The 57,172-nt window shown below is 70.1% G+C and carries 50 protein-coding genes and 1 tRNA gene (1 of these 51 running past the window's edge); 28 read left to right on the forward strand and 23 right to left on the reverse strand.

Annotated elements, in window-relative coordinates; translation table 11 throughout:
* Together IEY63_RS11925 and IEY63_RS11930 are read right to left on the reverse strand one after the other, a co-directional pair.
* A protein-coding gene (locus tag IEY63_RS11925; RefSeq protein WP_189069240.1) for a glycoside hydrolase family 13 protein crosses the window boundary here: on the reverse strand, window positions 1-1,020 show its 5' portion. The gene continues 447 nt to the left of window position 1, outside the view; the window shows 1,020 of its 1,467 coding nt (coding positions 1-1,020); its start codon is at window positions 1,018-1,020; the stop codon falls past the left edge of the window.
* A 182-nt stretch (window positions 1,021-1,202) separates the two neighbouring features.
* Window positions 1,203-2,501 carry an HD domain-containing protein gene (locus tag IEY63_RS11930; protein ID WP_189069241.1) on the reverse strand — a complete coding sequence of 433 codons (1,299 nt, stop codon included), beginning with the start codon at window positions 2,499-2,501 and terminating at the stop codon, window positions 1,203-1,205.
* Window positions 2,502-2,614: 113 nt separating this feature from the next.
* On the opposite strand from IEY63_RS11930, the gene IEY63_RS11935 reads away from it, so the two are divergent.
* The 15 genes from IEY63_RS11935 (at window position 2,615) to IEY63_RS12005 (ending at window position 17,096) form a co-directional block, all read left to right on the forward strand.
* A tRNA-Ala gene (locus IEY63_RS11935) sits at window positions 2,615-2,689 on the forward strand.
* 197 nt (window positions 2,690-2,886) lie between these two features.
* On the forward strand, window positions 2,887-4,422 hold the full coding sequence (locus IEY63_RS11940; RefSeq protein ID WP_189069242.1) for a GGDEF domain-containing protein: 1,536 nt from the start codon (window positions 2,887-2,889) through the stop codon (window positions 4,420-4,422).
* 63 nt (window positions 4,423-4,485) lie between these two features.
* Window positions 4,486-5,253 (forward strand): sulfite exporter TauE/SafE family protein, encoded by a 768-nt coding sequence (locus IEY63_RS11945; protein ID WP_189069243.1) that lies wholly within the window; start codon window positions 4,486-4,488, stop codon window positions 5,251-5,253.
* On the forward strand, window positions 5,250-5,528 hold the full coding sequence (locus IEY63_RS11950) for a hypothetical protein (protein ID WP_189069244.1): 279 nt from the start codon (window positions 5,250-5,252) through the stop codon (window positions 5,526-5,528). Before IEY63_RS11945 ends, IEY63_RS11950 begins: the two co-directional genes overlap by 4 nt.
* A 33-nt stretch (window positions 5,529-5,561) precedes the next feature.
* A complete protein-coding gene (locus tag IEY63_RS11955; protein WP_189069245.1) occupies window positions 5,562-6,455 on the forward strand; it encodes a phosphotransferase in 894 nt (297 codons plus the stop codon).
* Between the two features lie 44 nt (window positions 6,456-6,499).
* A complete protein-coding gene (locus tag IEY63_RS11960) occupies window positions 6,500-8,845 on the forward strand; it encodes a 3-hydroxyacyl-CoA dehydrogenase/enoyl-CoA hydratase family protein (protein WP_189069246.1) in 2,346 nt (781 codons plus the stop codon).
* A 25-nt stretch (window positions 8,846-8,870) separates the two neighbouring features.
* Window positions 8,871-10,052 (forward strand): alpha/beta hydrolase family protein, encoded by a 1,182-nt coding sequence (locus IEY63_RS11965; RefSeq protein WP_189069247.1) that lies wholly within the window; start codon window positions 8,871-8,873, stop codon window positions 10,050-10,052.
* Window positions 10,049-10,501, forward strand: a complete 453-nt coding sequence (locus tag IEY63_RS11970) for a hypothetical protein (protein WP_189069248.1) — start codon at window positions 10,049-10,051, stop codon at window positions 10,499-10,501. Before IEY63_RS11965 ends, IEY63_RS11970 begins: the two co-directional genes overlap by 4 nt.
* Before the next feature lie 12 nt (window positions 10,502-10,513).
* Window positions 10,514-11,707, forward strand: coding sequence for a thiolase family protein (locus tag IEY63_RS11975; protein WP_189069249.1), 1,194 nt, complete (start codon window positions 10,514-10,516; stop codon window positions 11,705-11,707).
* A gap of 230 nt (window positions 11,708-11,937) precedes the next feature.
* Window positions 11,938-13,188, forward strand: a complete 1,251-nt coding sequence (locus tag IEY63_RS11980) for a cation:proton antiporter (RefSeq protein WP_189069250.1) — start codon at window positions 11,938-11,940, stop codon at window positions 13,186-13,188.
* A gap of 81 nt (window positions 13,189-13,269) precedes the next feature.
* Complete coding sequence (locus IEY63_RS11985; protein ID WP_189069251.1) at window positions 13,270-14,478, forward strand: 23S rRNA (cytosine(2499)-C(5))-methyltransferase; 1,209 nt, start codon at window positions 13,270-13,272, stop codon at window positions 14,476-14,478.
* Between the two features lie 26 nt (window positions 14,479-14,504).
* Window positions 14,505-14,954 (forward strand): hypothetical protein, encoded by a 450-nt coding sequence (locus IEY63_RS11990; RefSeq protein ID WP_189069252.1) that lies wholly within the window; start codon window positions 14,505-14,507, stop codon window positions 14,952-14,954.
* Between the two features lie 70 nt (window positions 14,955-15,024).
* Window positions 15,025-15,258, forward strand: a complete 234-nt coding sequence (locus tag IEY63_RS11995; protein ID WP_189069253.1) for a bacteriocin immunity protein — start codon at window positions 15,025-15,027, stop codon at window positions 15,256-15,258.
* 36 nt (window positions 15,259-15,294) lie between these two features.
* Window positions 15,295-16,362: a DNA polymerase IV gene (dinB, locus tag IEY63_RS12000; protein WP_229784677.1), complete on the forward strand. Its 1,068-nt coding sequence runs from the start codon at window positions 15,295-15,297 to the stop codon at window positions 16,360-16,362.
* A 23-nt stretch (window positions 16,363-16,385) separates the two neighbouring features.
* The gene (locus tag IEY63_RS12005) at window positions 16,386-17,096 is read left to right on the forward strand and encodes an HAD family hydrolase (protein WP_189069254.1); all 711 of its coding nucleotides are present in this window, start codon (window positions 16,386-16,388) and stop codon (window positions 17,094-17,096) included.
* On the opposite strand, the gene IEY63_RS12010 is transcribed toward IEY63_RS12005, so the two are convergent.
* The 5 genes from IEY63_RS12010 to kdpF form a co-directional block, all read right to left on the reverse strand.
* Window positions 17,083-18,153 (reverse strand): sensor histidine kinase KdpD, encoded by a 1,071-nt coding sequence (locus tag IEY63_RS12010; protein ID WP_189069255.1) that lies wholly within the window; start codon window positions 18,151-18,153, stop codon window positions 17,083-17,085. The genes IEY63_RS12005 and IEY63_RS12010 overlap by 14 nt on opposite strands.
* Window positions 18,154-18,186: 33 nt before the next feature.
* Window positions 18,187-18,813, reverse strand: coding sequence for a potassium-transporting ATPase subunit KdpC (kdpC, locus tag IEY63_RS12015; RefSeq protein ID WP_229784678.1), 627 nt, complete (start codon window positions 18,811-18,813; stop codon window positions 18,187-18,189).
* A gap of 143 nt (window positions 18,814-18,956) precedes the next feature.
* Window positions 18,957-20,990 carry a potassium-transporting ATPase subunit KdpB gene (kdpB, locus tag IEY63_RS12020; RefSeq protein ID WP_189069256.1) on the reverse strand — a complete coding sequence of 678 codons (2,034 nt, stop codon included), beginning with the start codon at window positions 20,988-20,990 and terminating at the stop codon, window positions 18,957-18,959.
* A complete protein-coding gene (kdpA, locus tag IEY63_RS12025; protein WP_229784679.1) occupies window positions 20,987-22,786 on the reverse strand; it encodes a potassium-transporting ATPase subunit KdpA in 1,800 nt (599 codons plus the stop codon). The genes kdpB and kdpA overlap by 4 nt, the downstream gene beginning before the upstream one ends.
* Entirely contained in the window at window positions 22,786-22,866 is an 81-nt protein-coding gene (gene kdpF / locus IEY63_RS22610; RefSeq protein WP_373290914.1) for a K(+)-transporting ATPase subunit F, read from the reverse strand. The genes kdpA and kdpF overlap by 1 nt, the downstream gene beginning before the upstream one ends.
* Window positions 22,867-22,986: 120 nt before the next feature.
* On the opposite strand from kdpF, the gene IEY63_RS12035 reads away from it, so the two are divergent.
* Together IEY63_RS12035 and IEY63_RS12040 are read left to right on the forward strand one after the other, a co-directional pair.
* Window positions 22,987-24,513 (forward strand): sensor histidine kinase, encoded by a 1,527-nt coding sequence (locus tag IEY63_RS12035; protein WP_189069258.1) that lies wholly within the window; start codon window positions 22,987-22,989, stop codon window positions 24,511-24,513.
* 25 nt (window positions 24,514-24,538) lie between these two features.
* Window positions 24,539-25,177 carry a response regulator gene (locus IEY63_RS12040; RefSeq protein WP_229784680.1) on the forward strand — a complete coding sequence of 213 codons (639 nt, stop codon included), beginning with the start codon at window positions 24,539-24,541 and terminating at the stop codon, window positions 25,175-25,177.
* A gap of 4 nt (window positions 25,178-25,181) precedes the next feature.
* On the opposite strand, the gene IEY63_RS12045 is transcribed toward IEY63_RS12040, so the two are convergent.
* Window positions 25,182-25,604 (reverse strand): EamA family transporter, encoded by a 423-nt coding sequence (locus IEY63_RS12045; protein ID WP_189069259.1) that lies wholly within the window; start codon window positions 25,602-25,604, stop codon window positions 25,182-25,184.
* A gap of 115 nt (window positions 25,605-25,719) precedes the next feature.
* Entirely contained in the window at window positions 25,720-28,083 is a 2,364-nt protein-coding gene (ppsA, locus tag IEY63_RS12050) for a phosphoenolpyruvate synthase (protein ID WP_189069260.1), read from the reverse strand.
* A gap of 183 nt (window positions 28,084-28,266) precedes the next feature.
* On the opposite strand from ppsA, the gene IEY63_RS12055 reads away from it, so the two are divergent.
* Window positions 28,267-29,079, forward strand: coding sequence for a pyruvate, water dikinase regulatory protein (locus IEY63_RS12055; protein ID WP_189069261.1), 813 nt, complete (start codon window positions 28,267-28,269; stop codon window positions 29,077-29,079).
* Between the two features lie 438 nt (window positions 29,080-29,517).
* Here the strand turns inward: IEY63_RS12055 and IEY63_RS12060 are convergent, their stop codons facing one another.
* On the reverse strand, window positions 29,518-31,842 hold the full coding sequence (locus IEY63_RS12060; RefSeq protein ID WP_189069262.1) for an AfsR/SARP family transcriptional regulator: 2,325 nt from the start codon (window positions 31,840-31,842) through the stop codon (window positions 29,518-29,520).
* Between the two features lie 246 nt (window positions 31,843-32,088).
* Complete coding sequence (pgi, locus tag IEY63_RS12065) at window positions 32,089-33,720, reverse strand: glucose-6-phosphate isomerase (protein WP_189069263.1); 1,632 nt, start codon at window positions 33,718-33,720, stop codon at window positions 32,089-32,091.
* Between the two features lie 264 nt (window positions 33,721-33,984).
* Between pgi and IEY63_RS12070 the strand changes: the two genes are divergently transcribed.
* The 3 genes from IEY63_RS12070 to IEY63_RS12080 all read left to right on the forward strand — a co-directional run bounded on the left by IEY63_RS12070 (window position 33,985) and on the right by IEY63_RS12080 (window position 37,069).
* Entirely contained in the window at window positions 33,985-34,200 is a 216-nt protein-coding gene (locus IEY63_RS12070) for a hypothetical protein (RefSeq protein ID WP_189069264.1), read from the forward strand.
* Between the two features lie 215 nt (window positions 34,201-34,415).
* Window positions 34,416-35,702 carry a thiolase family protein gene (locus IEY63_RS12075; protein ID WP_308425227.1) on the forward strand — a complete coding sequence of 429 codons (1,287 nt, stop codon included), beginning with the start codon at window positions 34,416-34,418 and terminating at the stop codon, window positions 35,700-35,702.
* On the forward strand, window positions 35,699-37,069 hold the full coding sequence (locus tag IEY63_RS12080) for a 3-oxoacid CoA-transferase (protein WP_373290912.1): 1,371 nt from the start codon (window positions 35,699-35,701) through the stop codon (window positions 37,067-37,069). Before IEY63_RS12075 ends, IEY63_RS12080 begins: the two co-directional genes overlap by 4 nt.
* Before the next feature lie 54 nt (window positions 37,070-37,123).
* Here the strand turns inward: IEY63_RS12080 and IEY63_RS12085 are convergent, their stop codons facing one another.
* Window positions 37,124-37,777 (reverse strand): TetR/AcrR family transcriptional regulator, encoded by a 654-nt coding sequence (locus IEY63_RS12085; protein WP_189069265.1) that lies wholly within the window; start codon window positions 37,775-37,777, stop codon window positions 37,124-37,126.
* A 199-nt stretch (window positions 37,778-37,976) separates the two neighbouring features.
* Between IEY63_RS12085 and hpf the strand changes: the two genes are divergently transcribed.
* The 3 genes from hpf (at window position 37,977) to IEY63_RS12100 (ending at window position 40,122) form a co-directional block, all read left to right on the forward strand.
* A complete protein-coding gene (hpf, locus tag IEY63_RS12090; RefSeq protein WP_189069361.1) occupies window positions 37,977-38,540 on the forward strand; it encodes a ribosome hibernation-promoting factor, HPF/YfiA family in 564 nt (187 codons plus the stop codon).
* A gap of 128 nt (window positions 38,541-38,668) precedes the next feature.
* Complete coding sequence (locus IEY63_RS12095; protein ID WP_189069266.1) at window positions 38,669-39,748, forward strand: butyrate kinase; 1,080 nt, start codon at window positions 38,669-38,671, stop codon at window positions 39,746-39,748.
* 2 nt (window positions 39,749-39,750) lie between these two features.
* Complete coding sequence (locus tag IEY63_RS12100; protein ID WP_373290915.1) at window positions 39,751-40,122, forward strand: hypothetical protein; 372 nt, start codon at window positions 39,751-39,753, stop codon at window positions 40,120-40,122.
* A gap of 30 nt (window positions 40,123-40,152) precedes the next feature.
* Here IEY63_RS12100 and IEY63_RS12105 read toward each other — a convergent pair whose 3' ends face one another.
* From IEY63_RS12105 to IEY63_RS12115, 3 genes are all read right to left on the reverse strand, one after another.
* Entirely contained in the window at window positions 40,153-41,757 is a 1,605-nt protein-coding gene (locus IEY63_RS12105; protein ID WP_189069267.1) for an HD domain-containing phosphohydrolase, read from the reverse strand.
* Window positions 41,758-41,917: 160 nt separating this feature from the next.
* On the reverse strand, window positions 41,918-43,435 hold the full coding sequence (gene guaA / locus IEY63_RS12110) for a glutamine-hydrolyzing GMP synthase (protein ID WP_189069268.1): 1,518 nt from the start codon (window positions 43,433-43,435) through the stop codon (window positions 41,918-41,920).
* Window positions 43,436-43,506: 71 nt separating this feature from the next.
* Entirely contained in the window at window positions 43,507-45,465 is a 1,959-nt protein-coding gene (locus IEY63_RS12115) for a PEGA domain-containing protein (RefSeq protein ID WP_189069269.1), read from the reverse strand.
* Window positions 45,466-45,572: 107 nt separating this feature from the next.
* Here IEY63_RS12115 and IEY63_RS12120 point away from each other — a divergent pair, with 107 nt between their 5' ends.
* Genes IEY63_RS12120 through IEY63_RS12130 form a run of 3 tightly spaced genes read left to right on the forward strand, consistent with a single transcriptional unit; the run spans window position 45,573 to window position 47,902 of the window.
* Entirely contained in the window at window positions 45,573-46,622 is a 1,050-nt protein-coding gene (locus tag IEY63_RS12120; protein ID WP_189069270.1) for an Mrp/NBP35 family ATP-binding protein, read from the forward strand.
* A gap of 40 nt (window positions 46,623-46,662) precedes the next feature.
* A complete protein-coding gene (locus IEY63_RS12125; RefSeq protein WP_189069271.1) occupies window positions 46,663-47,307 on the forward strand; it encodes a helix-turn-helix transcriptional regulator in 645 nt (214 codons plus the stop codon).
* Between the two features lie 4 nt (window positions 47,308-47,311).
* Window positions 47,312-47,902 (forward strand): 2'-5' RNA ligase family protein, encoded by a 591-nt coding sequence (locus IEY63_RS12130; RefSeq protein WP_189069272.1) that lies wholly within the window; start codon window positions 47,312-47,314, stop codon window positions 47,900-47,902.
* Between the two features lie 96 nt (window positions 47,903-47,998).
* Here the strand turns inward: IEY63_RS12130 and IEY63_RS12135 are convergent, their stop codons facing one another.
* The 8 genes from IEY63_RS12135 to IEY63_RS12170 all read right to left on the reverse strand — a co-directional run bounded on the left by IEY63_RS12135 (window position 47,999) and on the right by IEY63_RS12170 (window position 56,437).
* Window positions 47,999-49,090, reverse strand: coding sequence for a bifunctional 3-deoxy-7-phosphoheptulonate synthase/chorismate mutase (locus IEY63_RS12135; protein ID WP_189069273.1), 1,092 nt, complete (start codon window positions 49,088-49,090; stop codon window positions 47,999-48,001).
* Window positions 49,091-49,211: 121 nt separating this feature from the next.
* On the reverse strand, window positions 49,212-49,625 hold the full coding sequence (locus tag IEY63_RS12140) for a globin domain-containing protein (RefSeq protein ID WP_189069274.1): 414 nt from the start codon (window positions 49,623-49,625) through the stop codon (window positions 49,212-49,214).
* Window positions 49,626-49,801: 176 nt separating this feature from the next.
* The gene (locus tag IEY63_RS12145) at window positions 49,802-50,575 is read right to left on the reverse strand and encodes a DUF2705 family protein (RefSeq protein ID WP_189069275.1); all 774 of its coding nucleotides are present in this window, start codon (window positions 50,573-50,575) and stop codon (window positions 49,802-49,804) included.
* A gap of 31 nt (window positions 50,576-50,606) precedes the next feature.
* A complete protein-coding gene (locus tag IEY63_RS12150; RefSeq protein ID WP_189069276.1) occupies window positions 50,607-51,545 on the reverse strand; it encodes an ABC transporter ATP-binding protein in 939 nt (312 codons plus the stop codon).
* 109 nt (window positions 51,546-51,654) lie between these two features.
* Window positions 51,655-53,097 (reverse strand): superoxide dismutase family protein, encoded by a 1,443-nt coding sequence (locus IEY63_RS12155; RefSeq protein ID WP_189069277.1) that lies wholly within the window; start codon window positions 53,095-53,097, stop codon window positions 51,655-51,657.
* 1 nt (window position 53,098) lies between these two features.
* Window positions 53,099-54,337, reverse strand: coding sequence for a PQQ-dependent sugar dehydrogenase (locus IEY63_RS12160; RefSeq protein ID WP_189069278.1), 1,239 nt, complete (start codon window positions 54,335-54,337; stop codon window positions 53,099-53,101).
* 72 nt (window positions 54,338-54,409) lie between these two features.
* Window positions 54,410-55,288 (reverse strand): alpha/beta fold hydrolase, encoded by an 879-nt coding sequence (locus IEY63_RS12165; RefSeq protein ID WP_189069279.1) that lies wholly within the window; start codon window positions 55,286-55,288, stop codon window positions 54,410-54,412.
* Window positions 55,289-55,558: 270 nt separating this feature from the next.
* Window positions 55,559-56,437, reverse strand: a complete 879-nt coding sequence (locus IEY63_RS12170) for a 1,4-dihydroxy-6-naphtoate synthase (RefSeq protein ID WP_189069280.1) — start codon at window positions 56,435-56,437, stop codon at window positions 55,559-55,561.
* A 94-nt stretch (window positions 56,438-56,531) separates the two neighbouring features.
* On the opposite strand from IEY63_RS12170, the gene IEY63_RS12175 reads away from it, so the two are divergent.
* Window positions 56,532-57,089: a DUF6174 domain-containing protein gene (locus tag IEY63_RS12175; RefSeq protein WP_189069281.1), complete on the forward strand. Its 558-nt coding sequence runs from the start codon at window positions 56,532-56,534 to the stop codon at window positions 57,087-57,089.
* Window positions 57,090-57,172 lie beyond the last annotated feature (83 nt).

Raw genomic sequence — 57,172 nt, forward strand, 5'->3', positions numbered from 1 at the left:
ATCCCCGCCCACGGCAGTCAGGAACCGCGCCGTGTCGTGCGAGTCGAGCAGGTTCAGCTGCACGCGCACCACGTCCGGGTGGTACATGCGCGTCACCTCGGTCATGCGCTGCGCGAACGCCGCGGCGTCCACCGCGTCCACGCGCCCCGTGCCGCTGCGCTCGTTCATGGGGTGATCGAGGGTGTGCGCCCCGAAGAACGCCAGGCAGGGCCGCGTGAAGTGGTAGTTCATGACTGCGTCGAACTGATCGCCCTGCAACCAGCGGTGCGCGTCGCCCCAGATCTCCCCGACGATGTACGCGTCCGGGTTGATGGCCTTCACGCGCCGCCGGAACTCCTGCCAGAAGGAATCGTCGTCGATCTCGTTCGGGACGTCCAGCCGCCAGCCGTCCACGCCGAAACGGATCCAGTGCTCGGCGACGTCCCACAGGAACGCCCGCACCGCGCGGTTGTCCGTGTTGAATTTGGGCAGCGCGCGGTTGCCCCACCACGCCGCGTAGTTCGCGGGCTGCGCGTCGTCGTACGGGTGCAGCGGCCACGCGTCCACGTGGAACCAGTCGCGGTACGCGCTCGCCTCGCCCTGCTCCAGCAGGTCGTTGAATTGGAAGAACCCCCGGCTGGCGTGGTTGAACACGCCGTCCAGCACCACGCGCATGCCGCGCGCGTGCGCCTCGTCGATCAGGTGCCGCAGGGCCTCGTTGCCGCCCAGCATGGGGTCCACCTGGTAGTAGTCGTGCGTGTGGTAGCGGTGGTTGCTGGCTGACTGGAACACCGGGCAGAAGTAGATGGCGTTCACGCCCAGGCTCTGGATGTAGTCCAGTTTCGCCGCCACGCCCCACAGGTCGCCGCCCATGTACCGGTTGAAGTGCGGCGTGTCCCCCCACTCCTGGAGGTTCAGGCCCCGCACGCGACCCGAACGGGCGAAGCGGTCGGGGAAGATCTGGTAGAACACCGCGTCCGTCACCCACTGCGGCGTGACAGGACGGGGATCGAGGGTGTGGTCCGGGTGAAGCGCGTTCATGACCGGGCCAGGATAGCCCCATGGCCCTGTCGGAATGCTGACGGCCCCCCCACCCGGCTAGAGCATTTGCCATAAAGACGCAGTCTTTATGGCCGAGCGGAGCGAGTGAATGTTGCTGAGCAGGACGGAGAATGGAGGCATCGGAAGTCTGTTGTTCCGATGCCGTAATTCGGAGAACTGCTTTAGTTCGCGGCGGCCCAGGCCAGCAGGAACGCGCGGGCCTCCCCGGGGGTGCCGACCTCGCCCAGGGCCGCCGCCTCGGCCAGCGCGCGGGTCGCCTCGCCCACCCGGGGGCCCGGGGGCACGCCCAGCAGGGCCATGATCTCCTCGCCGCGCAGCAGCGGAGGCGGGGGGCTGGGCTGCTCCTCCAGCGCCGTCAGGACCCGCTCGATGCCGCGCGCGTACGCCCGGCGGGAGGCGTCACTGCTCATCGGGCCGCGCGCCGCCTCCCGGTCGGCCAGCATCACCGCCAGCAGGTCCGGCAGCAGCGCGCGGCGGCGGTGCACGAAGCGCCGCGCCTCCCGCTCGGTGGCGGGCAGCGGGACCATGTGCGCCCCCACCAGTGCCGAGGCGTGCCGCACGTCCTCCCCGGGGAGCTTCAGGCGCGTCAGCACCTGCGCCGTGATGGCCGCCCCCACCTTGTCATGCCCGTAGAACGACGCCCGCCCGGTCAGCTCGTCACGCACCAGCGTGCGGGGTTTGCCCACGTCATGCAGCAGCGCCGCCCAGCGCAAAGTGACCGGGGCGTCCGGAAAGCGCCCGATCAGCTGGTGCAGCGCCTCCACCCCATGCGCGAACACGTCCAGGTGATGAAAGCCGCCCTGCGTCACGCCCTGCCCCTCGCGCAGCTCCGGGACAGTCAGGGCCAGCAGACCCAGCTCCTCCAGCCGCCCTACCCCCCGCGCCGCGTCCATGGATCGCAGCAGCGCGTGCACCTCATCCCGCACCCGCTCCCACGCGGGCAGCGGCAGGCGGCCCGCCGCCAGATCCGACGCGACCTCCCGCACCGCCGCCTCCGTTCCGGCCTCCAGTCGGAACCCCAGCGTCAACTCGAACCGCGCCGCCCGCCACGCCCGCAGCGGGTCCGCGTGCAGATTCTCCCGCGACACCATCCGCAGCCGCCGCGCGCGCAGGTCCGCCTGCCCACCCACCACGTCCAGCACCCGGCCGCCCGGCAGCACCCCCAGCGCATTCACCGTGAAATCCCGCCGCCGCAGGTCCTCCTCCACGTCCGCCGGGCGCGGCACCAGATCATGCTGCACCCCGCCCGGCGCTGAGACCCGCCAGTACCCCCGCTCCGCATCCAGCTCGAAGGCCGAGCCCCCAAGCGCGCCCGCCAGCAGGTGCGCCGCGCCCGCCGGGTCCGGCACCATCCAGTCGAAATCCTTTGCGGCCACGCCCCGCAACCAGTCCCGCGCCGCGCCACCCACGAGCACGGCACCCGGCGGAAACGGTGGGAGTGGCGAGGAGCGGCGGAACATGCCCGCCATGCTACCTGCGCCCGCCCCCACGGCCATCCGCGTGCTGGCGTACGCGACCCCACCCGGCGCCCCTTGTCAGACCGGCGCCCCTCTGATACATTGCCGGGCGCTGAGGGGGCTTAGCTCAGCGGGAGAGCATCCGCTTTGCAAGCGGAGGGTCTGGGGTTCGAATCCCCAAGCCTCCACCAAAATAGAGTCGTCCCAGACGACCAGAACGTGAAGATGCCAGGACACAACTGCTCTGGCATCTTCGCTGTTCAGGGCTGCATTGAGGCGCCCCGCTGGCTGCGGGGTGCGCCGAAGGCCTGCTCCGGGTTGCCCGTCAGCTTCAGCGCGGTCAGGTCCGCGTGATGGCCGGCGCGTTAGGCTGCCGCTGGACTGGCCCATGCCCCGACCTCACCTGCCACCCCTGCTGATCCTGCTGCTCCTGACCGCTGCGGCCCACACTCTGTCCCTGCTCTTCAGTGTCCGCGCGGGCGAGATCCTGCCCGTCTCGGACCAGCTGTACCTGCTGGTCCCAGCTGTGGCGGCGCTGGCGTGCTGGCAGGCGGTGCGCGGCGCGCGGGACCGTCGCCTGGCCGTGTGGGCGGCGACCTGCCTGACCCTGCTGGCGGCGGCGGAGGTGTACGTGGTGGCGGCGTTCGACCTGCGGCACGTGCGCGCCCCGGATTACGGACTGGGGGACGCGCTGTACCACGCGTACTACCTGGGCCTGCTGGGGCTGCTGCTCAGCCTGCGGGGAGGCGGGGTGCCGGGCGCGCGGGAGGGCCGACTGGGGCCGCCGGAGTGGGTGCTGGACAGCCTGATCACCGGAGTGGTCGTGGCGGAACTGTCGTGGGTGCTGGGCGTGGCGCCGCTGCTGGTGGACGCCCGGACCACGCTGCTGTTCAAGGCCGTGAACGTCTCGTATGTCGTGCTGGACGTGGTGCTGCTGACCCTGGTGCTGCTGCGGCTGCGCCTGAGCCGCGCGTCCGCGTGGCCGCTGCTGCTGGGCCTGCTGTCGTACGTGGTGGCGGACCTGGTGTACCTGATGGACGGCCCGGTGCGGATGCCGGTCGGCCTGCCGGACCTGCTGTGGACCTGGGGCACGGTGGGGCAGACCGCGGGGTTCATCCTGCTGTCCCGTCAGGGCGCCGGCCGCGTCCCGCCAGGCGCCGTCCTGAGCGCCGTGGTGCGGCCCCTGCCGTACCTGGCGGTGCTGACCGCCTGCCTGATTCTGGTCTCGAACACCCCGGGGGCGGACCTGCGCGGGCGGGGCGTGGTGTGGTTCACGGTCACGGTGTTCGCGTTGGTGATGGTCCGGCAGGCGGTCACGCTGCTGGAGACGGCGCGCCTGAACCGCGCGCTGACCGAGCAGGCCGCGCAGTTGCAGCGTAGCCGTGACGAGATGGAACTCCGCGCGCACCATGACGGCCTGACGGGCCTGCTCAACCGCGAGGGCTTCTACCGCCTGCTGCGCGCGCAGGAGGGTGGCGAGCGGTCCCTGCTGATGCTGGACCTGGACGGATTCAAGCCCGTGAATGACACGTACGGTCATGCGGCGGGGGATCTCGTGCTGCGCGAGGTGGCCCGCCGGCTTCAGGGGGTGGCGCAACCGGATTTCGTTCCCGCGCGTCTGGGCGGCGATGAGTTCGCGCTGCTCAGCCGCGGGCCGCTGGAGCCCGCACTGGTGAGGCGGTACGCGCTGCTGGTGGTGGAGTGCCTGTCTGAACCGTTTGCCGTGCGGGGCGGCACTATGCCGCTGAGTGTCTCGGTGGGCGTCGCCAGTGCCGACACGCCCCTGCCCGAACAGACCCTCCTGGCCCGCGCGGACGCCGCACTGTACGAGGCCAAACGCGCCGGTGGCCGCCGCGTGAACGAGGCGCCCGCCAGCCCGTCCCGCCTGCGTGACGCTCGCCCGGAGCCGCCGGGCGCGTGTTAGCCTCCGGAACGTGACCCGAACGCCATCCGATTTCCCGGCCGCGCCCCGCGTGAGGCGCAGGGCATGATCAGCGCCGTGACCCTGGCCGTCATCGGCGTGGGCCTCCTGGCCGGCGTGCTCGGCGCGATTCTGGGCCTGGGGGGCGGCGTGGTCGTGGTGCCCGCGCTGGAATTCCTGCTGCCGCACTTCGGGCGGGACATCACCATCGCTCAAGCGGTCGCGATCAGCCAGATCGGTGTGCTCGCGGTGGGCCTGAGCGGCGCGGCCAGTTACCTGCAACAGGGCCTCGTGCGCGCCCGGACCGGGTACCTCCTCTCGCCGTACACCATCGTGGGCGGCGCCGCCGGGTCGTTCCTGGGTCTGATCCTCCCGGCCCGCGCGGTCGCCACTGTGTTCGCGGCGCTGCTGCTGTACTCCGCGTACAACCTTCTGCGCGGCCTGAAACGCGTGGAGGTCGAACGGGAACCCTCCCGCCTGGTGCCGCCCGCGATGACCTTCGCGGGCATCATGAGTGGCCTGCTGGGCATTGGCGGCGGCACCGTGCAGGTTCCGGTGCTGAACCTCATGGCGGGCGTGCCCATCCGGCAGGCCATCGCCACGAGCACCTTCATCATGGGTCTGACCGCCGTCGGCAACGCGCTGGTGTACCAGGCGGGAGGCCTGCTCGATCTGCGCCTGGCGGCCGGGGTGGCGCTGGGCGTCCTGATCGGCGCGCGCGCCGGGGCCAGCCTGCAGAGCCGCATTCCCGCCGCGCAACTGAAACTGTTCTTCAGCCTGCTTCTGATCTTCACCGCCCTGCAACTCCTGTGGAAGTACTGGGGGCAGGCGTGAGCGCCCCGGACCGTAAGCCGGACACCGAACTGGCCGGGCTGCCCGCGTGGCTGTACCCGCTGGGCTTCTGGGTGGGCGTGGCCCTGCTGGCAGTGGGCGTGCTGCTGCCGGACTACGCGTGGGTGGGCGTGGTATGGGTGGCGGCCGTGCCGGTCCTGGCGGCGCTGTGGGTGGCGGCGGCGGGCTGGCGCACCGACCGCCGCCTGAGCGGCGCGGCGCTGCTGGCCCTGGCGGGTCTGGCCCTGGTGTTCGTGGTGAAAGGCTTCATCAAGTAGCCCCCCAGAACTGAGGCGTGATGGACTGGGAGGGTGAATGCCCCGGAACTTCCGGCCCTGAGTGCGCGGCAGGTGGCGGCCCTGCTGCGCGCCCCGTCAGACGCGGTGAGCCTGCTGGGCGTGGGCAGCGATCACCGCGCCTACGCACTGGGGGAGGACCTTGTCGTTCGTCTGCCCCGCTGGCCCGGCGGGGCAGAGGCCCTGCGGCGCGAAGCGCGGTTGCTGGCGTGGCTGACCCCCCGGCTGCCCGGCGCGGCGCTGCCGGAGGTGCTTCACCTGGGTGACCCGGCGCCCCTGGCCCCGGAGGGCTTCAGCGTGGCGCGGCGCGTACCCGGCTTGTCGGCACTGGGGCAGCCGCTATCCGATCCGGGTGCGCTGGGCGGGGTGCTGGGGGGCTGGCTGGCCGACCTGCACAGGCTGAACCCGCAGGGCTCCAGGCTGGGCGTGGATCTCGATCCGACCGGGCACGACTGGCGGGACGCCGCGCTGGACGACCTGCACGTCGCGTCGGCGGCAGGGGTGCTGCCGGAGGCCGGGACCTGGGCGGCTCGCGTACAGAACGTGCCCGACCTGCGGGAGGTGGAGCCGGTGCCCATTCACGGGGATTTCGCCGCCGAGCACGCTCACCTGGACGGGCAGGGGCGACTGGTGGGCGTGCTGGACTGGGCGGACGCGGCGCTGGGGGACCCGGCGCGGGATCTGGCGGGACTGCTCCACTGGGGTGACCCGGCAGTGGTGCAGGCGGCGCGGAGCGTATACCCGGCGTCCGGGGCGGTGTGGGAGCGCGCGGCGTGGTACGCGCTGTGCCGCGCGCTGGGTGACCTGGCGTTCGCGGTGCGGGAGGGGCGGCCGGCGTACCTGGAGGCGGGACGGCGGGCGCTGGAGGGGGTGCGGGCTTGGTGGACAAACGACCCGCCCCCGCCTTAAACTTGAACCGAGTCTAATTTTATAGGTATCTCGCAGGAGGTCGCATGAAGATTCAGAAAGCCGCAGTCATCGGCGCAGGCGTCATGGGCGCTGCCATCGCCGCCCAGCTCGCCAACGCCGGGATTCCCGTCACCCTGCTGGACATCGTCCTGCCCGACAACCCCGACCGCAACTTCCTCGCTAAGAGCGGCGTGCAGCGCGCCCTGAAAGCCCGCCCCGCCGCCTTCATGGACCCGGCCCGCGCCGCCCTGATCCAGGTCGGCAACCTCGAAGACGACCTGAAAAAACTCAAGGACGCCGACTGGATCATCGAGGCGATCATCGAGAAACTCGACGCCAAACGCGACCTGTGGGCCAAAGTTGAGGCCGTCGCCAAGAAGACCGCGATCATCTCCAGCAACTCCAGCGGCATCCCCATGCACCTCCAGATCGAGGGCCGCGGTGAGGACTTCCAGCGCCGCTTCGTGGGCGCGCACTTCTTCAACCCGCCCCGCTACCTGCACCTGCTGGAAGTCATCCCCACGCCCAAGACCGACCCGGCGATCGTGAAGACCTTCAGCGAGTTCGCGGAAACCACCCTCGGCAAGGGCATCGTGGTCGCCAACGACGTGCCGGGCTTCGTCGCCAACCGCATCGGCGTGTACGGCATCGTCCGCGCTATGGACCACATGGTCAAGGCCGGACTGACCCCCGCGCAGGTGGACCAGCTCACGGGCCCCGCCCTGGGACGCGCCAGCAGCGCCACCTTCCGCACCGCCGACCTGTCCGGCCTGGACATCATCTACCACGTGTCCAACGACCTCGGGAAGGCCACCCCCGACGACGAGGACTTCACCCTCACGCCCGCCTTCCGCACCCTGGTCGAAGAGAAGAAGTGGCTGGGCGACAAGACCGGCAGCGGCTTCTACAAGAAGACCAAGGACGAGAAGGGCAAGACCAAGATCCTCAACCTGAACCTCGACACCTTCGAGTACGAGGACCAGGGCAAGGTCAAGGTCGCTGCCGTCGAAGCCGTCAAGGGCCAGCCGCTCGCGGCCCGCGTGAAGGCCCTGTACGGCGCCGAAGGCAAAGAAGGCGACTTCCTGCGCGGCGTCATGAACGACGGCTTCTGGTACGCCGCCAAGATGGCCGGCAATGTCAGCAACCGCCTCCAGGACATCGACAACGCCCTCAAGTGGGGCTTCGGCTGGGAACAGGGTCCCTTCGAGACGATGGACACCCTCGGCGTCCAGACCGTCATCGCCAACCTCGAGGCCGAGGGCCGCACCCTGCCCCCCCTGCTGGCCGCCATGAAAGCCAGTGGCCGCGACGCCTTCTACCAGAACGGCGAGATTGTCACCCCCGGAGGCCAGCCCACCGCGTACGAGGCCCCGTACTTCATCCTGACCGACCTGAAGAAGGACGCCACGAAGATCGTCAAGAAACGCGCCGGGGCCAGTGTCATCGACCTGGGCGACGGCGTGCTGCTCGCCGAATGGCACGCCAAGATGAACGCCCTCGGCGAGGACCAGCTCCGCACCGTGCAGGACGCCCACAAGCTCGTGCAGGACATGGGCTACGCGGGCCTCGTCATCGGCAACCAGGGCGACAACTTCAGCGCGGGCGCGAACCTCCCCCTGATCCTCTCGCAGGCGCAGGCGGACGAGTGGGACGAACTCGACGACATGATCAAGCAGTTCCAGCAGGTCACCACCTCGCTGCGCTTCAGCCCCCACCCCACCGTCGCCGCCCCCTTCGGCCTGACGCTCGGCGGCGGCGCCGAGTTCACCCTGCACGCCGACCACGTCGTCGCCAGCGCCGAACTGTACATGGGCCTCGTGGAAGTCGGCGTGGGCCTCATCCCCGGCGGCGGCGGCACCAAGGAAATGCTGCTGCGCTTCACGGATCAACAGCAGCCCAGCCAGCGCCTCGGCGCCACCCTGCTGCCCGCCGTGCAACGCGCCTTCGAACTCATCGGCACCGCCAAGGTGAGCACCAGCGCCCTCGAAGCCCGCAACCTCGGCTTCCTGCGCGACACCGACACCGTCGCCATGAATAAAAACCACATCCTTGAGGACGCCAAGCGTCAGGTCCTCGCCCTGGCCCCCGGCTACGTGCAACCCACCCCCCGCCAGGACATCCCCGTCATGGGCGACGCCGCCATCGGCGCGATCAAGAGCGCCCTGCACGGCATGCATCAGGGCGGCTACATCACCGACTACGACCTCGTCGTCAGCGAACAGCTCGCCCGGGTCCTGTCCGGCGGCACCGGCAACAACCGCACCGCCAAGGTCAGCGAACAGCACCTCCTCGACCTCGAACGCGAAGCCTTCCTCACCCTCCTCGGGAAGAAAGGCACCCAGCAGCGCATCGAGCACATGCTCAAGACCGGCAAACCCCTGCGCAACTGAAGCCTCCGCCTGACAGGATGACCGCATGACCCGCCTGACCGACCGACTCCTGAACGTCCGCAAACGCCGCGCCCTCGGCTGGGCCGCCCTGGCCTACGCCGGGGTGGTGCTGGCCGGTGCGCTGGTGGGCGCCGATATCACCCTGCGCAGCAAGACGCGCTGGGTGAAGGGCGTGTTCGTGCCGGTGGGTCGGCGCGGGAACGAGGTGTACCTGCCCGCGAGCAGCGAAACCCTGTCGCGCGGCCCCATCGGGATCGTGCCGCTGCTCCCGAACAAGGGACACGCGGTGCTGGGTGAGCGGCAGGTCGTGGGCACTCTGGTGCGCCGCCCGGTGCAGGAGGAACGCGGCGTGCTGCCCAACGGCGCGCTCGCGTGGGCCAGCACCTTCGTGTACAACGGCACGCCCGCCCAGCTGGGCGTCGAGTTCGAGGACACGAACGTGCACACGCCGCTGGGCGACATGCCCGCGTGGCACATTCCGCCCAGCGGCGACACCCCGGGCCGCGCGGACGCCGTCGTGATCGTCATCCACGGTCACGGCGGCCAGCGTGCCCAGGCGCTGCGGATGCTGCCCGCGCTGCGGCGCACCGGCGCGGCCAGCCTGTTCGTCACGTTCCGCAACGCGCACGGCGCCCCCCGCAGCGAGAGCGGTTACCTGACCCTGGGCGACCAGGAAGCCGAGGACGTCATCAGCGCCCTGCACTGGGCGCAGCAGGCCGGGTACAGGCGGGCCGTGCTGTACGGCTTCAGCATGGGCGGCAACATCGCCCTCAGCGCCCTGCGCGAACGGCACCAGCCGTACCCCATTCCCGTCACGGGCGTCATGCTCGACTGCCCCGCGCTGGACTGGCGGGCCACCATCCTCTCCCAGGGCCAACGCTTCGGCCTCCCACCCTTCCTCGCGCGGCACGTCGCCACCTTCACCCAGTGGGTCGTGACACGCCGCAGCGGCCAGGACTTCGACACCGTCGACCAGATCCGCGCCGCACCCGGCTTCAACCTCCCCATCCTCATGTGGCACGGCACGCGCGACCGCACCATCCCCATCGCGCAGGCCGACAGGCTGGCCGCCGCCCGCCCCGACCTCATTGAATACCACCGGGTCGAAGGCGGCAAACACATCCGCGTGTGGAACATCAACCCCGAGCAGTACGACGCCCAACTCGAAACCTTCATCGGCAAAGTCCTGCCAGAGGTAGAGGGATGAGCGTTACTGAGGTTTATAGCCTCCTGACGGCTCTGGAAGATTTCCGGATTCAGGCCAATGCCCTTTGCGGTGAGGTCACTCCGAATGTTGGGCGATGTGAAGTGACGACCTCAACCTGGGAGGGAGGACTCAGCGATCTCCGAGGTGTTCAGGTTTCTTTCAGCGTTGTGCTGGGTGACGGCACCATTCACTGGACGCTGGCATTTCTATGCGGCCCGACAGGAACTGAAGTGTCAGCGCGGATCGTCGGAAATTACTTCGATGAGCCGTATCAGACGCTGATCGAATCCATTTACGAAACCCAACCTGCCGATCTTCGAGAGTCCTCGGAGGCTCTGGTGGAGGCCAAGCAGCTCATTCTGGCCAGCATGCAAGCGCACATCACCCAGCAGAATATGGAACGACTGCTGGCAGGGGGACGGGAAGCCCCCTTCTTCCCGAATCTGTAAGGAGTAACGACTATGCGCGATGCTGTTATTGTTTCTGCCGTCCGGACGCCTGTTGGTCGTGGCGTGAAAGGCACCCTGGCGAACACCCGCCCCGACGATCTGGCGGCGCTGGTACTGAACGAGGCCGTGAAGCGCGCCGGTGTGGACGCCGGTATCGTCGAGGACGTGTATCTCGGCTGCGCGATTCCCGAGGCGGAGCAGGGCCTGAACGTGGCCCGTCTGGCCGCGCTGCGCGCCGGGATGCCCGACAGCGTGGGCGGCGTGACCGTGAACCGCTTCTGCTCCAGTGGCCTGCAGACCATCGCCATGGCGGCGGCGGCCATTCAGGCCGGGCAGGCGGACGTGATGCTGGCCGGTGGCGTGGAGAGCATGAGCTTCGTGCCCATGAGCGGCCACAACCCCAGCCCGAACCCGGAACTGGTGGACGCCCGTCCCGGCGCGTACATCGGCATGGGCATGACCGCCGAGAACGTCGCCGCGAAGTACGGCATCAGCCGCGAGGATCAGGACGCGTTCGCCTTCCGCAGCCACCAGCGCGCCGCGGCGGCGCAGGACGCCGGGAAGTTCGACGCCGAGATCGTGCCCGTCCCCGTCCGCGTGGATAAACTGAAGGGCACGAAGATGAAGTCCGAAACCGTGAACTTCGACAAGGACGAACTCATCCGCCGGGACGCGAACCTCGCGGACATGGCGAAGGTGCGCCCCGCGTTCAAGGCGACAGGCTCGGTCAGCGCCGCGAACAGCAGCCCCTTCAGTGATGGCGCGGCCGCCGTGCTCATCATGAGCGGCGAGAAGGCGCAGGAACTCGGCGTGAAACCGCTGGCGAAGTTCCTCGGCTTCGCCGTGGCAGGCGTGGAGCCCGAACTGATGGGCATCGGCCCCATCAAGGCCGTGCCGAAGGTGCTCGCGCAGACCGGCCTGACCCTCGACGACATCGACCTGATCGAACTGAACGAGGCGTTCGCCGCGCAGTCCCTCGCCGTAGCGCGGGAACTGGGCCTGAACCAGGACATCATGAACGTCAACGGCGGCGCCATCGCCCTGGGCCACCCCCTAGGCTGCAGCGGCGCGAAACTCGCCACGACCGCCATCTACGAACTGCAACGCCGTGGGGGCGGGAAGGCCCTGATCACCATGTGCATCGGTGGGGGCATGGGCGCCGCCGGGATCATCGAAGTGTACGGCGCGGACCAGGCCGCCGACTGACCTGAACACGGAAGCAGGGCACTCGCCGGGAAGGGGGTGCCCTGCTGTGCTGTGCATATTCACGTGACGTTAATTCTCAGCCTCCGAGCGTCACACAGCCTTTAGGATGTCGAGCAAGTTCGTCGCTTCGGTGCGGCGGGGTGCGGTTCCCATAGATCGCTGGGGTGGAGTCAGGTCAAGTTGGCCTGACTCCATGCCTTTTGCTTTTCGCTCTTTCAGGTGTGGAGGTGATGGTGGTGTTCAAGGGATTGGGTTGGCGTGCGGCGCTGCCGCTGGGGGTGCTGCTGTCGGGCGGCGCGCTGGCGGCGAGTTCGGCGGGAACGGCGGACCTGCTGTTCGGGCTGTTCTGGGTGGTGCTGGCCGCGGCGGTGTTCGGGACGGTGGCCTCGAAGCTGGGTGTTCCGGCGGTGGTGGGGCAGGTGCTGGCCGGGATTCTGATCGGGCCGAGCGTGCTGAGTCTGGTCCGCCCGGACGAGTTCCTGCTCAGTCTCGCGGAGTTGGGCGCGGTGTTCCTGCTGTTCATGGTGGGTCTGGAGACCCGCTTCCGGGATCTGCTGTCGGTGGGGAAGGAGGCACTGCTCGTGGCGGTGCTGGGCATCGCGTTCCCGCTGGCGCTGGGCTTCGGGTTCGGGCTGTGGCAGGGGCAGGAGAACGTCAGTGCGCTGTTCGTGGGAACGGCCCTGGTGGCGACGTCGGTGGGCATCACGGCAAAGGTGTTGCAGGAGATGGGCGTGCTGGACGCCCGGTTCGCGCAGGTGATCCTGGGCGCGGCCGTCATCGACGACATCCTGGGCCTGACGCTGCTGGCGGTCGTGAGCGGCCTGGGCGCCGGGGAGAGCATGAGTGCCGGGCAGGTGGGCCTGATCCTGGGCCTCAGCGTGGGGTTCGTGGCGCTGGTGCTCGCGCTGGGCATCCCGCTCATCCGCCGCTTCCAGCCCCGACTGCGGAACCTGAGCCTGTCACGCATGTTCAACGTGGCGATCGTGGTGGGCCTGGGCGTGGCCGCGCTGAGCACCGTGGCGGGTCTCGCGCCCATCATCGGGGCGTTCCTGGCGGGCATGGTGCTGGCCGAGGTGAAGGACGAACTGGAGTTCGAGTCGAAGGTGCACGCCCTGGAATCCTTCCTGGCGCCGGTGTTCTTCGTGGCCGTGGGCTTGCAGCTCGACCTGAGCGTGCTGGGTGACCCGGTCGTGATCGTCGCGGGCCTGATCCTGACGGTGCTGGCGGTGATCGGCAAGGTTGCGGGCGGCCTGATCGGCGCGCGCAGCATGGGCGGAAGGCAGTCGCTGCTGGTCGGTGTGGGCATGGTCCCGCGTGGCGAGGTCGGGTTGATCGTCGCCAGCCTGGGCCTCGCGGCGGGCGTGATCGGCAAGCAGGTGTACGCCGAGGTGCTGCTCATGGTCCTTCTGACGACCGTGCTGGCGCCGCTGGTGCTGCGCGCCCTGGCCCCCCGCCCGGAACGGGACGCACCCGCCGCCTGAGTCGCGCGGCGTGGAGGAGGGGGCCGTCCAGTGGGGCGTGCCCCCTCCCGCCTTTTCCCGCCTGTGCGGTACCCTGGAGGGATGCCGGACGTTCCCGCCGCCCCCACCCGTTCCCGCCTGAGACTGCGGGTGTCCCCCGCTGCCGAGGCGCACGTGCGCGCCGGGCACCCCTGGGTGTACGAGTCCAGCCTGCGTGCCCAGAGCCGCGACGGCGACGCGGGGGAACTGGCCGTGATCTACGACCGCCGCGACCGCTTCCTGGCGATCGGGCTGTTCGACCCGGACAGCCCGCTGCGGGTGCGGGTGCTGCACCAGGGCACCCCGGCCACGCTGGACGACGCGTGGTGGGCGGCGCGGCTGGACGAGGCGCTGCTGCGCCGCGCGCCGCTGTTCGGCCTGGACACCGACGGGTACCGCGTCGTGAACGGCGAGTCCGACGGGTTTCCCGGGCTGGTCGTGGACCGCTACGCGAGCACGCTGGTCGTGAAGCTGTACACCGCCGCGTGGTTCCCGCACCTGGAGCGCATGCTGGGCCTCCTCGCCGAGCGCTTCCCGGAGTTCGCGCTGGTGCTGCGCCTGAGCCGCAACATCCAGACCCGCGCCCGCGAGGAGGGCCTGTTCGACGGTCAGCTCCTCGCAGGCCGCGTCGGGAGCGGCACCGTCGTCTTCCACGAGACCGGACTGGCCTTCGAGGCGGAGGTGCTGCGCGGCCAGAAGACCGGGTTCTTCCTCGACCAGCGTGACAACCGCCGCCGCGTCGAGAAGTACGCGCGGGGCCGCCGCGTCCTGAACGCCTTCTCGTTCAGCGGCGGCTTCAGCCTGTACGCCGCGCGGGGCGGGGCGGCGCACGTCGTCAGCCTCGACATCAGCGCGCACGCGCTGGACAGCGCTGAACGCAACTACGCCCTGAACCCGAAACTCACCGCCCCGCACGAGACCGTCCAGGCCGACGTGTTCGAATGGCTCGCCGAGACCGACTGCGAATTCGACCTCGTGATCCTCGACCCGCCCTCCCTGGCCCGCCGCGAGACGGAACGGGCAGGCGCGATCCGCGCGTACAGGAAACTCGCCGCCGACGGCATCCGCCGCCTCGCGCCCGGCGGTATCCTCCTGAGCGCCTCGTGCTCCGCGCACGTCAGCGCCGAGGAATTCTGGGACGTCGTCCGCGACGCCGCCACCCGCTCCGGCCGCAAGTGGCGCGAACTGCACACCAGCCAGCACGCCCCCGACCACCACGCGACCTTCGCGGAAGCGCAGTACCTCAAGGCCATCTTCATCCAGTTCGACTGACCCGGACCGGTGTGGTGGACTGCCGCATGCGGACAGGACGTCGGTGGGCTGGAAGGTGGACGGGCGCGGCGCTGTGTCTCCTGCTGGGTGTGGCGGGCGCGCAGGGCTGCCCGCCGGGCCAGGAGGCGCGCCTGACCCGGACCGGGCACGCGCTGGAGGCTGCGCAACTGCGCTGGCAGAGGGCGGCCCCGGCGGGCTACACCTTGACCCTGTACCGGGTTACGGACATGGACAACGAGACGACGGTGCTGACCGGGCCGCAGGTCCGGGGCAGCCCAGGTCCCGTTGAAGGGCTCTTCGGCGAGGTAGAGGAGATGCTCGACATGGCCCGCACTGTTCCCGGTTTCTGCTTCGAGGTGGCGGCCGTGTTCGACTGGCGGTACGGGTACCCGGTCCGGGTGTGGTTCTGGTCGCCGGTGGACGGCACGCGGCACCTGACCTACCGGGAGATCTCGGACTTCCAGCCCCGACCCTGACCCTGCCCGCGACAGGGCGCTCTGGCGGGGGCCAGCCCATCGGTGGCCGGGAGAAGGGCACACTGAAGGTATGGACGACTCTCTGAACCGGGATCAGCTCATTGCCCTGGTGCGGCGGCTGCTTCAGGCCGATGTTCACGAAGAAGAGCGGGAGCAGATTCTTGACACCCTTCAGGAGCAGCTCCTGGATCCTCAGCTCAGCGATGACATCTTCTGGCCGGATCGGGAGATGACTGCTGAGGACATCGTTGATCGCGTGCGGGCGTATACGCCTATCCGCCTGAACTGGTCGCCCGAGCAGTGACCCATTTCTCTGATTGACAGACCCTAGCATGGGCGGGTGCCGGCGCCCCGCAAGATCATTCACGTGGACATGGACGCCTTCTACGCGTCGGTGGAGCAGCGGGATGACGCGCGGCTGCGGGGGCGGCCCGTGGCGGTCGCGTGGGGTGGGCGGCGCTCGGTGGTCCTGACCGCGAGTTACGAGGCGCGGCCCTTCGGGGTGCGGTCGGCGATGCCGCTGTACCGAGCGCTGGAGCGCTGCCCGGAGCTGGTGGCGGTGGAGCCGAGGTTCGAGGCGTACCGCGAGGTGAGTGCGCAGATCCGCGCAGTGTTCGCCGCGTTCACGCCGCTGGTGGAGCCGCTGTCGCTGGACGAGGCGTACCTGGACGTCACGGCGCCCCTGATGGGTGGGCCGAGTGCGACGCGGATTGCGCAGGCGATCCGGCGGCAGATCCGCGAGGGGACGGGCCTGACGGCGGGCGTGAGCGTGAACAAGTTCCTGGCGAAACTCGCGAGCGGCTTGCACAAGCCTGATGGGCTGACCGTGATCCTGCCGGATCAGGTGGACGCGCTGCTGGCGGGGTTGAAGGTGGGGGACTTTCACGGGATTGGCCCGGCGACCGCGGCGAAACTGGCCGGGATGGGCATCCGCACGGGCGCGGACCTGCGCGCCGCCGACCCGGCAGGCCTGACGGCACGCTTCGGGGTGCATGGCGCGCACTTCTCGCGGATCGCGCGGGGCCTGGACGACCGCCCGGTCGAGCCGGACCGCCCGCACCGCAGCGTGGGCACCGAGGAGACCTACGGGCATGACCTGCGCGGCGTGGACGCGGTGGCGGCCCGGCTGCCCGTGCTGGCGCAGGGGGTGGAACGCCGCCTGGAACGGGCCGGCCTGGCCGCGCGGACGGTGGTGCTGAAACTGAAGTTCGACGACCGCAGCGTCATCACGCGCCGGGTCACCCTCCCGCTGCCTGTTCATACCGCGCAGGAGCTGGCCCGCGCCGCTGCGCGCCTCCTGACGCCGGAGCTGCTCGCGGGCCGGGGCGTGCGGCTGGCGGGCATCACGGCGGCTGGACTGGTCCCAGCGGGGCAGGTGCCCACGCAACCGCTGCTGCTGGGCGGGTAGGGCACAGGGGGTAGAGTCGGGCGGTGACTCTGCCTCTGCGCGCCGTGATTTTCGACCTGGACGACACGCTGTTCGACGATACGGGCTGCACGTACGCGGGCCTGCGTGCCCTGGCGGCGCAGTCTGGCCTGAGCGTTTCGCCCGCTGAGCTGTTCGCGCGGCACGCGGCGCACATCCGCGCCATCGACCCGCTGCTGTTCCGGGGCGAGCTGACCGCACACGGCGCGCGGGTGCTGCGCTTCACGCGCCTCCTGACCGAGCTGGGCGTGCCCGATCCGGACGGCGAGGCGGCGACCGTCACGTACCGGGAGGCGTACCGCGCCGCCTGGGCGCCCCTGCCCGGCGCGGCGGACGTGCTGCGGGACCTGCGCGCCGCCGGGCTGCGACTGGCCGTCCTGACGAACTACGTGCGCGAGGTGCAGGCCCTGAAACTCGCGCACTTCGGTCTGGACACCTTGGTGGACGCGGTGCTGTGCGTCGAGGAGGTCCCGGCGGCGAAACCCGACCCGCGCGCCTACCACGCCGCCTGCGCCGCGCTGGCCGTCACTCCACAGGAGGCCGTGATGGTGGGGGACTCCTGGGAGAAGGACGTGCAGGGCGCCCGCCGGGCCGGACTGCGGGCGGTGTGGGTGAACCGCGCAGGGACGACCGGGCCCGACCCGGCCGTGCCGGTCGCATCGCGGCTGGCCGACCTGCCCGCCGCGCTGGGCGTACCGGTCCTTACTCGCGGGTGATGACGTACACGTCCACGTTGCGCGTCTGCCGCAGCACCGAGCGGATAATGTCCCCCCGCAGGAATTCCTCCCAGCGGGAGCGGCTGCTCTCGCCCAGCACGACCTGCGTGGCATGCGCGGCCTGCACGTGCCGGATCAGGGTGGCCGCCACGCCGCCCGCCGGGTCAAGCACGATGAATTCCCCGCCCAGCGCGACCGTGACCGCGCGGAAGGTGTCGAGCAGCCGCGCACGCTCGGCACTGATCCGCTCGGACCGTACGGTCACGACCTGAAGGTCGGCATGCAGGCGCTGCGCGAGCTGCCCGCCGCGGCGGATCAGACGCGCGCCGGTCTCCTCGGCGGCCACAGCGACCACCACGCGCTCCTGCACGCCCAGGCCTGCCGCCAGACCGGCCGCGCCCTGCTCGACGACGTGCGCCACCTGCCGCAGCGCCAGTTCCCGCAGCGCCGTCAGGTTCGGCAGCGTGAAGAAGTTCGTCAGGGCGTGCTCGGCCCGCTCCGCGCCGTACACCGCGCCGGACCGCACCCGCTCGCGCAGGTCGGCAGGTGTCAGGTCCACGAGCACCAGTTCGTCCGCGCCGCGCAGCACGGCGTCCGGGATGCGCTCGCGGACGCGCACGCCGGTCAGGCGCGCCACCGTGTCGTGCAGGGACTCCAGGTGCTGCACGTTCACGGTGGACAGCACGTTCACGCCTGCGTCTAGCAGCGCCTCGACGTCCATCCAGCGCTTCTCCCGCGCGCTGCCCGGCGCGTTCGAATGCGCCAGTTCATCCACGAGCACCACGTCCGGACGGCGCGCGATCAGGCCCGCCACGTCCAGTTCACCCAGCGTCACGCCGCCCCGCACGACCTCCAGCCGCGGGAAGACCGGCAGGCCCGCCGCGGCCGCCTGCGTGAACGCCCGCCCGTGCGTTTCCAGCACGCCGATCAGGGCGTCCTCGCCGCGCTCCAGGCGGTCGCGCAGTTCACTGAGCGCGCGGGTGGTCTTCCCGACCCCCGCCGCCATGCCCACGAACACCCGGTGCCGACCCCGCGCCGGGCGGGCGGCGCCGGGCATCGCCAGCCGCTCGGGTTCAGGCGGCGTGACGACTCACCGTCCCAGCCGGTCCAGGGCGAGGTTCAGTTCCAGCACGTTCACGCCGGGTTGCCCCAGGCCCAGCACGCCCCGCTCGGTGTGATCCCGCACCAGCGATTGCACCTGCGCGTCCGTCAGGCCGCGCGCGCGCGCCACCCGCGCCACCTGCACCGCTGCCCCCGCCGGAGACACGTGCGGGTCGAGGCCACTGCCGCTCGCGGTGAGCAGATCCACCGGAATCTGCGTGACGGGGATGTTCTCCCGCGCCGCAATGGCCTGCGCCTGGGCCTGCACGCGCTCCCGCAGTGCCGGGTTGCTCACGGCGAGATTGCTGCCCGACGCGTTCACCGGGTCGTACCCGCTCCCGGCGGCGCTGGGCCGCCCGATGAAGTACCGGTCCCCCGTGAAGGGCTGCCCGATCAGCGCCGAGCCGACCACCCGGCCCCGGTCGCGGATCAGGGAACCGGTCGCCTGCGCGGGAAACAACGCGCCGCCCAGCGCGGTCGTCACCGCCGGGTACGCGAGGCCGCCCAGCACCAGCCACAGCGCCGAGAAGCGCAGCCAAGCGCTCCACCCCGGCTGAGGCGCGTCAGAAAAGTCGGGTTCAGAAAGGACAGGGGAGGGCATGTCGTTCAGGGTCATGATGAAACCTCTTGGGTGAGGCGAGTTGGGGGAGCGGTCCCCCAGACCTCGCCGGGAAGGTGTGGTGTCCTAGTCCGGAGTCCGTCTGTTCCTAATCGCAGCCGCTCGGGTTGAAGGGGTTCCTCCCCCCTCAACCGGAGTCGTTAAGCGCCAACCAGTCCGAGCAGCACGTCGATGAGCTTGATGCCCACGAACGGCACGAGCACGCCGCCCAGCCCGTAGATCAGCAGGTTGCGGGCCAGCAGAGCGTCGGCACTGCCGGGCGAGTAACGCACGCCGCGCAGCGCCACCGGAATCAGGGCCGGGATGACCAGCGCGTTGAAGATCACGGCGGACAGGATCGCGCTCTGCGGGCTGCGCAGGTCCATCACGTTCAGCGGGGCCAGCGCGGGAATCTGCGTGGCGAACAGCGCGGGGAGGATCGCGAAGTACTTGGCGACGTCGTTCGCGATCGAGAAGGTCGTCAGTGCGCCGCGCGTCATCAGCAGGCCCTTGCCGATCTCCACGACCTCGATCAGCTTGGTGGGGTCGGAGTCCAGGTCGATCATGTTCGCTGCTTCCTTGGCCGCCTGCGTGCCGCTCTGCATGGCGAGGCCCACGTCTGCCTGCGCCAGGGCGGGGGCGTCGTTCGTGCCGTCGCCCATCATGGCGACCAGCTTCCCACCGCGCTGCTCCTCGCGGATCATGGCGAGCTTGTCCTCGGGCGTCGCCTCGGCCAGGAAGCCGTCCACGCCGGCCTCGCGGGCGATCGCCTCGGCGGTCAGGGGGTTGTCCCCGGTGATCATCACGGTGCGCAGCCCCATGCGGCGCAGCTGCTCGAAGCGTTCCCGCATGCCGGGCTTCACCACGTCCGACAGGGCCACCACGCCCAGAACGCGTTCGTCCCGGAGCACCACGAGGGGCGTGCCGCCCGCGCGGGCCACCTCATCCACCAGCGGGGACAGTTCGGTGGGGACGTTGCCGCCCCGCTCGCGGGCCAGGCGGGTGATGCGGTCGGCGGCGCCCTTGCGGATGCTCACGCCGCCCGCGTCCACGCCGCTCATGCGGGTCTGCGCGGTGAACTCGATGAACGCCGCGTCCGCCGGGGTGGCGGGCGTCACGCCCTGCGTGCGGGCCAGCGTCACGATGCTCTTGCCTTCCGGGGTGGGGTCCGCCGCCGAGGCCAGCGCCGCCGCGCCCGCCAGTTCCTCGCCGCTCACGCCGGGCAGCGGCAGGAAGCGCGTCGCCTGACGGTCCCCGACGGTGATCGTGCCGGTCTTGTCGAGCAGCAGGATGTCCACGTCCCCGGCCACCTCGACCGCCTTACCGCTCTTGGCGATCACGTTCGCCTGCAAGGCCCGGTCCATGCCCGCGATGCCGATGGCGGGCAGCAGACCGCCGATCGTCGTGGGAATCAGGCACACGAGCAGCGCTGCGAGCGTCACCACGTCCACTGTCGCCCCCGCGAAGCGCGACAGGGGCAGCAGGGTCGCCACGACGATCAGGAACACCAGCGTCAGTGCGGCTAGCAGGATCGACAGGGCCAGTTCGTTCGGGGTCTTCTGGCGGCTGGCGCCCTCGACGAGCGCGATCATGCGGTCGAGGAAGCTCTCGCCGGGCTGCGACGTCACCCGCACCACGATCCGGTCGGACAGCACGCGCGTCCCGCCCGTCACGCCGCTGTGGTCGGTGCCCGCCTCGCGGATCACCGGGGCGCTCTCACCCGTGATGGCACTCTCGTCCACCGCCGCCAGCCCCTCGACGACCTCGCCGTCGCCGGGGATCATCTCGCCCGCCTGCACCACGATCACGTCCCCGCGCCGCAGCCCCGTGCTGGGGATGACCTCCTCGCGGCCGTCCAGCACCCGGCGGGCCGGGGTGTCCTCGCGCGCCGAACGGAGTGTGGCCGCCTGCGCCTTCCCGCGCGCCTCGGCCAGCCCCTCGGCGAAGTTCGCGAACACCACCGTGAACAGCAGCCAGACCGTCACGCCCGCCGGGTAGCCCCACGCCTGCCCACTCGCGGCGGCCTGCACGGTCAGCAGCAGCGTCAGCACGCCGCCCAGCAGCACCACGAACATCACCGGGCTGCGCACCATGAAGCGCGGATCGAGTTTCACGAAGGCGGCCCTCAGCGCGGCGCGCATCAGCGCCGGGGCGAACACGCCCCCCTTCGGGGTTTTCTGCGGCACAGCGGTCATTTCGTCACGTCCTTCACGAGGGTCAGGGGGGCCGGACTCCACTGCGGGCCAGTCAGGGACAGCACCTGACCGTCCCTCCGCTCCGTCCGTCCCGTCGGTTGCTGCTTGCTCCGCTCGGGGTCACATCCGGGACGTGACCCGCAAAGGGTCATCTGTTCCGCCACCGGGCCCAGCACCAGCGCCGGGGCGAAGTTCAGGAGCTGCAGCAGCAGCATCACGCTCAGGAGCATCCCGGCGAACACCGGCGTGTCCACCCGTAGCGTCCCGCTGCCTTCAGGCGCGGCGCGTTTGGCGGCCAGCAGGCCCGCGATCGCCAGCGGCCCCACGATCGGCAGGAAACGGGCCAGCAGCAGCACCAGCGCGCAGCTGAGGTTCCACCAGGGCGTGTTGTCGCCCAGACCCTCGAAGCCGCTGCCGTTGTTCGCGAACGCCGAGTTGTACTCGTACAGCACCTGCGACAGCCCGTGGAAGCCGGGGTTTGAGTTGGCCGTGACCGCCGGATTCGCCAGGGCCAGCGCCGTGAAGCCCAGCACCAGCAGCGGCTGCAGCAGCAGGATCAGTGACGCCAGCTTGATCTCGGGCGCCTCGATCTTCCGGCCGAACAGTTCCGGCGTGCGGCCCACCATCAGGCCCGCCACGAACACCGTCAGGATCACGAACACCAGCATGTTGATCAGCCCGACGCCGATGCCTCCGTACACGTCGTTCAGGAACATGCCCAGCTGCGGCACCAGCCCGCCCAGCGGCGTGAACGAATCCAGCATGCCGTTCACGCTGCCGTTACTCGTCTGCGTGGTCAGCGCGGCCCACAGCGCCGTCGCGTCCGCACCCAGGCGCACCTCCTTGCCTTCCATGTTCGGGCCCAGCGCGGACAGACCGGCCAGGGCGGCGTTCGGCATCCGCTCGGCGAGCACCGCGCCCAGCATCAGCGCCGCCGACAGCGCGCTCATGACGCCCATCAGCACCAGCCCGAAGCGCGGGCGGCGCAGGAACCGGCCGGTCGCCACGACCAGCGCCAGCGGGAACAGGATGATGCTGACCGTCTCCAGCAGGTTCGACAGCGGCGTGGGGTTCTCCAGCGGCACCGTCGAGTTCGGCCCGTACCAGCCGCCCCCGTTCGTGCCCAGCTGCTTGATCGCCACCATCGGCGCGACCGGCCCCACCGGGATGGTCTGCGTGGTCACCGCCTGCCCCCCCACGGTCTGAGGCTGCACCAGCGTCGCCGTACGCGCGCCCGCGAAGGTGCTCGGCACGCCCTGCCACGTCAGCAGCAGCGCCAGCACCGCCGATGAGACCGTCAGCAGCGCCGCGCCGCGCGTCACGTCCAGAAAGTAGTTCCCCAGGTGCGCGTCTCCGCGCAGCCCGCGCAGCACCGCGAACAGCGCCGCGAACCCCACCGCCGGGGTGAAGATCTGCAGCGCCGTGATGCCCAGCATCTGCGACAGGTACGACAGGCCACTCTGGCCGCTGTAATGCTGCTGGTTCGTGTTCGTGATGAACGACGCCATCGTGTGCACCGCCGTGTCCCAGCGTAGATTGGCGATGCCGTCCGGGTTCAGCGGCAGGCCTCCCTGCAGCAGGTAGGTGGCCAGCGCCACCAGCCCCACGATCACGTTCGTGCCCAGCAGCGCCCCCACGTACGCGCGCCACGACATGCCCCGCGCGGCGTCCACGCCGCACGCGCGCAGCAGCCCCGCCGTCATCCGGGGCGCCGGGGCCTCCATCAGCCGGGCCATGAACAGCCCCAGGGGAAGGGCTAGCGCCAGCGCCAGCCCGTAGGTGAGCAGGATATCCATCAGAACCGTTCCGCCTTCACCAGGGCGTACAGCAGATACGCGCCCAGCGCCAGCACCAGAATGAGAAGCAGTGCGTTCATGCCGCCCAGCCTGCGCCGCCCCCCCACCCGGGCGGTATGCTCCGACCGGCCCACCCCCCTGGCCAGATGGCCAGTCCCCACGCCGCCCACCGCGCCCCTACGCTGAACGCCAGACGCCACATGACCACCCCAGCCACCCCTGACCCGGCCACCCCCACCACCCCGGAACGCAGCGAACGCCGCCTGCTGGCCGCCAGCGCGGGCCTGATCACCGCCATCGTCCTGACGGACATCCTCACCCCGGCGTCCCTGGTCATCGGCACCCTGGTCAGCGCCCCGCTGGCCCTGGCCGCGCTGGGCGCCACGCGGCGCGCCACCGTGAACCTCACCGCGCTGGCCGTCACCGGGAATGTCCTGGCGGGCCTCGTGAACGCCACGCGGGACGGCGCGACCCCCACCGACCTCGGCAACCGCGCCGTGAGCATCCTCGCCGCGCTGCTCGTGGGCGTCCTGAGCCTGCGCGCGCGTGAGGCCGCCACCCGCGCCGCCCGCCTGCACGAGGAGGAACGCCGCCTCCAGCGCGAACGCGCCCTGCGCGCCCTGATCGAGGCGGTCAGCGGTCCCCTCACCCAGGCGCAGTTCGTGACGCGCGCCGCTCACGCCCTCCAGGCCCTGACCGGCGCGGCCGCCGTCGAGATCGGCAGCGTTGACCGCGCCGTGCTGCGCGAACCCCACGCCTACACCGGCCCTGGCGAGGGCAGCCTGGGCCGCCGCCTGCCCCTGGACCTGCTGGCCCGCCCCGCCACCCGCGACCCAGGGCAGGAGAGACCTGATCAGGTGTGGGCGGTCGGCGGCGGCGACACCTTTGTGGCCCGCCTCACCCGCCCCAGCGACCCGGAACTCCTGATCCTCCTCACCCGCCCCGCCGCCCCCCCCGACCAGCTCTCGGAAGCCGTGCAGACCCTCCAGCCACTGCTGGACCGCACCGCGCTGCTCGACGACCTGCACGCCCGGCAGGCCCAGCTCCAGGAACGCGGGGAGCTCCTCCAGGACCTCATCTACTCCTTCAGTCACGACCTGCGCACCCCGCTCATGGCGAACGCCGTGAACATGCGCTCGGCCCTGAAAGGCGCCTACGGTCCCCTCCCGGACGACTACGCCGCCACGCTCCGCAACGGCCTGGACGCCAACGCCGCCCTGCTCACCCTGGCCGATCAGCTGCTCCTGGTCGCCAAGTACGAGAGCGGCGAGGAGGACAGCGAACTCCAGAGCGTGCCGCTGCGGGACCTCGTCCTGAACGTCACCGAGCAGCTCCAGTCCACTGCCGCCGCGCGCGGCGTGACCATCGAACCCACCCTGGACGGCGCGCGCGTCCCCGGACGCAAACACGACCTGCGCCGCGCCGTGCAGAACCTCCTCGACAACGCCGTCCGCTACGCCCCGCCCGGCAGCGCCGTGCACGTCACCCTGGCCCGGGCGGACGGCGAGGCGATCCTCAGCATCCTCGACAGCGGCCCCGGCGTCAGCGCGCCGCGCGTCCCCACCCTCTTCCAGCGCTTCCGCTCCGGCGGCGCCGGCGGCGGCACCGGCCTGGGCCTGTACCTCACCCGCCGCATCGCCGAACGCCACGGCGGGACCGTCACGTACGCCCGCACCGCCCGCACCCAGAGCGTCTTCACCCTCACCCTGCCCCTGGAGGACGCATGACCGCATCCCCCCACCGGAACCCCGCGTGATCACCCACGTCCTGCTCGTCGAGGATCACGCCTTCACCCGCGACGGCCTGCGCGCCGCCATCAACCTCGAACTCGACCTGCGCGTCACCGCCGAGGCCCGCAGCGGCGAGGAGGCCCTGGACGTCCTGGCCCGCACCCAGACCGGGCCGCAACCCGTCCACGTCGCCGTGCTCGATATTGGCCTGCCCGGCATGGACGGCATCCAGACCGCCGCCGAGATCGGCCGCCGCTACCCGCAGGTCCGCATGGTGATGCTCACCGCGCACGACCTGCGCGACGAGGTGCTGGCCGCGCTGGCGTCCGGTGCGCACGCCTACTGTCTCAAGAGCGCCGACCCGGACCTGCTGCTGCTCGGCATCCGCGCCGCGGCATCCGGCAGCGCGTACCTCGATCCGCAGATCGCGCACCACGTGCTGGGCAGCATCCGTACGCCCCACGCGACCTCACCCCTCACCCCACGCGAGACCGAGGTGTTGCGCCTCATCGCCGACGGGCAGGGCAACCGCGACATTGCCGCCAGCCTGGGCATCAGCGTCAGCACCGTGAAACTCCACGTGCAGGAGATCCTCGTGAAACTCCACGCCGCCGACCGCACCCAGGCCGCCGTGCAGGCGCTCCGGCAGGGCCTGCTGTAGCCCTCTAGCGCCGCGCGATCACCAGCAGGCCCGACACGATCAGCCCCGCGCCCACCAGCATGCGCGGCGTGATGTGCTCCCGCAGCAACCACGCCGCCAGGATCATCGCCACGACCACGCTGCCCTTGTCGATCAGCGCGACCGTCGCCACGTCCCCCACCTTCAGCGCCTTGTAATAGAAGATCCATGACAGCGCCGTCGTCACGCCGGACGCGCCCAGCCACCACAGGTTCACGGCCCGCACGCCTGCCACGTCCCGCCAGGGCACGAACAGCGCCGCGAACAGCAGCACGAACACGAAGACGAACACCGTCCGGATCGTCAGGCCCAGCTCGCCGCTGATGCCGGCCAGACCCTGCTTCGCGATCACGGACGTGAACCCCGCGAAGAACATGGACAGCACCGCCCAGAAGATCCACTGAGGCATACCGGCAGTGTAGAGGCTCAGGAGCCGCAGGCGCGCCTCCCGGCGAGCGGCACAGGCCACAGAAGACGACGAAGCTGGCCCGGCAGAAGATGCCGGGCCAGCCCTGCGGGAGGCCTTACGCCGGGACGCTTTCCCCGGCGAGGTGCAGCCAGGTGCCCAGCACGCTGTCGGGGTTGAGGCTGACCGAGTCGATGCCCTGCTCCATGAGCCACTGGGCGAGGGCGGGGTGGTCGCTGGGGCCCTGACCGCAGATGCCGACGTACTTCCCGGCGCGCTTGGCCGCCTGGATGGCCTGACTCATCAGGGCCAGCACCGCCTCGTTCTGCTCGTCGAACAGGTCCGCCACGAGGCCCGAGTCGCGGTCCAGCGCCAGGGTCAGCTGCGTGAGGTCGTTGCTGCCGATGCTGAAGCCGTCGAAGTGTTCGAGGAACTGGTCGGCGAGGATGGCGTTGCTGGGAATCTCGCACATCATGATGATCTTCAGGCCGTTCTCTCCGCGCTTCAGACCGTTGCGCCCCAGGATCTCGATGATCTGCTTGGCCTCGCCGACGGTGCGGACGAAGGGGATCATAACCTGCACGTTCGTGAGACCCATGTCGTCCCGGACAGACTTGATCGCCTCGCACTCCAGGGCGAACGCGGCGGCGAAATCCGCGCTGCGGTAGCGGCTCGCACCCCGGAAGCCAATCATGGGGTTCTCCTCGGTGGGCTCGTAGGCCGGGCCGCCGATGAGGTGCGCGTACTCGTTGCTCTTGAAGTCGCTCAGGCGCACGATCACGGGTTTCGGGGCGAACGCGGCGGCGATGCTGGCGACGCCCTCGGCCAGCTTCTCGCGGAAGAAGTCACGAGGTGAGGCGTACCCAGCGGTGCGGTCCTCGATCTGCGCCCGCACGTCGTCGGGGACGTTCGGGTAGTCCAGCAGCGCGCGGGGGTGAATGCCGATCACGTTCGAGCAGATGAACTCCACGCGGGCCAGGCCCACGCCCTCGTGCGGCAGCGCCGCGAAGGAGAACGCGCGGTCGGGCGAGGCGACGTTCATCATGATCTTCATGCCGACCTCGGGCATGTTGCTCAGCTCGACGCGGTTCACGCGGAACGCGAGGCGGCCCTCGTACACGAAGCCGGTGTCGCCCTCGGCGCAGGACACCGTGACCTCCTGCCCGCTGCGCAGCTCACGGGTGGCGTTCCCGGTGCCGACCACGGCCGGAATGCCGAGTTCGCGGGCGATGATCGCCGCGTGGCAGGTGCGCCCACCGCGGTTCGTGACGATGGCCGAGGCGCGTTTCATGACGGGTTCCCAGTCCGGGTCGGTCATGTCCGCGACCAGCACGTCGCCGTCCTGCACGCTGTCCATCTGCGACACGTCCCGCACGACCCGCACGACGCCCGCCCCGATGCGGTTCCCGACCGCGCGGCCCTCCACGAGCACCGGGCCCTTCCCAGTCAGTTCGAAGCGTTCCAGGGTCTTGCCGGTGCGGCTCTGCACCGTCTCCGGGCGCGCCTGCAGGATGTAGATCAGGCCGTCGCGGCCGTCCTTGCCCCACTCGATGTCCATGGGGCGGCCGTAATGGTTCTCGATGGTCACGCACTGCCGCGCGAGCTCCGTGAGGTCCTCATCGGACAGGCTGAACGCCCGCTGCTGCTCGGTGGGCACGTCCACGGTCTGCACGCCGCCTTCCGGGGCGTACTCCATCCGCTTCTGCTTGCTGCCCAGCGTGCGGCGCAGGATCGCCTTGCGGCCCGCGTTCAGGGCGGGTTTGTACACGAAGAACTCGTCCGGGTTCACGGCTCCCTGCACGACCATCTCGCCCAGCCCGTACGAACTGGTCACGAGGACCGCGTCGCGGTACCCGCTCTCGGTATCCAGCGTGAACGCCACGCCGGACGCGCCCAGATCACTGCGGACCATGCGCTGCACGCCGGCCGACAGGGCCACCTCGCTGTGCGCGAAGCCGTGGTGCACGCGGTAGCTGATGGCGCGGTCGTTGTACAGACTGGCGAACACCAGCCGCACGTGATGCAGCACGCTGTCGATGCCGCGCACGTTCAGGAACGTCTCCTGCTGCCCGGCGAAGCTCGCCTCGGGCAGGTCCTCGGCGGTGGCGCTGGAGCGCACGGCCACGTCCGGCTCGGTACCGCCGGACTCGGCGGTCATCGCAGCGTACGCGTCGCGGATCGCCCCTTCCAGCGCAGCGGGGAGGGTGGCGGCCTCGACCTGCGCGCGGATCTCGCGGCCCGCCTGCGCCAGCGCCACGACGTCATTCACGTCCAGGGCGGTCAGGCGGGCATTGATGCTCTCCTCGATCTGGTTCTCCTGAAGGAACAGCCGGAAGGCGTCAGCGGTGGTGGCAAAACCCCCAGGCACGCGCACGCCGGCCCCCGAGAGGCCCTGGATGAGTTCACCCAGCGAGGCGTTCTTCCCACCGACGATCTCCACGTCGGTCATCCTTAGTGTATCGAAGACGCGAATCATATCCATTGGTTTTCACCGTTCCTGCGAAGATCCAGCGCACTGGAAAGGGGCGAATTAGTGTGTCCTGCTCCCCCCACCTTACCGGACGCCGCTCCCCCGCGCAGCCACCCACCGGGTAACACCCGGCCATACGTCCAGACAGCCCGAACCCGGCAGGACCCACCCGCCCCCGCATGTCACGCTGAACCCATGCCTGAACCCCGCACCGTCGTGATCGTCAGCGACCACACCGGCCTCACCGCCGAGAACATGGCCCGCGCCCTCCTCGCCCACTTCCCCAGCCAGCCTCTACGCTACCTGCGCCGTCCCTTCACCGCCGATCATCAGGCTGCCCGCGCCGTCTGCCGCGAAGTCACCGCCCTGCACGACCGCGGCGAACACCCCATCATCTTCACCACCGTCACCCAACCCGACGTCCTGCACGAACTCCAGACCGCACCTGCCGAGGTCTTCGACCTCCTCGGCCCAGGCCTGAGCACCCTGGAGACGCAGTTCGGCACACCCGCCGTCCGCCAGATCGGCCGGCACCACGACATGCACGACAGCGAAGCGTACCTCTCCCGCATGGACGCCCTCGACTTCGCGCTCGCCACCGACGACGGCATCGGCGACAAACAGTACGGCCTGAGCGACGTCATCCTGGTGGGCGTCTCCCGCGCCGGCAAGACCCCCACCAGCCTCTTCCTCGCCCTCCAGCACGGCGTCCGCGCCAGCAACTACCCCCTCGCCGAGGACGACTTCGACCGCACCGGCCTCCCCATCCCCCTCGAACCGCACCGACACAAACTCCACGGCCTCACCATCGACCCGCGCCGCCTCCACGCGATCCGCACCCAGCGCAAACCCGGCAGCCGCTACGCCAGCCTCGAACAGTGCGAACACGAGGTCCGCCGCGCCGAACGCCTCTTCCAGCGCGCGGGCATTCCAGTCCGCGACACCACCAGCGCCAGCGTCGAGGAGATCGCCGCCGCCATCCTCAGCGCCCTGCGCGCCAGTCAGTAAACCCAGCCAATAAACAACGCGGCCGGGGGTTCCGGCTGCACGCCCGGAACCCCCAGAGTCAGAGAAAACGCAAGAAGACGAAAGAGAAGACGCTGAAGAAGACGAAAGAGAAGACAAGCTGGAAAACGAATCAGGAAGACGCTGGAGAAGACGCTCGACTCAAAACCGCGAACGAAGAAGGTGAAGTTATTTGGTGTTGCTGGCTGGCCCTTGACCAGTGATACAGCAGTCAAGTTCAGTATGGAGATCGGGCGCAGCCTTGACCTGTGTTAGTAGGAACAAGACAAGAATAACGCTACGTCCAAAAATACTCTTCATATTTCTTAACCTCCGGACTTGCTTGACTGAAGCTAGTGTGGCAGAAGGGTGGTTAACTGACGGCCAATGATCTTTCTGTGTTGAGGGATCATCAGGCTGATGTAGCCAACGGCTGCTGATTTAGCCGTTCAGCGCGCGTTTAGCCGCGGCGCGCGTGTGCTGACTGAGATGGGAGAGACCAGCTTTGGCATACGCGGCGATCGCTGCACTCCAGGCAGATTCAAAGACGGGGTTGAAGTGAGTGGCCTTCAGATACAGGTGTGCGGCAGCAACGGGATCGGTGATCTCCACCTCACTTCCCACCGACATCAGCAGGGCGAGCCACTGATTATCGAGAAACTCCCTCGCCTCCGTGACCCACTCGGTATCAGCGTCCGGCAGGAAAGCACCTGGATAGGTGTCCGCCAGACGATGCCGGTCCACTGAACTGTTGGCCTGTTGCCAGTTCTGCAGCGCCATGGCGTCGCAGCGAAGATCAAACTTTTCAGCCAATCGGTAGGTGCCACTGCTCAGCGGCAGGGGGTCCTGAGCGCCGAGCGCGGGTTTCAGGGCCTGCCGCAGGGCGTGGAGTGCCTGCTTGAAATAAGAGCCCAGTTCACTCCGTGCCTCGCCGTCCCAGAGCGCGGTCATCAGCTGATCGCGCGTGGCTGCCCCGTTCATACACAGGAAGGCCAGGAGTTCACGTGATTTTTTGAGCCGAATCTGAACTTCTGCACCGTTGACTGTCACGCCGAAGTTACCCAGCAACGTGATTCTGAGTGTGGGCCGTGCTCTCAGCGCGAGCCGGCGGGCCGCGCCGCCACCCAACTCAAGATCAGCGAACGCTGCATACAGGGGAGCCAGCCGGTCTGTGTCAACGGCGAGAGCCAGCTCACCGCCAATCCGGGAGAGCACTTCAATCAGTTCAGTACTGGCCTGCGCCAGTGGCGTATCCATGAGCCACCGGCAGTACGTTCTGAAGGCGTGCGATCGCAGTCGAAAGCCGTCCAGCAGCGCAACGCCCTCGATGACTGCCTCAAACCTGGACAAGGCCAGATCGTACTGCCGGTGCTCAACGTGAATCAGCCCAACGTAAAAGGCCTGAGCGATATGGTCGAATTCCTGTTTGGGATTCAACGCGTCGATATGCCGTTCAAAGACGTTGAGATCGATTTTTCCGATCCGCCACAGACACTCTGCTCGGAAGGCGCGGGCCAGAACGTTCAGGCGGTCGCTGCCCTGCGTGCTCTGAGTCTCGATGGAGAGATTGAGATGATGGAGTGCCGTGTCGAATTTTTCCTGTAAAAGGTAGAGTTCGCCCAGGATCAGGTGAGTGGTGTCACGGCGGTGGTCATTCAGCTCCTCAGCGCGTCTGAGCACTTCATGCACCATGGCCAGCGCCTCCTCTGGGCGACCTTCAAAGAACAGGCGGTAACCGAGGTCCATTCGCAGGGACAGGCTTTCACTGTGTCCGCCCAGCAGGTCGAACAGGCGGAGCGCCTCGCGGGCGTAGCGGTCCTGAGATTCAAAATCATCCATGGAGGCACTGACGTTCTGAGCGAAGTACAGCGCCCGGGCGCGCGACCTCAACTCTGAAACTGGCAGTTCGTCCAGGAGGTCCGCCATGATCCTCTGCGCTTCCGGCGCGCTCCCCAGCTCAACCAGCGCGCGGGAATACGAGCAGATCAGCCACCAGCGCGTGACCTCATCCGGCTGCGCTTCCAGCCCGCGTTTGGCGTGCGCTATGCGGGCTTCAGGGCCGCTGCGCATGGCGGCCAGCAGACTGAGCCCCAGATGAATGCGTGAGTCGGGCTGAGGCACGCCGGCAGCGCGCAGAAGCTGGATCTCAGCGGCGTCCGTTTCACCTGTCTCGAGCAGGGCGAGCGCCAACTGGCCAGTCTGCTTCGAACTCAGGTTCCGGCGCCGCAGCAGTCGCACAATCTCGGCGTACTTCCCCTCCCGCTCGAGCTGGTCGATGCGGCTGGCCAGCGGGTCAGTTGTGGTCCTGGCTGGCGGGAGGGCGGGGGTGTCAAGCTGGACGTTGACGTACCAGTCGCCGTTTCTGGCCTGGGTGACGCGGCCCCCCTGGACGCGCCCGGTCTTGAGGAGGTGACGCTGGTAGTTGCCGAGGCGGGTGGGGATGGTGTGGCGGCCCTGAAGTGTCCAGAGGGTGACGTGGCCGGTGTCGGGGTTGAGGCGCAGGCTGCGGGCGTCGAGCCAGTAGCTTTCGCCTTTCAGGCCGCCGCGGGTGTTGTGGCGGGCGTCGTGCGCGGCCTGCGCGGCGGCGCGGCGGGTGGCGTGGGGCAGGGCGGGGGCGTCTGGGTGGGCGCCGAGGAGGTCGTCGGTGGGGGTGTCGGGCTGGCGGCGGGCCTGCACGAGGAGGCTGTTCATCAGGCGGCTGACGTGGGTGCGGGTGTCATTCAGGGCGCTGGCCTGTTCGGGCGTGGGTTGCAACGTGAGTCGCACGGGCGTCTCCTGGGTGGTTTCGAACGGGGGGTTGAGGGGGGATCTGCGTCCCTGTATAGCAGGTTGTGCCTCCTAGAAACTGTGGGCTGTTCAGGATATGTGCGGGGCTGGTGGGGAGAGTCTGAGCAGCGGGGGAAGACCAGCGGGGTGCAGTCACGGCGTGGTTGGGCGGGTGCCCGGCGCGAACGGTCGCCAGACGGGACGCCGGAGGCTCTGGGGGGAGCCTCCGGCGGTGGGGAGTGCGGGTCAGCGGCGCGCGCGGTAGCGGCGGATCAGGGCGTTGGTGCTGCTGTCGTGGTGCAGGTCGGGTGCCTGATCGGCGTGCAGTTCGGGGACGATCTTCCCGGCGAGGACCTTGCCGAGTTCGACGCCCCACTGGTCGAAGGAGTTGATGTTCCACACGGCGCCCTGCACGAAGACCTTGTGCTCGTACAGGGCGATCAGGGCGCCCAGCGTGTGCGGGGTGAGGCGGTCGGCGAGGATAGTGTTGGTGGGGCGGTTCCCGTCGAATACGCGGTGCGGGGCAAGGTCGGCGGGCACGCCCTCATCCAGGACCTGCTGGAGGCTCTTGCCGAAGGCGAGCGCCTCGGTCTGCGCGAACACGTTCGCCATGAGGAGGTCGTGGTGGGGCGCGCCGCCTTCCAGGGGCAGGGGGTTGAGGGTCTGGCAGAAGCCGATGAAGTCGCAGGGGATGAGTTTGGTGCCCTGGTGGATCAGCTGGTAGAAGGCGTGCTGGCCGTTCGTGCCGGGCTGCCCCCAGATGACCGGCCCGGTCTGGTAATCCACAGGCTGACCGTCCAGCGTGATGTGCTTGCCGTTGCTTTCCATGTCCAGCTGTTGCAGGTACGCGGGGAAGTACGCGAGGTACTGGTCGTAGGGCAGCACCGCGTGGCTCTGCGCGCCAAAGAAGTTGTTGTACCAGATGCCCAGCAGGCCCAGCAGGACGGGCAGGTTGCGTTCCAGCGGGGCGGTGCGGAAGTGCTCGTCCATGGCGTGGAACCCGGCGAGCAGTTCGTGGAACTGGGTGGGGCCGACGGCGAGCATCAGGCTCAGGCCGATGGCGCTGTCCATGGAGTAGCGGCCGCCCACCCAGTCCCAGAAACCGAACATGTTCGCGGTGTCGATTCCGAACTTCTGGACCGCCTCGGCGTTGGTGGAGACAGCCACGAAGTGCCGCGCGACCGCCGCGTCGTCCCCCAGCGCCGCGAGGAGCCACGCGCGGGCGCTGCGGGCGTTCGCCATGGTCTCCTGCGTGGTGAAGGTCTTGCTCGACACGATGACCAGCGTCTCGGCCGGGTCGAGGTCACGGGTCTTCTCGGTCAGGTCGGTGCCGTCCACGTTCGACACGAAGCGCAGCGTCAGGTTCCGCTGCGCGTAGTGCTTCAGGGCCTCGTAGGCCATGACGGGCCCCAGGTCACTGCCGCCGATGCCGATGTTCACGATGTTCTTCAGCGGCTTGCCGCTGTAGCCCAGCCACGTCCCGGCGCGCACCTGATCCGCGAAGGCTGCCATGCGGTCCAGTACCTCGTGCACGTCGGGGACGACGTTGTGGCCGTCCACGAGCACAGTCGTGCCTGTGGGCGCGCGCAGGGCGGTGTGCAGCACGGCGCGGCCCTCGGTCACGTTGATCTTCTCGCCGGCGAACATGGCGTCGCGTTTGGCGCTCACCCCGGTGTCCCGCGCGAGGTTCAGCAGCAGGGTCAGGGTCTCGTCGGTCACGCGGTTCTTGCTGTAATCGAGGTACAGGCCGGCGCCCTCGGCGGTCAGGCGCTCGCCGCGGCTGGGGTCCTGCGCGAAGAGGTCGCGCAGGTGGGTGCCCTCCAGGGCGCGGTGGTGGTCGAGCAGAGTGCTCCAGGCGGCCGTTTGCGTGATGGTCATGCGGGTCTCCCTTTGGCGGCGCTGGGGGCTCGGCGCGGCCGGTTCGACCGGGAGCATACCGCCGTGGCCGCGCGGCGCGTGACAGCCTGTGCGGAGGACCCCGGCCATCAATGGAATTCTCACGGGAACTCATGTTTTTCATTCGCCCGGAACAGAGGTTCGCGCGCCGTGAGACGGCATCTGACGCCAGAGGCTGTCGGGGCGCAGGACTTCGGGGGCGGTCAGTCAGAGAATTGTGTGAACCGCCCCGCTAGGCTGCCGTATATGACCAGGAAGGTGAGGGACGTGGAAACGACATGGAACCGCTGGGGCACACCCTTCCTGGATGGCCGCGCGGACGGGGACGCCCCGGCGGTGGTGAGCAGCGCCGCGGACCTGCGGCCCCTGTCCCCGGAAGCGATTCGCCGCGCCATTCACGCGGAGGAGCAGCGGCAGGTGTTCGCGCTGCTGGGCCGCCTGCGCCGCAGCCGCCTGGGCTGAGGGCCTGCGCTCCCGGCCTGGCTTTACATCCACGTCCTGTTCGCCGCCCCCGCGCCTCTCAGGTGTCAGGGGCGGCGTTCCGTTTGACAGGCCACCGGCCCTTCCCATCCGGGGGTCAGGCGCGCTTGAATGCAGCCGTCAACTGCACTCCCCCGGGCCTCCCTCGGCGTCATGGCCGGAGGCCCTCACGCCTGCTCCACCGGAGGATATCCACCGTGACCCCAGCCCTGAGAGTTCAAGACCTGCATGACCGTGACGTGGTGATCGTCGCGGCCGTCCGTACGCCCATCGGCGCGATCCGCGGCGCGCTGTCCACCGTCCGGCCTGACGACCTGGCCGCCCTTGCCATCCGCGAGGCGGTCGCGCGCAGCGGCGTGCCCGCCGATCAGATCGAGGAGGTGATCCTCGGCTGCGCGAACCAGGCGGGCGAGGACAACCGCAACGTGGCCCGCATGGCCGCCCTTCTGGCGGGCCTGCCGGACACGGTTGCGGGCCTGACCGTGAACCGCCTGTGCGCCTCGGGTCTCAGCGCCGTGAACACGGCGGCCCGCGCGATCCGGAACGGCGACGGGGACGTGTACGTGGCGGGCGGCGTGGAGAGCATGACCCGCGCGCCCCTCGTGATGCCCAAGGGCGCGCAGGCCTTCGCGAATGGGAACGTCACCGCGTACGACACGACGCTGGGCTGGCGCTTCCCGAATCCCGCCTTGGAGGCCCTGTTCCCGCTGGAGGCGATGGGGGAGACCGCTGAGAACATCGTGGGGCGCTCCCGCGAGGGTGCGTATGCTGGGGGCGAGATCACCCGCGAAGATCAGGATGCGTTCGCGCTGGGGTCGCAGCGCAAGACCCTGGACGCCCTGAACGCCGGACGTTTCCGGGATGAGATCGTGCCTGTGCAGGTCAAGGGCCGCAAGGGCGTGACCGTGTTCGACACGGACGAGCACCCCCGCGTGACCCGCACCGCCGACGGCTTCACCCTCGCCACCGACGAGGCGACCCTGGCGGGCCTGAAACCTGCCTTCCGCAAGGGCGGCAGCGTGACCGCCGGGAACGCCAGTGGCCTGAACGACGGCGCCGCCGCGCTGGTCCTGATGAGCGCCGCGAAGGCCCGCGAACTGGGCGTCACGTCGCTGGCCCGCTGGGTGGGCGCGGCGGCGGCGGGCGTGGAGGCCCGCGTGATGGGCCTGGGCCCCATCCCCGCCACCCGCAAGGTTCTGGAGCGCACCGGCCTGAACGTCGCAGACCTGGACCTGATCGAACTGAACGAGGCCTTCGCCGCGCAGGCCCTGGCCTGCATCCGCGAACTGGAGCTGCCCGAGGAGCGTGTGAACGTGAACGGCGGCGCCATCGCCCTGGGCCACCCGCTGGGCATGAGCGGCGCGCGGCTGATCGTGGCCCTGACGCACGAACTGGCCCGTCGTGAAGGCCGCTACGGACTGGCGACGCTGTGCGTGGGGGTCGGGCAGGGCGAGGCCGCGATCATCGAGAGGATCGAGGCATGACCGCCACGGCACCTCAGACGGGTCTGAAGCACGTGCCGGTCATCACCGCGGCCCAGGCCGCCGCGCTCGTGAAGAGCGGGCAGACGCTGCTGGTGGGCGGCTTCGGCATGACCGGCAACCCGGTGCACCTCGTGCACGCGCTGGCCGAGACGGACGTGCGGGACCTGACGTACGTGGCGAACAACGTGGGCGAGGCGGGCCTGAGCGGCGGGCGCCTGCTCCGCAATGGGCAGCTGAAAAAGGCCATCGGGTCGTTCTTCACCAGCAACCGCGAGGCCGTGGCCGCCGCGCAGGAGGGCCGGCTGGAGGTGCAGCTCATCCCGCAGGGGTCACTCGCCGAGGCGCTCCGGGCGGGCGGCGCGGGCATCGGGGGCTTCTACACGCCCACTGCCGCCGGAACCGTCATCGCGGGGGATGCGGACGTGCGCGTCCTGAACGGCCGGGAGATGGTCTTCGTGCCCGCCCTGCGCGGCGACGTGGCGTTCGTGCGGGCGTGGCGGGCCGATGAGGCCGGGAATCTCCAGTACCGTCTGACCGAGCAGAATTTCAACCGCGCCATGGCCACCGCCGCGGACCTGGTGGTGGCCGAGGTGGAGGAGATCGTCCCGGTGGGTACCATCCCGCCCGAGCAGGTGCACACGCCCGGGCTGTACGTGGATTACCTCGTGCAGGCCACCCTGACGGCCGACGCGCTGGGCAGCAGCGCCGATGTGAAGGGCAGCAGCAAGAAGGTGGACGAGGCGCGGATGCACATGGCCCGCCGCGCCCTGGCGGAACTGCGGCGCGGGGACGTCGTGAACCTCGGCATCGGCATTCCTACCCTGGTGGCGGACCTGATCACGCCCGAGCACGGCGTGAACCTGCACACCGAGAACGGCATGCTGGGCGTCGGGCCCGCCCCCGAGCAGGGCGGCGCGCTGGACTACCCGGTGAATGCCGGGAAGATCCCGGTCACGGCGCTGCCCGGCGCGAGCTACTTCGACAGCGCGGACAGTTTCGGCATGATCCGGGGTGGGCACGTGGACGTGGCCGTCATGGGGGGCCTACAGGTCGACGCGCAGGCGAACCTTGCGAACTGGGCGGTGCCCGGTAAGCCCCTGCTGGGTGTGGGTGGCGCCATGGACCTCGCCAGCGGCGCGCGCCGATTGATCGTCCTGATGACCCACACCGACCCGGACGGCACGCCCAAGGTCGTCCAGGACTGCACGCTGCCGCTCACGTCACGTGGCGCAGTGAACATGATCATCACGGACAAGGCCGTGTTCGAGTTCAGTGATGGGGGGCTGACCCTGACGGAGCTGATGCCGGGCGCCACGCTGGACGAGGTGCGCGCCACCACGGGCGCGGCCTTCGTGGAAGCGCTGTAGATCCAGTGGAGGCGGGCCGCCCGGACCTACTGGGCGGCCCGCCGTAAGCGGCGTTCAGTGCTTCAATTCACCGCGCGCGGCGCTGTCTGGTGCCAGCGCGCCGTACATCAGCAGGCTGAACCGGTCCTGCCAGTCGCGCAGCACCTCCCGCTGATCCCGGTGGCCGCCGTGCAGCAGCGCGAGGATGAATGCGTCCACCAGCAGCGCGCTGAGCATCTGCACGTTCGCCTCGGGCCGCAGCCGCCCCTGCGACTGCATGGCCAGCAGCACCGGCTGCACCAGGGCAGCGAGGGTCAGCGCGGTCTGTAGTCCGTCGCCGGGCGCGCGTTCAGGGGCCCCGCTGCGCTCGGGGGCGGGGGGGGCGCCCAGCACGGCCTGCCCCACGGCGCCCACCAGATGCCGGTACCGCACGCCCAGGTCGGCCATGCGGGCCGTGACCTTGTCCCACACCTGCTGCGGGTTTGCCCCGGCCCGCAGGCGCTCCATGGCGTCGTCCCGGCTGGCCTGCACGGCCTTCTCAAAGTGTGCCAGGAGCATGTGCACCTTGCTGGGGAAGTAGCGGTACAGGTTCGTTCGGCTCACAAACGCCGCCTGCGCGATGTCCTGCGCGCTGATCGCGTCCAGGCCGCTGCGGGCAAACAGCTCGAAGGCGGCGCGGGCAATGCGTTCGCGCCGCGCGTCATCCTGTTCCTGCCGGTCTACCTTCACGCTCCCATGCTAGCGCGCGCGGCTCATGCCGGTCAGCCCCCGCCACCTTCATGCTCATGGGGGAGCGCTCTACCCCGGAGCATACCGCGAATGCCGGGGAGGGGCTGTAAGCGCCTCGCATGACAGTCTCATGACCATGCGACTAGAGTGAATCACCGGAGCCCAACCTACCCTCCGGGAAAAGGAAGAGGTGAAAGCCGTGCACATCTACAAGCTGTCTGGCCGCAATGTTGAAGTCACCGATGCCATGCGCGATTACGTCGAGGAGAAACTCACGCGCCTGGATCGTTTCAATGACCAGATCACCGATGCACGCGTGACCCTGACCGTCCGCGACGTCCGCGACGCCGCCCGCCGCAACCGCGTTGAAGTGCAGCTGAACGTCCCCAGCGGCATCATCCGCGCCGAGGAACACCACGCGGACATGTACGCCGCGATTGACAAGGCCAGCGACGTCCTGGAACGCCAGCTGCGCAAGTTCAAGACCCGCTACCTCAAGCACCGCCACGACGCCACACCCCAGCCCGAACCCGGTCCCGCCGAAGCCGACGTGAACGCCGGACTGGACGACGTGACCGAGTTCCACCCGGAGATCGTGCGGCAGAAACGCTTCGACCTGCGCCCCATGAGTCCCGAAGATGCCGTCGCCCAGATGGAAGCGCTGGGCCACGACTTCTACGTGTTCATGAACATGCGCACGAACGCCTGTGGGGTCGTGTACCGCCGCAAGGACGGCCACTACGGCCTGATCGAACCCAGCTGAGCGGCCAGCATTGAAGCGGGCGGGCGCACCCAGAACTGGGGTGCGCCCGCCCGCGCTGTGCGGCGCCCTCACGCCGCGGGCAGGCTGTCCCGGTCTGATCACCGCCTGATCTGGTACGCTGCGGCGTTGTGATCGCCCACGTGATCAATCCCGGAACCAGCGGCGTGAAACTCGCCTGTGCCCAGATCGAGCCCAGCGAGAACCCCGCCCTGCCGGGACAGCTGCGGCTCACCCTGACGCGCGCCGAACTGCCTTTGGACGCCCCGCCCACACCCGGCGACCTCTCCGACCTGACGCGGCAGGTGCTGGCCCTGACGCAGGACTGGCCCGCGCCGGACGCCGTGGTGGGGCGCGGCGGATTCATCGGGCGGGTCACGACGGGCACGTACCGCGTCACCCCGGAACTCGCGGCGTACGCGCTGGCCTGCGACGCCGGGCAGGACCCCCCGAACCTGGGCGGCCCGCTGGCGCTGGCGGTGGCGCAGGAGCGCGGCGTGCCCGCCTTCATCGTGGACCCCCAGAGCGCGGATGAACTGCTGCCCGAGGCGCGCCCCACCGGCGCCAAGGGCGTCAGCCGACGCGCGGAATTCCACGCGCTGAACGCCCGCGCCGTCGCCCGGCGCGCCGCGTACGAGGTCGGCAAGAGGTTCCAGGATGCCCGCGTGGTCGTCGCGCACCTGGGCGCCACCACCAGCGTGACCGCCTTCGAGGCCGGGCGCGCCATCGACACCACCGGCAGCGGCGCGGGCGGCGGCCCCATGGGCGCCCGCCAGAGCGGCCCCGTGCCCGCCCGCGACCTGCTGCGCCTGCACGCTCAGCTCGGCGCGGGGACCCTGCACCACCTCGCCGCCGAGAGCGGGTTCCTGGCCCTGACCGGCAGCGCCAACCTGCGCGAACTGGAGGGCCGCAGCCTGGGTGACCCCGACGTCAGCAGCGTCGCTGCGGCCTTCATCCATCAGGTCGCCAAGGCCATCGGTGAGCAGACCGGCGCGCTCAGCGCCCGCCCCGACGCCATCGTCCTGACCGGCGGGATTGCCCGCTGGGACGAACTGATCGACCGGCTTGAACGCCGCGTCGCGTGGATCGCCCCGGTGTTCGTGATTCCCGGCGAGCTGGAACTCGAAGCCCTCGCCGAGGGCGCGGGCCGCGTCCTGCTGGGTCAGGAAGCGCTGCGCGAGTGGACGCCACCCGCCCAGCCTGGGTGCTGAGCGTGGCCCGCCGCCGCCCCCAGCGCACCCCCGACCCCATCCGCGCGACCAGCATGTGGCGCGTGGATCAGGTGTTCCTCGCCCGCCGCGGGCCGCGCATCGAGGTCACCTGCTCCCTCGTGAACGATCAGGGCGGCCTGCGCAACCTGTCCGTTACGGCGCCCACCGAGGACCCGGTCGCCGCGGTCCGGCACGCCGCGCGCTTCATTGCGGGCAAGGGGAACGTGAGTGGCGCCCGTCAGGCCCGGCTCCGCTGGACGCGTGAGCAGGCCACCACCGCCCAGGACGCCCTGATCCGCGACCGCCTGCTGGAAGACGAATTTCTCGACGAGTTCGAGGAGACGCTCGCCGCGGTGCGCGACCAGCAGCGCTAGGCGAGACCGGTCCTGACGGGCATGTGGCGTTCAGTCCAGCAGGCCGTCGTCGCGCAGGACACTCAGGAACGCCTCGACCACCGCCGGGTCGAAGTGCCGCCCGGCCTGCTCCAGCAGGGCGTCTGCCGCGGCGCGCGCCGACCACGCCAGCTTGTACGTGCGGGGGCTGATCAGGGCGTCAAACACGTCCGCCACACTGAAAATCCGCGCCAGCAGGGGAATGTTCTCCCCGCTCAGCCGGTCCGGGTACCCGCTGCCGTCCCAGTGTTCATGATGGTGCCGGACCACCTCACGCACCTCACGCGGCACGAACACCTCGTCGCGCAGCAGCTGATCCCCGACCTCCACGTGCCACTGCATGGCCTGCCGTTCGGGCGGCGTGAGGGGGCCCGCCTTGCGCAGCAGCCGGTCATCCACCGCGACCTTGCCGATGTCATGCAGGTACGCGCCCCAGCGCAGGTGCTGCACCTGCGCTGCACTCAGGCCCAGCCGCTCGCCCAGGCGCACGGCCAGGGTGGTGACGCGGTCGGTATGCCCGAAGGTGTCCCCGTCGCGGCTTTCGAGCATGCGGCCCAGCGTGCGCAGCGCTGCCTCGCGCGTCTGGTGCAGGTGCTCGACGCTCGCGGCGCGGTCCAGCGCCTGACTGATCCGCTGCGCGACCGTTTCCAGCAGCGTCACGAGTGAACCGGGCGCCGGCACGCGCCGCTGCAGGTGCATCAGCAGCACCACGCCCACCACCCGCCCGTCCACCCGCAGGGGCGCGGCGAGGCCCGTGAAGACGTTCGGGACGTCCGCCCGGCGGGCTGCCCAGGTCTGGTAGTCCGCGGCCACCTGCGTCCGCCCGGTGCGCAGCACCTCCCCGATCAGTCCGGTCGGGGCGGGGCTGGACGCCAGCACCTCCCGGGTCGCGGCCTGCCCTTCCGGGTGACCGGCCAGCACCGACAGCTGCACCTGCCCCGCGCGGTCCAGGACGACCACGGCGCCCACCGTGAAGCCCGACAGGTCCACCAGCGTCTGGATGGCCCGCTGCCCGATCTCCTCGGGACTGGTCAGGTCCGCAAGCACTGCGGACAGCTCTGCGAGCTGCTCGAACTGCCGCGCGGCGCCCTGAGCGTCCTCCAGTGCCCGCGCGCGGGAGTACGCCACGCTGGCCGCCTGCCCCAGCAGCGTCAGCGCCTGCGCCTCACCACTGCCGAACTGCGTGCCCTGCGCCAGCCGGTTCACGGACAGCACCCCCAGCAGCGTGCCGTCCGGGTCAAGCAGCGGCACGCCCAGGTACGTGTGCGGCAGCGGCTGCCCCGAGACGTGGACCGTCTGCGGGTCCTGATCCGTCCGGGGAATCAGGGTTGCCTGCCCGGACTGCACCACGCGCCACGCCAGCCCCTGACCGCGGGGCAGCCGCACGCCGATGGCCGCCTCCCGGTGCTCACCGGCCGCCGCGACGATCTCCAGGTCGTCCGTCTCGGGACGGTACAGCAGGGTCATGGCGGTCCCCGCCGCCGTGATGTCCCGGGCCAGCTGCGCGCAGCGCGTGAACATGTCCCCACTGGACTGCGCGAGCAGCACCAGCGCCTGCGCTTCCAGGGCGGGCCGCAGCGTCTCCGGCAGGCCGCTGCCCGGCAGGTCGCGCGTCATGGGCGCAGCCGGGGCTGGACGGCGCGCCCACTCCACGTCCGGCGATACGGGGGTGGCATGCCCCACGCTATCGCGGCGGACGGGCCCCGCACCACTCCCCCCCGGCAGACGACGCGGCGCGGCGGCCGGATCGACAGGATCAGCTCAGGTCAGCGCCGCGTCATTCCCACTCGATGGTCGCGGGCGGTTTGCCCGTGATGTCGTACACCACGCGGTTGATCTCATGCACCTGGTTCACGATGCGGTTGCTCATGGTCGCCAGGAACTCGTACGGGAGGCGCGCCCACTCGGCCGTCATGAAGTCGTCGGTGGTCACGGCCCGCAGCGCCGCCGTGTACGAGTACGTGCGCTCGTCGCCCATCACGCCGACTGACTGGATGGGCGTGAGGATCGCCAGCGCCTGCGAGCAGCCGTCGTACAGGCTGAACTCGCGCAGGCCACTGATGAAGATGTCGTCCACGCGGCGCAGGATGTCCAGCTTCTCCTCGCTGATCGCGCCCAGGCAGCGGATCGCCAGGCCCGGCCCCGGGAAGGGGTGCCGCATGCGGATGTGATCCGGCAGGCCCAGCAGCCGGGCAATCTCGCGGACCTCGTCCTTGAACAGCGTGCGGAACGGCTCGACCAGCTTGAACGCCAGGTCGTCCGGCAGGCCGCCCACGTTGTGGTGACTCTTGATGTTCGCGGCGCCCTCGCCCCCGGCGGACTCGATCACGTCCGGGTAGAGGGTCCCCTGCGCCAGGAAGTCGAAGGGACCGTACGCGCGGGCCTCACGCTCGAAGGCTCGGATGAACTCCCGGCCGATGATCTTGCGTTTCTGCTCGGGGTCCGAGACACCGTCCAGCGCCGCCATGAACTCGGCGCGGGCGTCCACGGTCACGAGGTTCACGCCCAGGGGTTTCAGGGCCGCCTCGACCTGCTCACGCTCACCGAGACGCAGCAGCCCGTGATCAATGAACACAGCCGTGAGTTTCTCTCCGACCGCCCTGGCCAGCAGCAGGCCCAGCGTGCTGGAATCCACGCCACCGCTGATCGCCAGCAGCACCCGGCCGTCCCCAACCTGCGTGCGCACGTCCGCGATCAGCTCGTCGATGATGTGCTCGGCCGTCCAGTCGCGCGTCACGCCGCAGATCGCCAGGAAGTTCGCCAGCAGCTGCCCACCCTTGGGCGTGTGCACGACTTCCGGGTGGAACTGCACGCCGTAGCGGCGGGTCTGGCGGTTTTCGATCGCGGTGACCGGGGTGTCCTCCGTCTGCGCGACGACCTCGTAGCCTTCGGGCAGCTGCGTGACCGAGTCGCTGTGGCTCATCCAGGCCACGAACTCACCCTGGATGCCCTCGAACAGCTGCCCGCTGTAGCTGGTCAGGTCGGCCTTGCCGTACTCGCGTTTCCCGGCGCGCTTCACGTCCCCGCCCGCCTGATGCGCGAGGTACTGCATGCCGTAGCACACGCCCAGCACCGGCACGTTCAGGTCCAGCACGCCCGGCGCGGGCTTCGGGGCCGCCTCGTCGTAGACGCTGCTGGGTCCACCCGACAGCACGACGCCCTGCGGGTTCTCCTTCAGGATGCGTTCCAGGGGCGCGCTGCCGGGCAGGATCACGCTGTACGCCCCGAGTTCACGGAAGCGGCGCGCGATCAGGCGCGTGAATTGACTGCCGAAATCCAGAATGACGACGCTCATCACCCCGATTCTCTCACGCGCCCGGACGGCGGGCGTCCCGGCGGGACAGACGAGCCGCTCCCGCAGTGGCCTCAGCGGTCCAGATCAATCGTGACCGGCTGCGCCCGCGGCACCGTGACGGTCATGCTGCCTGGCGCGTAGCCGTCCACCACCACCCGCACCCGGTACGTGCCCGGCGCGGGGAACGTCACGCGGCCCGGTGCGCGGCCCAGCGACGCGCCCGGCGCGAGCTTCGCTGCGGCTGGCGCCTGCTCCACGGACAGGCGGGCCGTCACGCCGGGCGCGCCCCGCACCGTGAACTGCACCGTCTGCGGCTGAGCTGCCGCGGCGCCCGAACCGGTCCCGGCGGGCGCAGCTGCGGCCTGCCCGCCCGCTGGTCGGGACACCGTGGTCTGCGTGGTCACCGGCGCCGCCCGGCCTCTCAGCAGACCCGACATGAGGACCGTCAGGAGGACCAGACCCGCCCCCAGCGCGCCCCAGAACGCCACGCGCCACAGCAGTGGGCGGCGCGCCCGTACCTGGGGTGTCGGGGCCTCGCGCACCACGCGCCAGGAATCATCCTCGTCCCAGCCGATCCGGATGGGCTCCCCGGTGCGGCGCCGCGCCACGGTCCCGGCCTGTGCCAGCCCCGCGTCGCCCGGCCCGGTCTGCCCGGGCGTGTCCTCGTCGGGCGGCAGGGGCGCGCGCCGCAGCGAGGCCGGCAGGCGCGGCACGTCCCGCAGCTGTAAACCCGGAGTGGGCGCCGGGCCGTCCGCTTCCCACACCGGCAGATCATCGTCGAAGCCAATCTGGAGGGGCGCGGGCACCACGGGCGCTGCGGCGGGGGGCGCGCTCTCCTGACGCCGGCGGCGCTCGGCGGCCGCCTGGGCGTCCAGCGCCGCCTGCTCGCGCCGCGCCTCATGCTCCCGGCGGCGACGCTCCTGCGGTGAGGACCGACCGGACGCCGTGGCCACCGGAGGTTCCGGCTCGCCCAGCACGATCAGTGAGCCGTCATGCGGTTGCTCGTCGGGGGCGGACGTGCTCGGCCCAGTCGGAACGGGCGGCGCGTCACCCAGCTCGGCCGCAGCGGCGAGCGGTTCGACTGGTGCCGGCAGGGGGGCCAGCAGGTCGCCCGCCGGCAGGGGCGCGCTGGGCTCCTGCCGTGGTCCAGCCTTGACGGAGTTCAGCGCCAGGTCGTCGGGCTTCACTGCACTCGGCGGGTCGTCAGACCGGTCAGCGCCACTGACATCCGGCGTGGACAGGGGGGGCTCGAGCGCCTCGCTCCTCCGGTCCACGCCCGGCAGGCGGAACCGGCTGCGGCGCTCCCGGCGCCCCCTCGGTTCGGTCACGCTGGCCAGCCCGGGCTCAGGGTCCGGGGCGCTGGCGGGCTCAGCGGCACCCCGGTCAGCCGGCGGGTCCCGGTCGGGCAGCGTCAGCGCTGCACCTGTCTCTGACAGGGCGGTCGCTGGAGGGGGCGGCGTGGGGGCGGGGGGCGTCCGGGCAGCTGCGGCCGTGGCCGTCAGGCTGAGCTGCCGCAGCGCCTCCTGCGCGTCCAGGCGGCCCGGGTCGTCCAGCAGGGGGCGCAGCGCGGGCGGGAACTCGCCCATCTCGTGCAGGATGACCGCCAGAGCGTACAGGTCGTCCGCCGGGCGGGCCTCGCCCCCCCAGGGGAGGCCCGCCCCGGCCAGGCGGACCTCGCCGTCCACGCTCCACAGCTGCGAGGCGCTCAGGCCGCCGTGGACCACGCCGCGCCCGTGCAGCGCCGTCAGGGCCAGCAGCGCCCCCCGCGCCGTCAGGGCCGGGTCCTGCGCCGGGCGGGCCTGAAGGGGCAGTTCCGTCACCATGAACGCCTCCCCGGCGACCTCCACGCACTCGGCCGGGAGCAGCACGTTCGGATGCTCGGGCAGATCCGGAAGGGGCATCGGGGCAGGCAGGCCGTGCAGCAGCACCGGCATGCCCGTCAGGCGGTCCGTGGCACGCAGCGTCCGCACCGGACTGTTCATCCGGCCCGGCAGGTCACGCGCGGCCACATAGGGGCCAAGGGGCTTCACGGCCCGCAGTATAGGCCGCCGCCCGCCCCAGGCGGCGCCCGAGTGGGCGGCGCAGTGTGAGCGTGTGGCTTGCCGCGCCCCTCGCTTTGCGCTACTAATTGCGGGATATGCGTGACGCCCTGATGGCCGCCCTGAGCACCGTGAACGACCCGGAACTGCACCGGGACCTCGTGTCACTGGGCATGATCGAGCACGCCAGCGTGGACGCGGGTGTGGCGCACGTGAAGGTGAACCTCACGACCCCCGCCTGCCCCCTGAAAGGTCAGATCGAGCATGACGTGCGCGCCGCCGCCCTGACCGTCCCGGGCGTGCAGGACGCCGTCATCACGTTCGGCGCGATGGTCCGGCCGCCCGCGCAGCCCGCCCTGCCCGGCGTGAAGCACGTCCTGCTGGTCGGCAGCGGCAAGGGCGGCGTGGGCAAGAGCAGCGTCGCCGTGAACCTCGCCGCGGGCCTCGCGCTGGACGGCGCGCGGGTCGGCCTTCTCGACGCGGACGTGTACGGCCCCAGTGTGGCGCACATGCTCGGCCAGAGCGGCGCGAAGGTCACCGCGAACGAGGAGCGCAAGATGCGCCCCCTGGACGCGCACGGCGTGCGCTTCATCTCCATGGCGAACCTCTCCCCGGCCGGGCAGGCGCTGGTGTGGCGCGGGCCCATGCTGCACTCCGCCATTCAGCAGTTCCTGAAAGACGCCGCGTGGGGTGAACTGGACTACCTGATCGTGGACCTGCCCCCGGGCACGGGGGACGTGCAGCTGTCCCTGACGCAGACCATTCAGGTCACGGGCGCCGTGATCGTCACCACCCCGCAGGACGTCGCGCTGATCGACGCGACCCGCGCGCTGGACATGTTCCGCAAGGCCAGCGTGCCCGTGCTGGGCGTCATCGAGAACATGAGCTACTTCGTGGCGCCCGACACCGGCATCACGTACGACATCTTCGGCCGGGGCGGCAGCCGCAAGCTGGGCGACCACACCCTGCTGGGCGAGATTCCGCTGGAAGTCAGCGTCCGCCAGGACGCCGACGCAGGCACGCCCGCCGTGCTGGCCCACCCGGACAGCCCGGCCGCCCTGGCGCTGCGGCAGGCGGCCCGCGCGCTGGCCGGTCAGGTCAGTGTCCGCACCCTCTCGCACCTCCCCGACCAGCTGACCGTCGTATGACCGGCGCGTCCGCCCACGCCCACCCACACCGGAGCCGCACATGAGTGCCGCGACCCTCGCACCCGCCGGTGCCGAGCGCACCAAGACCCGCCTGCTGGAATTTGTCAAGCGGCACGGCCCGCAGACCGCGCAGGACCTCGCGCAGCGGCTGGACGTCAGCGTGCCCGCCGCGCGCCGGCACCTGTGCGACCTGCAGGACCAGGGCCTGCTGGAAGCGCGCACCGAGCGGCCCGGCGGACGCGGACGGCCCCAGCATGTCTTCGCCCTGACCGACCGGGGCGAGGCGGCCTTCCCGAAAACCTACTCCAGCCTGTGCGTGGACGTCCTGCGGCACATCGAGGGACTGTTCGGCGCGGGTGCCGTCCTGAAGGTCCTGGACGCCCGCAACGCCGAGATCGCCGACCGCCTGCGCACCGATCTGCCCGCCGGACTCCCCCTGGGTGAACGCGTGCAGATCCTCGTGCAGCGCCTGAACGAGCACGGGTTCGACGCGACCGCCGCGCAGGACGACCAGGGCCGCTGGGTCTTCACGCAGCGCAACTGCCCGAACCTGACCGTCGCGCGGCAGTACGCGCAGCTGTGCAGCGCCGAGATCACGCTGTACACCGAGGTGCTGGGCGTGCCCGTCATGCGCGACACCCGCATTGCCTGCGGGCAGGCCTGCTGTCACTACCGGGTCGGGTAAACCCATGAGCCTGTTCCTGCCCGCGCTGGACGACGCGCCCCGACCCCTGTACTCCATCGTGGCGTGGCCGCCCGAGGCGCTCGACAGCTGGCTGCGCCGACTGCAGGACCGGCTGAACGTGCGCGGCTTCGGCCTGCCGCACCTGAACATCCGCGCGCCCTTCCAGACCACGCTGCGCAGCGCGGACCTGGTGGACGTCTGCCGCGACGTGCTGCGCGGCCAGCAGGCCTTCGACGTGCAGGTGCGCGGCTGGAAGCAGCTGCCGGGCGTGATCTTCCTGGAGTGCGAACTGAGCCCCGCCCTGCGCGCCCTGCACGACCGCACCCTGACCATTGAACCCAGCAGCCGCGCCCGCTACGACGGGCCCGAGTACCGGCCCCACCTGACCCTGGCGCTGGGCGTCCTGCCCTGGGCCGAGCCGATCCTCTGGGAGCAGATCAGGGACCTGACGCCGCCACTGACGCAGTTCCGGGTGGAAGCCCTGAGCCTGACCAAGGAACACCGGGGCGAGGTGCAGGAACTGCACACCTTCCCGCTGCTCGACCCGCCGGTGCCCGGCGTGGACGCGCCCAGCGCAGAATCCGCCCCCAGCTGAATACAGGCCGCCCAGCTGCGCCCTGGCGGGGGCCAGCCGTTGAACGCAGAGCGCCGCCCCGGTAGAACGGGGCGGCGCTCTGTCTGAACGGGAGTCTTACACGCCGACCGGCTGGCGCAGCAGGGTGCTCAGCGCGTCACTGAACTTGTCGTACCCGGCGAAGTCCAGCTGCTGCTCGTTGTCACTCAGGGCGGTGGCGGGGCTGGGGTGCACCTCCACGTGAATGCCGTCCGCACCGACCGCCAGCGCGGCCTTGGCGAGCGGGATCAGCAGGTCGCGGCGACCGGCGGCGTGCGTGACGTCCACGATGACCGGCAGGTGCGTCTCCTGCTTGGCGAGGGCCACGGCGCTGAGGTCCAGGGTGTTGCGGGTCCACTTCTCGTACGTGCGGATGCCACGCTCGCAGAGAATCACCTCGCTGTTGCCCTCGGACAAGATGTACTCGGCGGCGTACAGCCACTCCTCGATGGTGGCGCTCAGGCCGCGCTTGAGCAGCACCGGGCGGCGGGCGCGGCCCACCTCGCGCAGCAGCGCGAAGTTGTGCATGTTGCGCGCCCCCACCTGAAGGATGTCGGCGTGCTCGGCGACGATCTCCACGTCACGGGTGTCCATGACTTCCGTCACGAACAGCATGCCGTGCTCCTTGGCCACGCGGCTGCCCAGGATCAGGCCGTCCACGCCCATGCCCTGGAAGCCGTACGGGCTGGTGCGGGGCTTGTACGCGCCGCCCCGCAGGATCTTCACGCCCTTGGCGGCCAGGTACGCCGCGGTCTGCTCCATCTGCTCCTCACTCTCAATGGAGCAGGGGCCGGCCACGATGATGGGCGGCGCGTCCCCGCCGATGCGGACGCCGTCAATGTCGAGCACGGTGTCCTCGCTCTTGACCTTGCGGGACACGAGCAACTGCTTCTTGTCGTTGCTCTCTTCGAGGTCCAGGCTGGCCTTGAAGATCTCCTTGAAGATCGCCTTGACGGCCGCGCTGGTGAAGGGTCCCTCGTTCAGGGATTCGATCTCCTTGAGCTGCTTGTCCTCACGGGCCGGGTCGTAGTGGTTCGGGCGGCCCTCCTGGGTCTTGGCATGCCCGATCTGCGCGACAACCTCGCCGCGTTTGGAGAGCAGTTTCAGCAGGTCACGATTGATCTGGTCGACCTCGGCGCGGAGGTCCTCAATGCTGCGCTGGTGGGTCATGCTGCGCAGTGTAGGAAAGGCCGCCTGCCCCCGCCCCCACCCTGCTAGTCAATTGCCAGGAGTTGTCCAACCCGAACGCCGGTCACGACTGCAGCCCGCACGTGAGGTGCGGCCCGGCCACTCAGGGCGCGGACGCCACCCCGTCGGTGTTCACCATGTGCACCGCCACGCGCGACAGGGCCGCATACAGCTCCCGCGCGTCGTCCGTCCCGATCTGCGGCGTGTCCCGCAGCGCCGCCTGCATGCACGCCAGCCACGCCCGCGCCCGCGCCGGCGTGATCGGGAAGGGCAGGTGCCGCGCCCGCAGCCGTGGGTGCCCGAAACGCTCGTGGTACAGCGGCGGGCCGCCCAGGAAGCCCGTCAGGAACGCCAGCTGTTTCTCGGCCGTCACGCTCAGGTCCTGCGGGAAGATCGGCGCGAGCAGCGGATCACTGGCTACGAGCGTGTAAAAGCGCGTGACCAGGGCCGCCAGGGCCTCCGGTCCGATCCGGTCGTACAGGCTGCCGCCCGCGTTCAGGGAGATGGGCGCCGTCATGCCCGCAGGGTAGAGCATGCGGCCTGACCACACCGTGGCCCCCGGAGGTGAGGACAGGGGGCGCCTGCACCCGACACACTCCCCCGCAGCCCGGAGGACAACCACGCGCGTCCCGGCCACGCAGAAGGGGGACGCGGCAGCCGCCACGCCCCCCTCCTGAACGCGGCTGCGGCGCGTTACACGTCGCGGCGGTCGAAGGCGAAAATGCTCAGCAGGCCAAACCCGACCGTGTAGATCAGCAGCAGGATCAGGGACTGCATGATGTCGCCCTGCTGCACGTACAGGTTCAGGTGACTGGTCAGCAGGATGCTCTGGATGGTGTCCGGCAGGACCACCAGCAGCCGCATGACGATCAGCGTCGCGAAGGTCGCCAGCGCCGCGGCGGCCGTGTTCAGGTACATCACGCCAAACAGCAGGGACAGTGCCGCGATGGGCATCAGCACCACGCCCGCCAGCAGCCCGCCGCGCAGGACCTCCGCGAAGGCCGCGCTGGACGTCAGGGTGCCCACGCCCACGAACAGGCCCGGCCCCAGCCCGGTGCCGCCGGAGAAGGACCCGAAGCCCATGGGAATCCCGGCGATCAGGGAACCCAGGATGGTCGTGAAGATCAGGATGAACGGGTACGACAGGGACACGATCAACTTGCTGGCAATGACCTTCACGCGGTTCACGGGGCGCAGTAGCAGCGGCGCCAGCGTCCCCTGCGAGACCTCCGCGCCGATCATCTCGCCGACCGTCACGGCAATGAACAGCGGCAGCAGGTACCCGATCGTCACGCCGATACTCACGGCAGGCAGCTGCCAGCCGCTGACCAGACTCACCTGAACGAGCTGGTTCAGGCGCGGCGCGAACGCCCACATCAGCGGCAGCAGCAGCGTGACCAGCAGCGCTAGGCGCACGCTGCGCGCCCCGAACAGTTTGCGGAATTCCAGGGTCAGCAGGGTCAGCATGTGCGGCCCCCAGCGGTCAGGGTGATGGTCATCAGGCTTGCTCCACGCGTTCGCGGTAGTACTCGTACAGGTCGAAATGATCCGGGCTGGCCTCGAACACCCGGATGCCCTCGTTGTGCAGGTGCGACAGGGCGTCCGGCACGCGGGACTCGCCGCCCAGGTGCGCAATGGCGTACGGCGTGCGGGTACTTACGCGCCGCACGAACGGCAGGCGCTCCAGCACCGCCGCCGCGCCCACCGGGTCATCCACCCGGAAACGGTACGCGGCCTGCCGGGCGCGCAGGTCCACGGTGTCCACCAGCCGCCCGCCGGTCAGGATGCCCACTGTGTGCGCGTACGTGGCTATCTCCCGGAGGTGGTGCGTGCTGAGCACAACCGCGCAGCCGCTCGTGGCGAGGCTGGTCACGATCCGGTGAATCAGCCCGATCCCCAGGGGATCGAGGCCGCTGGTCGGCTCGTCCAGAATCAGCACCTTCGGCTCGGCCAGCATGGCGCTCGCCACGCCCAGCCGCTGCCGCTGGCCCAGCGAGTACTCCCCGACCCGGCGGTCCCCCATGCGGGTCAGTTCCAGCAGTGCCAGCACCTCCCGGATGCGGTCGCGGCTGATCTTGCGGCCGCCGGGCGCCATCGCGGACAGGTTCGCGTGAATCTGGAGGTTCTGCGTGCCCGTGAACTGCGGGTAGAACTTCGCGGGTGCCTCCACGACCGCGCCCAGGTACGCGCGGGCGCGCTCGCCGTCCGTGTGCACGTCCCGGCCCAGCAGGCGCACCTCGCCGCTGGAGGGGAAGGCCAGGCCGGTCATGGTGCGGATCAGGGTGGTTTTCCCGGCGCCGTTCGGGCCGGTCAGGGCGTAGACCTCTCCGGGTTTCACGGTCAGCTGCACGTCTTCTAGGACAGCATTTGAACCGTACGTTTTGTTCAGCCCCCTCACCTCAATGGCGGGAATGGCTGGCGCACCTTGTTTCGTCACCCGCACAGCCTACCCCAGCCGGGTGGGCCCGTTCCTTAAAATCCTCACGTCAAAGCATCGGAGGCCGGTGACCACGCGTGTCAGCCGACCTCCGGGAAACCTACGCGGTTTAGAATTTCTTGAATCGCGTCAGCTTGAACGGTGTTTCCGGCGTCCCGCCCTGCAGCTTGTCCAGCTGGCCCTGCGCGACGATCAGGTCGCCGCCCACAGCCGCCAGGGTGGTGGGGAAGCGCAGGCCCATCAGGGGTTCCTCGGCCACCACCTGTCCGGCGGTGTAGTCGGCGTTCAGGGTCACCTTCGTGATCACCTGCTCGGCGTTGCGCACCACGTACAGCGTCCGGCCATCCAGCAGCAGGCCGTCGCCGCGGGTCAGGCCGCCCATGACGCGCCGCACGGCCTTCGTGCGCAGGTCGATGCGCCACAACTCACCGGTGTTCAGCTGCACGGCCAGCAGCGCCCGCCCGTCCGGGGTGGCCACGATGCCGTTCAGGTTGATGCCCGGCGCGTAGCGGATGGGCGTGACGCTCAGGTCCAGCCACGCGCTGAGCTTCAGGTCCGGCGTGACCCGGAAGATTACGGGGCGGCTGGAATCCGTGACGTATACGTTTCCGTCCGGGGCGGGCGTCAGGTCGTTCACGTACGCGTTCGGGGACTTCGGGGTGTTCAGGATCGCGACCGGGAACCCGTCGGGGCGCAGGACGCTGACGGTGCCACTCGCGCCGCCCGCTGCCCACACGCGGCCCTGCGCGTCCACCTTCAGACCCAGCGCTGAAGCGCGCCCCTGGCCGCCCCCCTCGGCGAACTTCGATACGGCGCCGGTGCCCAGGTGCACGGCGTAGATGGTGCCGCTGGCCGCGCTGCCCGTGTAGGCCACGCCGCGCGCCGCGTCCACTGCCACGCCTTCGGGGAAGTCCTGCGGGCCGGGCAGCGGATAGTCCCGCACGCTGAAGTTGTCCCGCGTGATCACGCCGCAGCGTTCCCGCGCGCCCGTCATCCCGGCAGGGTCACTCCGGTAATCGTCCGGCTGCGCGTGAATCACCAGCGAGCGGTTCAGGATCCCCGTCATGCCGCTCAGGCTGAGTTTCATGGTGGTGAAGCTCGCCTGACCGGTGCCGTCCGCCCCGACGGTCAGCATCGGGAGGTCCCCGCCGTGCCCGGCGCGGTTGTCGGTCTGGGGACTGTCATGGTTGCGGCTCATGCCGGGATCAAAGTGCCCGCCCGCCCCGCCGAACGGCACGACCGTGTTCGTCGCGGCGTCCACGCCTGGGGTGCAGCGCCCGAACTCATGCACGTGCATGCCGTGCTGACCGGGTGTCAGGCCGCTCACGCGCACGCGGACAGTCACGCCCGCGCCCTGCTGCTCGAAGGTGGCGGTGCCCAGCACCTGCCCGGCGGCGTCGCGCAGGGCGGCCGTGGCCCGCAGCGGCGTGGAGGCCGGAGCCGCGGCCGGCGCCATGGGCACGCCGGCCCCCCCCGCGAGGCCCACGCTGCCCAGCAGTGCGCCGCCCAGTGCCGCGCCGCCCAGAAGACCTGCCGTGATCAGGTGCCGCATCTCAGTTCCCTCCCGTGTACATCACGCGGTAGATGACGCCGCTCTGGTCATCCGTGAACAGCAGGCTGCCGTCGGTGTACGTGGCGACGCCCGCCACCCGACCGAACTGCTTCCAGACGTCGCCGTCCTGGAAGACGAAGCCGGTCACGAACGGCTCGATGGTCTGCGGGCGGTTCTGCGCGTCGAAGACCACGCGGGCAATCTCGTAGCCGCTGGGCTCGGTGCGGTTCCACGAGCCGCGGTACGCGATGAACGCGTCGTTGCGGTACTCAGCCGGGAACTGCGTGCCGGTGTAGTAGTTCATGGCGATGGCCGCCGCGTGCGCCGTGTAGTTCAGGACGCTGCCCTGCGTGCCCGCGCAGTACTCGGCCTTCGTGATCTTCCCGGGGATGTTCCCCACGTTCACGTACGGGTCGGGCTGCTTGTCGCCGTAGCAGAAGGGCCAGCCGTAGTTCTTCCCGCGCTCGATGACGTTGATCTCCTCGGGGGGGATGTTGTCGCCGTGCCAGTCGCTGCCCTGATCCGCGCCGTACAGCACGCCGCTGACCGGGTGCCAGCCGAAGCCGATGGTGTGCCGCAGGCCGCGCGCGAACACCTCACGGGTCTTCCCATCCGGGCTGATGCGCAGCAGCGTGGCCTCCTCAGGGTTGGGTGTAGGCGCGTCGTTGTTCGTGGAGCCGAAACTGGCGTACAGGAACCCATCCGGCCCCCACTTCAGGCTGCGGGCGGGGTGCTGCCCGGCATCCGGGAAGCCGTCCGCGAACACGCGCGGCACGCTGAGGCCGCCGTCACGGGCGATGTCCATCACCCAGATGGTCTTCTCGCCCACCACGTACAGCCGACCATCCTTGACGTCCAGGCCGTGCGCCAGCTTCAGGTTCTGCGCCACCTGCCGCCGCTCGGTCGCGCTGATCAGCCCGTCACGGTTGGTGTCCTTCAGGTACCACACGTCCCCCTGCGCGCGGCGCGACAGGTAGATGCCGCCGTCGGGCATGACGTGCAGCATCCGGGCATTGCCCAGCCCGGTCGCCATGACCTTCAGCGTGAAACCGGCAGGCACCTTCAGACGCGCGAGCTTGTCCGTCGTGAATTCCAGCGGCGTGGGCTCGTTCCGGGTCGCGGTGAGCGTGACGGGCGGCTCGCCCGGCGCGATGGGTCGGGGGGTGGGGGGCGCGGTCTGTGCCAGGGCGCCGGTACTCAGCAGCGCGGCGAGGCACAGCAGGTGGGTCAGGGTCTTCATGGGTGACCTCCGGGGGGTGAGGAGACGGAGCGCCCCGGTACGAGTCCAGGAGCGCGGCAGCGAGGAGCGGGGTCAGCGCAGGCTGAGGGCGAAGTCGTTCATGGCGCGCGCCGCGGCGCTGGCCTTTTCGAAGGTCGCGGCGTGCCCGGCGCCAGGGATCAGCACCAGTCGGCTGCCCGGGGTGTTCATCTGCATCTTCATGGCGACCTCGGGCGGCGTCAGGTTGTCCTCCGCGCCGAACAGGTACAGGGTGGGCACCCGGATGGTCGGCAGGATGGGGTTCGCGTCCGGGCGGTTGGCCAGGGCGGTTGCGCCGCCCACCGCACCGTTCAGGCTGGCCTGCTTCACCAGGCTGCCCAGGTGCATGACCTGGTTGGGCATCGTCATGCGGCTCTGGCCGGTCAGCATGCGCGGCATCAGGATATCCACGAGGCTGGCGACGCCCTTCTCCTGCGCCTGCTGCGCGGTGCCCAGCCAGTTGGCCTTCTCGGCGACGCCGCTGGGGTCGGCGGTCGTGTCGATGAAGATCAGGCCCTTGAAGCGCTCTGGGGACATCTTGTACATCTGGAACAGCGTCATGCCGCCCATGCTCATGCCGCCCGCCACGACCTGATTCAGGTTCAGGGCGTCCATGACCCCCAGCACCGTGCTGGCGTAGTTCTCGATGCTGGCGTCCGCGTTCGGCGCGCGGCTCAGGCCGAAGCCGGGTAGGTCCACCGTGATCACTCGGAAGTTCTGGGCGAGTAGCGCGCGGTTGTTCTTGAACAGTTCGCCGCTCAGCGGGTACCCGTGGATCAGCAGCAGCGGCTGCCCGCTGCCGGTGGCCTTGTAGAACACGGTCGAGCCGTTCACGGTCACGGTGCCGCGGTTGGGCACGGTCTGCCCCTGGGCACCCCCGGCAAGAGCAGCGGTGGCAAGGAAGGCAGTCAGGGTGGTCAGGGTGCGTTTCATGGGGGAACCTCGTGGATCGCCCGGCGGGGGGAAAGTACCCCGGCTGCGCCAGTGGCGCGCCTGACAGGAACCGGCCGGTTCGGTTGGACAGGCTCACCATCCCAGACCCAGCCCCCCCCTGATCGGGGGAATCCCCACGTTATGAAGTTCCCTTCAGGTCCTGCCCAAAGTCAGATCAGCGCCGGCCTCATGAGGACAGGCCGGACAGCTGTCCAGCCTAGGGGTGTCTGGGAACAGCCACCACACGCAGCAGACCGCGCGCTGCCCGACTCACTCCACGAACAGCGGTCGCGCTGAGGGACGCGTGGCCCCCACCTCCACCGCCCGGCGGTGCAGTTCCCGCACGGCCCGCTCACCCTCATCCCCGACATCCAGGCTGAACGGATTCACATACAGGTCGATGTGCGCCTGCATCACCTCATCCGACATCTCCAGCGCGTGCTCGCGGATGTACGCGCGCGCCGCGTCCGGGTGCGCGTACGCGTACTCCAGGCTGGCCCGCACCGCCGCGTTCAGGCCGCGCTGCACGTCGTGCGGCAGGTCCCGCCGCACCAGAATCGCGCCCAGGGGGAGGGGCAGCCCCGTCTCCTGTTCCCACCACGCGCCCAGGTCCATCAGGCGGGTCAATCCGTACTCGTGGAAGGTGAAGCGCGATTCGTGAATGATCAGGCCCGCATCCACTGGTTGCCCGTGATACTCGCCGCGCTGTACGGCGGGCATCACCTCGTCGTACCGCATCCGGACCACGTTCACGCCGGGGAACACCAGCCGCAGCAGCAGTTCCGCCGTGGTCAGCGCACCCGGCGACGCCACCGTGCGCCCGTTCAGGTCCTGCACGTCCCCGCGCGTCACGACCAGCGGCCCCACGCCCCGCCCCAGCGCCCCGCCCGCGCGCAGCGCCACGTACTGATCGATCACCTCGAAGTACGCGCGGTAACTGATCTTCGTCATCGGCAGTCGCCCCGCCACAGCCCACTCGTTCAGCGTCTGCACGTCCTCAAGCACCTCACGCACCGGCAGTGGCCCCTGCACCAGCCCCGCGTGCAGCGCGTGAAAGATGAACGTGTCATTCGGGCAGAACGAGTACCCCAGGTCCAGCACCGCAGGCAGCTGGGAGGGCGAAACAGGGGAGAGGGCATCCGAGCTCATGCCGCCCAGGGTACGCCCCGCCCGCCGCCCGCACCGCAACCCTCACCACGCCGCCTCTCAGCCGCCCGTCAGGTTCGGCCCGTACGCTGCCCGCATGACCCGCACCCGCGCCCACCGTCCCCTGCGTCCTCTCCTGACGGGCCTGCTGGCCGCTGCGCTCGGCAGCGCCGCCCTCGCCGGAGGCGGACAGACCCCGCCCACCGGCGCGCCCACCACCGCGCCCTTCGGCTGCCGCGCCGGGTACGTCCGCCCGGACTTCGCCGCCCTGAACGCCCAGCTGAACCGCGCCCGCACCCTGTGGGCCGCCCAGCACCCCGCCAGCTACACCTACGACGTCGATCAGATCGCCGCGCCTGTCCTGTTTCCCGGCACCCGCGTGACTGTTCAGGCAGGCCGCGTGACCGGCACGGCCCTGGCCCCCGGGCAGGAGGGCACCGTGAACCCCACCCTGGCCGGGCGCACAGTGGACGCCCGCTTCACCGACATGGCCGCCACGCTGAACGCCCAGGCGAAAGCCCCCTGCCCGCTGGTCGAGCAGAGCTTCGACCCGCAGCTGGGCTACCCCACCCGCTTCGCGTCCGGCCTGGGTGACGCGGGCATCGCGGACGGCTTCGGCGAGTGGCGCATCACGAACTTCACCAGAACGAATTGACCACAGCGTCAAGGGCGGGTGCAAGGGCAGGTGCGCACCCGCCCTCACCCGGCCAGGAAGGGAGACACGACGGTTGGACGGTC

Origin of the sequence: Deinococcus radiotolerans (assembly GCF_014647435.1) — a bacterium.
Taxonomy (GTDB): Bacteria; Deinococcota; Deinococci; order Deinococcales; family Deinococcaceae; genus Deinococcus; species Deinococcus radiotolerans.

Coding starts and splice junctions, on each gene's coding strand:
- IEY63_RS11930 (WP_189069241.1), bottom strand. CDS start 2,501: ATGTTCCGCCGCTCCTCGCCACTCCCACCGTTTCCGCCGGGTGCCGTG.
- IEY63_RS11940 (WP_189069242.1), top strand. CDS start 2,887: ATGCCCCGACCTCACCTGCCACCCCTGCTGATCCTGCTGCTCCTGACC.
- IEY63_RS11945 (WP_189069243.1), top strand. CDS start 4,486: ATGATCAGCGCCGTGACCCTGGCCGTCATCGGCGTGGGCCTCCTGGCC.
- IEY63_RS11960 (WP_189069246.1), top strand. CDS start 6,500: ATGAAGATTCAGAAAGCCGCAGTCATCGGCGCAGGCGTCATGGGCGCT.
- IEY63_RS11965 (WP_189069247.1), top strand. CDS start 8,871: ATGACCCGCCTGACCGACCGACTCCTGAACGTCCGCAAACGCCGCGCC.
- IEY63_RS11970 (WP_189069248.1), top strand. CDS start 10,049: ATGAGCGTTACTGAGGTTTATAGCCTCCTGACGGCTCTGGAAGATTTC.
- IEY63_RS11975 (WP_189069249.1), top strand. CDS start 10,514: ATGCGCGATGCTGTTATTGTTTCTGCCGTCCGGACGCCTGTTGGTCGT.
- IEY63_RS11980 (WP_189069250.1), top strand. CDS start 11,938: ATGGTGGTGTTCAAGGGATTGGGTTGGCGTGCGGCGCTGCCGCTGGGG.
- IEY63_RS11985 (WP_189069251.1), top strand. CDS start 13,270: ATGCCGGACGTTCCCGCCGCCCCCACCCGTTCCCGCCTGAGACTGCGG.
- IEY63_RS11990 (WP_189069252.1), top strand. CDS start 14,505: ATGCGGACAGGACGTCGGTGGGCTGGAAGGTGGACGGGCGCGGCGCTG.
- IEY63_RS11995 (WP_189069253.1), top strand. CDS start 15,025: ATGGACGACTCTCTGAACCGGGATCAGCTCATTGCCCTGGTGCGGCGG.
- IEY63_RS12010 (WP_189069255.1), bottom strand. CDS start 18,153: ATGCCCGGCGCCGCCCGCCCGGCGCGGGGTCGGCACCGGGTGTTCGTG.
- kdpC (WP_229784678.1), bottom strand. CDS start 18,813: ATGACCCTGAACGACATGCCCTCCCCTGTCCTTTCTGAACCCGACTTT.
- kdpB (WP_189069256.1), bottom strand. CDS start 20,990: ATGACCGCTGTGCCGCAGAAAACCCCGAAGGGGGGCGTGTTCGCCCCG.
- kdpA (WP_229784679.1), bottom strand. CDS start 22,786: ATGGATATCCTGCTCACCTACGGGCTGGCGCTGGCGCTAGCCCTTCCC.
- kdpF (WP_373290914.1), bottom strand. CDS start 22,866: ATGAACGCACTGCTTCTCATTCTGGTGCTGGCGCTGGGCGCGTATCTG.
- IEY63_RS12035 (WP_189069258.1), top strand. CDS start 22,987: ATGACCACCCCAGCCACCCCTGACCCGGCCACCCCCACCACCCCGGAA.
- IEY63_RS12045 (WP_189069259.1), bottom strand. CDS start 25,604: ATGCCTCAGTGGATCTTCTGGGCGGTGCTGTCCATGTTCTTCGCGGGG.
- ppsA (WP_189069260.1), bottom strand. CDS start 28,083: ATGGATATGATTCGCGTCTTCGATACACTAAGGATGACCGACGTGGAG.
- IEY63_RS12055 (WP_189069261.1), top strand. CDS start 28,267: ATGCCTGAACCCCGCACCGTCGTGATCGTCAGCGACCACACCGGCCTC.
- pgi (WP_189069263.1), bottom strand. CDS start 33,720: ATGACCATCACGCAAACGGCCGCCTGGAGCACTCTGCTCGACCACCAC.
- IEY63_RS12070 (WP_189069264.1), top strand. CDS start 33,985: ATGACCAGGAAGGTGAGGGACGTGGAAACGACATGGAACCGCTGGGGC.
- IEY63_RS12080 (WP_373290912.1), top strand. CDS start 35,699: ATGACCGCCACGGCACCTCAGACGGGTCTGAAGCACGTGCCGGTCATC.
- IEY63_RS12105 (WP_189069267.1), bottom strand. CDS start 41,757: ATGACGCGCGACCTGCCGGGCAGCGGCCTGCCGGAGACGCTGCGGCCC.
- guaA (WP_189069268.1), bottom strand. CDS start 43,435: ATGAGCGTCGTCATTCTGGATTTCGGCAGTCAATTCACGCGCCTGATC.
- IEY63_RS12120 (WP_189069270.1), top strand. CDS start 45,573: ATGCGTGACGCCCTGATGGCCGCCCTGAGCACCGTGAACGACCCGGAA.
- IEY63_RS12125 (WP_189069271.1), top strand. CDS start 46,663: ATGAGTGCCGCGACCCTCGCACCCGCCGGTGCCGAGCGCACCAAGACC.
- IEY63_RS12130 (WP_189069272.1), top strand. CDS start 47,312: ATGAGCCTGTTCCTGCCCGCGCTGGACGACGCGCCCCGACCCCTGTAC.
- IEY63_RS12135 (WP_189069273.1), bottom strand. CDS start 49,090: ATGACCCACCAGCGCAGCATTGAGGACCTCCGCGCCGAGGTCGACCAG.
- IEY63_RS12140 (WP_189069274.1), bottom strand. CDS start 49,625: ATGACGGCGCCCATCTCCCTGAACGCGGGCGGCAGCCTGTACGACCGG.
- IEY63_RS12145 (WP_189069275.1), bottom strand. CDS start 50,575: ATGCTGACCCTGCTGACCCTGGAATTCCGCAAACTGTTCGGGGCGCGC.
- IEY63_RS12155 (WP_189069277.1), bottom strand. CDS start 53,097: ATGCGGCACCTGATCACGGCAGGTCTTCTGGGCGGCGCGGCACTGGGC.
- IEY63_RS12160 (WP_189069278.1), bottom strand. CDS start 54,337: ATGAAGACCCTGACCCACCTGCTGTGCCTCGCCGCGCTGCTGAGTACC.
- IEY63_RS12165 (WP_189069279.1), bottom strand. CDS start 55,288: ATGAAACGCACCCTGACCACCCTGACTGCCTTCCTTGCCACCGCTGCT.
- IEY63_RS12170 (WP_189069280.1), bottom strand. CDS start 56,437: ATGAGCTCGGATGCCCTCTCCCCTGTTTCGCCCTCCCAGCTGCCTGCG.
- IEY63_RS12175 (WP_189069281.1), top strand. CDS start 56,532: ATGACCCGCACCCGCGCCCACCGTCCCCTGCGTCCTCTCCTGACGGGC.